Origin of the sequence: Cyclobacterium sp. 1_MG-2023, from assembly GCF_030546805.1 — a bacterium.
Classification (GTDB): domain Bacteria; phylum Bacteroidota; class Bacteroidia; order Cytophagales; family Cyclobacteriaceae; genus Cyclobacterium.
This window is the reverse complement of sequence record NZ_JAUOPC010000009.1, coordinates 1-57,671: the sequence shown is the minus strand read 5'-3', so window position 1 is coordinate 57,671 and position 57,671 is coordinate 1. Positions and strand designations below refer to the sequence as shown.

At 37.9% G+C, this 57,671-nt stretch carries 47 protein-coding genes; 21 read left to right on the top strand and 26 right to left on the bottom strand.

Annotated elements, in window-relative coordinates:
• Positions 1–90: 90 nt before the first annotated feature.
• The 7 genes from Q4534_RS15055 (at position 91) to rffA (ending at position 6,611) form a co-directional block, all read left to right on the top strand.
• On the top strand, positions 91–1,452 hold the full coding sequence (locus Q4534_RS15055) for a Na(+)-translocating NADH-quinone reductase subunit A (protein ID WP_303613973.1): 1,362 nt from the start codon (positions 91–93) through the stop codon (positions 1,450–1,452).
• A 5-nt stretch (positions 1,453–1,457) separates the two neighbouring features.
• Positions 1,458–2,660 (top strand): NADH:ubiquinone reductase (Na(+)-transporting) subunit B, encoded by a 1,203-nt coding sequence (locus tag Q4534_RS15050; protein ID WP_303613972.1) that lies wholly within the window; start codon positions 1,458–1,460, stop codon positions 2,658–2,660.
• On the top strand, positions 2,647–3,414 hold the full coding sequence (gene nqrC / locus Q4534_RS15045) for an NADH:ubiquinone reductase (Na(+)-transporting) subunit C (RefSeq protein WP_303613971.1): 768 nt from the start codon (positions 2,647–2,649) through the stop codon (positions 3,412–3,414). The genes Q4534_RS15050 and nqrC overlap by 14 nt, the downstream gene beginning before the upstream one ends.
• 27 nt (positions 3,415–3,441) lie before the next feature.
• The gene (locus tag Q4534_RS15040; protein WP_303613970.1) at positions 3,442–4,125 is read left to right on the top strand and encodes an NADH:ubiquinone reductase (Na(+)-transporting) subunit D; all 684 of its coding nucleotides are present in this window, start codon (positions 3,442–3,444) and stop codon (positions 4,123–4,125) included.
• 13 nt (positions 4,126–4,138) lie between these two features.
• Positions 4,139–4,750 (top strand): NADH:ubiquinone reductase (Na(+)-transporting) subunit E, encoded by a 612-nt coding sequence (gene nqrE / locus Q4534_RS15035; RefSeq protein ID WP_014020035.1) that lies wholly within the window; start codon positions 4,139–4,141, stop codon positions 4,748–4,750.
• A gap of 108 nt (positions 4,751–4,858) precedes the next feature.
• Entirely contained in the window at positions 4,859–5,479 is a 621-nt protein-coding gene (locus Q4534_RS15030; protein ID WP_303613969.1) for a DUF502 domain-containing protein, read from the top strand.
• 1 nt (position 5,480) lies between these two features.
• Complete coding sequence (gene rffA / locus Q4534_RS15025; RefSeq protein ID WP_303613968.1) at positions 5,481–6,611, top strand: dTDP-4-amino-4,6-dideoxygalactose transaminase; 1,131 nt, start codon at positions 5,481–5,483, stop codon at positions 6,609–6,611.
• 13 nt (positions 6,612–6,624) lie between these two features.
• Here rffA and Q4534_RS15020 read toward each other — a convergent pair whose 3' ends face one another.
• From Q4534_RS15020 to Q4534_RS15010, 3 genes are all read right to left on the bottom strand, one after another.
• Positions 6,625–7,668, bottom strand: coding sequence for a PAS domain S-box protein (locus tag Q4534_RS15020; RefSeq protein WP_303613967.1), 1,044 nt, complete (start codon positions 7,666–7,668; stop codon positions 6,625–6,627).
• Positions 7,669–7,842: 174 nt separating this feature from the next.
• Entirely contained in the window at positions 7,843–10,086 is a 2,244-nt protein-coding gene (locus Q4534_RS15015; protein ID WP_303613966.1) for a PAS domain-containing sensor histidine kinase, read from the bottom strand.
• Between the two features lie 30 nt (positions 10,087–10,116).
• Positions 10,117–11,049, bottom strand: coding sequence for an SMP-30/gluconolactonase/LRE family protein (locus Q4534_RS15010; RefSeq protein WP_303613965.1), 933 nt, complete (start codon positions 11,047–11,049; stop codon positions 10,117–10,119).
• 582 nt (positions 11,050–11,631) lie between these two features.
• Here Q4534_RS15010 and Q4534_RS15005 point away from each other — a divergent pair.
• From Q4534_RS15005 to Q4534_RS14995, 3 genes are read left to right on the top strand one after another with little or no spacing between them, the layout of a single operon-like run.
• Positions 11,632–12,099: a RidA family protein gene (locus Q4534_RS15005; RefSeq protein ID WP_303613964.1), complete on the top strand. Its 468-nt coding sequence runs from the start codon at positions 11,632–11,634 to the stop codon at positions 12,097–12,099.
• Between the two features lie 51 nt (positions 12,100–12,150).
• Positions 12,151–13,221, top strand: coding sequence for a bile acid:sodium symporter family protein (locus Q4534_RS15000; RefSeq protein ID WP_303614155.1), 1,071 nt, complete (start codon positions 12,151–12,153; stop codon positions 13,219–13,221).
• A gap of 6 nt (positions 13,222–13,227) precedes the next feature.
• Positions 13,228–14,307, top strand: a complete 1,080-nt coding sequence (locus Q4534_RS14995; protein ID WP_303613963.1) for a bile acid:sodium symporter family protein — start codon at positions 13,228–13,230, stop codon at positions 14,305–14,307.
• Between the two features lie 116 nt (positions 14,308–14,423).
• Here Q4534_RS14995 and Q4534_RS14990 read toward each other — a convergent pair whose 3' ends face one another.
• From Q4534_RS14990 to Q4534_RS14980, 3 genes are all read right to left on the bottom strand, one after another.
• Positions 14,424–17,726 (bottom strand): VCBS repeat-containing protein, encoded by a 3,303-nt coding sequence (locus Q4534_RS14990; RefSeq protein ID WP_303613962.1) that lies wholly within the window; start codon positions 17,724–17,726, stop codon positions 14,424–14,426.
• A gap of 84 nt (positions 17,727–17,810) precedes the next feature.
• A complete protein-coding gene (locus Q4534_RS14985) occupies positions 17,811–19,433 on the bottom strand; it encodes a SusD/RagB family nutrient-binding outer membrane lipoprotein (RefSeq protein ID WP_303613961.1) in 1,623 nt (540 codons plus the stop codon).
• Between the two features lie 11 nt (positions 19,434–19,444).
• A complete protein-coding gene (locus Q4534_RS14980) occupies positions 19,445–22,513 on the bottom strand; it encodes a SusC/RagA family TonB-linked outer membrane protein (RefSeq protein WP_303613960.1) in 3,069 nt (1,022 codons plus the stop codon).
• A gap of 549 nt (positions 22,514–23,062) precedes the next feature.
• On the opposite strand from Q4534_RS14980, the gene Q4534_RS14975 reads away from it, so the two are divergent.
• Genes Q4534_RS14975 through Q4534_RS14965 form a run of 3 tightly spaced genes read left to right on the top strand, consistent with a single transcriptional unit; the run spans position 23,063 to position 25,278 of the window.
• Positions 23,063–23,833, top strand: a complete 771-nt coding sequence (locus tag Q4534_RS14975; protein ID WP_303613959.1) for a sorbosone dehydrogenase family protein — start codon at positions 23,063–23,065, stop codon at positions 23,831–23,833.
• Positions 23,834–23,839: 6 nt separating this feature from the next.
• Positions 23,840–24,838: a c-type cytochrome gene (locus Q4534_RS14970; protein WP_303613958.1), complete on the top strand. Its 999-nt coding sequence runs from the start codon at positions 23,840–23,842 to the stop codon at positions 24,836–24,838.
• 8 nt (positions 24,839–24,846) lie between these two features.
• On the top strand, positions 24,847–25,278 hold the full coding sequence (locus Q4534_RS14965; RefSeq protein ID WP_303613957.1) for a hypothetical protein: 432 nt from the start codon (positions 24,847–24,849) through the stop codon (positions 25,276–25,278).
• 68 nt (positions 25,279–25,346) lie between these two features.
• Here the strand turns inward: Q4534_RS14965 and Q4534_RS14960 are convergent, their stop codons facing one another.
• Positions 25,347–26,630, bottom strand: a complete 1,284-nt coding sequence (locus Q4534_RS14960) for an Nramp family divalent metal transporter (RefSeq protein WP_303613956.1) — start codon at positions 26,628–26,630, stop codon at positions 25,347–25,349.
• Between the two features lie 201 nt (positions 26,631–26,831).
• Between Q4534_RS14960 and Q4534_RS14955 the strand changes: the two genes are divergently transcribed.
• From Q4534_RS14955 to phnW, 7 genes are all read left to right on the top strand, one after another.
• The gene (locus Q4534_RS14955) at positions 26,832–28,103 is read left to right on the top strand and encodes an amidohydrolase/deacetylase family metallohydrolase (protein WP_303613955.1); all 1,272 of its coding nucleotides are present in this window, start codon (positions 26,832–26,834) and stop codon (positions 28,101–28,103) included.
• A gap of 12 nt (positions 28,104–28,115) precedes the next feature.
• Complete coding sequence (locus tag Q4534_RS14950) at positions 28,116–29,336, top strand: amidohydrolase/deacetylase family metallohydrolase (RefSeq protein WP_303613954.1); 1,221 nt, start codon at positions 28,116–28,118, stop codon at positions 29,334–29,336.
• A gap of 5 nt (positions 29,337–29,341) precedes the next feature.
• On the top strand, positions 29,342–30,961 hold the full coding sequence (locus Q4534_RS14945) for an aminotransferase class V-fold PLP-dependent enzyme (protein ID WP_303613953.1): 1,620 nt from the start codon (positions 29,342–29,344) through the stop codon (positions 30,959–30,961).
• A 46-nt stretch (positions 30,962–31,007) separates the two neighbouring features.
• Entirely contained in the window at positions 31,008–31,589 is a 582-nt protein-coding gene (locus tag Q4534_RS14940) for a RidA family protein (RefSeq protein WP_303613952.1), read from the top strand.
• Between the two features lie 112 nt (positions 31,590–31,701).
• The gene (gene egtB, locus Q4534_RS14935) at positions 31,702–32,892 is read left to right on the top strand and encodes an ergothioneine biosynthesis protein EgtB (RefSeq protein ID WP_303613951.1); all 1,191 of its coding nucleotides are present in this window, start codon (positions 31,702–31,704) and stop codon (positions 32,890–32,892) included.
• Positions 32,889–33,821 carry an L-histidine N(alpha)-methyltransferase gene (gene egtD / locus Q4534_RS14930; protein ID WP_303613950.1) on the top strand — a complete coding sequence of 311 codons (933 nt, stop codon included), beginning with the start codon at positions 32,889–32,891 and terminating at the stop codon, positions 33,819–33,821. Before egtB ends, egtD begins: the two co-directional genes overlap by 4 nt.
• A gap of 359 nt (positions 33,822–34,180) precedes the next feature.
• Positions 34,181–35,278, top strand: a complete 1,098-nt coding sequence (gene phnW, locus Q4534_RS14925) for a 2-aminoethylphosphonate--pyruvate transaminase (protein ID WP_303613949.1) — start codon at positions 34,181–34,183, stop codon at positions 35,276–35,278.
• An 82-nt stretch (positions 35,279–35,360) separates the two neighbouring features.
• Here the strand turns inward: phnW and Q4534_RS14920 are convergent, their stop codons facing one another.
• The gene (locus Q4534_RS14920) at positions 35,361–36,818 is read right to left on the bottom strand and encodes a sialate O-acetylesterase (protein WP_303613948.1); all 1,458 of its coding nucleotides are present in this window, start codon (positions 36,816–36,818) and stop codon (positions 35,361–35,363) included.
• 389 nt (positions 36,819–37,207) lie between these two features.
• On the opposite strand from Q4534_RS14920, the gene Q4534_RS14915 reads away from it, so the two are divergent.
• Positions 37,208–37,837, top strand: coding sequence for a hypothetical protein (locus Q4534_RS14915; protein ID WP_303613947.1), 630 nt, complete (start codon positions 37,208–37,210; stop codon positions 37,835–37,837).
• Positions 37,838–37,931: 94 nt separating this feature from the next.
• Here Q4534_RS14915 and Q4534_RS14910 read toward each other — a convergent pair whose 3' ends face one another.
• The 18 genes from Q4534_RS14910 to Q4534_RS14825 all read right to left on the bottom strand — a co-directional run bounded on the left by Q4534_RS14910 (position 37,932) and on the right by Q4534_RS14825 (position 56,577).
• Positions 37,932–38,330: an OsmC family protein gene (locus Q4534_RS14910; protein ID WP_303613946.1), complete on the bottom strand. Its 399-nt coding sequence runs from the start codon at positions 38,328–38,330 to the stop codon at positions 37,932–37,934.
• A gap of 153 nt (positions 38,331–38,483) precedes the next feature.
• Entirely contained in the window at positions 38,484–40,052 is a 1,569-nt protein-coding gene (locus Q4534_RS14905; RefSeq protein WP_303613945.1) for a hypothetical protein, read from the bottom strand.
• Between the two features lie 116 nt (positions 40,053–40,168).
• Entirely contained in the window at positions 40,169–41,179 is a 1,011-nt protein-coding gene (locus Q4534_RS14900; protein ID WP_303613944.1) for a medium chain dehydrogenase/reductase family protein, read from the bottom strand.
• Positions 41,180–41,580: 401 nt separating this feature from the next.
• On the bottom strand, positions 41,581–42,378 hold the full coding sequence (locus Q4534_RS14895; protein WP_303613943.1) for a type 1 glutamine amidotransferase domain-containing protein: 798 nt from the start codon (positions 42,376–42,378) through the stop codon (positions 41,581–41,583).
• Between the two features lie 6 nt (positions 42,379–42,384).
• On the bottom strand, positions 42,385–42,798 hold the full coding sequence (locus Q4534_RS14890; protein WP_303613942.1) for a RidA family protein: 414 nt from the start codon (positions 42,796–42,798) through the stop codon (positions 42,385–42,387).
• Between the two features lie 146 nt (positions 42,799–42,944).
• Entirely contained in the window at positions 42,945–43,457 is a 513-nt protein-coding gene (locus tag Q4534_RS14885) for a Crp/Fnr family transcriptional regulator (protein WP_303613941.1), read from the bottom strand.
• 474 nt (positions 43,458–43,931) lie between these two features.
• The gene (locus tag Q4534_RS14880; protein ID WP_303613940.1) at positions 43,932–44,933 is read right to left on the bottom strand and encodes a hypothetical protein; all 1,002 of its coding nucleotides are present in this window, start codon (positions 44,931–44,933) and stop codon (positions 43,932–43,934) included.
• A 668-nt stretch (positions 44,934–45,601) separates the two neighbouring features.
• Positions 45,602–48,190 carry a DUF4132 domain-containing protein gene (locus Q4534_RS14875; RefSeq protein WP_303613939.1) on the bottom strand — a complete coding sequence of 863 codons (2,589 nt, stop codon included), beginning with the start codon at positions 48,188–48,190 and terminating at the stop codon, positions 45,602–45,604.
• A 15-nt stretch (positions 48,191–48,205) separates the two neighbouring features.
• Complete coding sequence (locus tag Q4534_RS14870) at positions 48,206–48,589, bottom strand: hypothetical protein (RefSeq protein ID WP_303613938.1); 384 nt, start codon at positions 48,587–48,589, stop codon at positions 48,206–48,208.
• A gap of 430 nt (positions 48,590–49,019) precedes the next feature.
• Positions 49,020–49,553: a hypothetical protein gene (locus Q4534_RS14865; protein WP_303613937.1), complete on the bottom strand. Its 534-nt coding sequence runs from the start codon at positions 49,551–49,553 to the stop codon at positions 49,020–49,022.
• Positions 49,543–50,013 carry an N-acetyltransferase gene (locus Q4534_RS14860; protein ID WP_303613936.1) on the bottom strand — a complete coding sequence of 157 codons (471 nt, stop codon included), beginning with the start codon at positions 50,011–50,013 and terminating at the stop codon, positions 49,543–49,545. Before Q4534_RS14860 ends, Q4534_RS14865 begins: the two co-directional genes overlap by 11 nt.
• A gap of 510 nt (positions 50,014–50,523) precedes the next feature.
• The gene (locus Q4534_RS14855) at positions 50,524–50,850 is read right to left on the bottom strand and encodes a hypothetical protein (protein ID WP_303613935.1); all 327 of its coding nucleotides are present in this window, start codon (positions 50,848–50,850) and stop codon (positions 50,524–50,526) included.
• Positions 50,851–50,968: 118 nt separating this feature from the next.
• The gene (locus Q4534_RS14850; RefSeq protein ID WP_303613934.1) at positions 50,969–52,342 is read right to left on the bottom strand and encodes a sulfatase-like hydrolase/transferase; all 1,374 of its coding nucleotides are present in this window, start codon (positions 52,340–52,342) and stop codon (positions 50,969–50,971) included.
• A gap of 623 nt (positions 52,343–52,965) precedes the next feature.
• Positions 52,966–53,412 (bottom strand): PIN domain-containing protein, encoded by a 447-nt coding sequence (locus tag Q4534_RS14845; protein WP_303613933.1) that lies wholly within the window; start codon positions 53,410–53,412, stop codon positions 52,966–52,968.
• Positions 53,413–53,667 carry a DUF6364 family protein gene (locus tag Q4534_RS14840; RefSeq protein ID WP_303613932.1) on the bottom strand — a complete coding sequence of 85 codons (255 nt, stop codon included), beginning with the start codon at positions 53,665–53,667 and terminating at the stop codon, positions 53,413–53,415.
• 892 nt (positions 53,668–54,559) lie between these two features.
• Positions 54,560–55,243, bottom strand: coding sequence for an FRG domain-containing protein (locus Q4534_RS14835; RefSeq protein ID WP_303613931.1), 684 nt, complete (start codon positions 55,241–55,243; stop codon positions 54,560–54,562).
• 558 nt (positions 55,244–55,801) lie between these two features.
• Positions 55,802–56,293 (bottom strand): GNAT family N-acetyltransferase, encoded by a 492-nt coding sequence (locus tag Q4534_RS14830; protein ID WP_303613930.1) that lies wholly within the window; start codon positions 56,291–56,293, stop codon positions 55,802–55,804.
• Between the two features lie 2 nt (positions 56,294–56,295).
• Entirely contained in the window at positions 56,296–56,577 is a 282-nt protein-coding gene (locus Q4534_RS14825; RefSeq protein WP_303613929.1) for a DUF1778 domain-containing protein, read from the bottom strand.
• Between the last annotated feature and the right edge of the window lie 1,094 nt (positions 56,578–57,671).

Genomic DNA, 57,671 nt, shown 5'->3' with positions numbered 1-57,671 from the left:
AAATAATCGCCGAATTATCTTCTAATAACTAATGTAATTTATTAGATTTGAGGCGTTTTTCATAGGATCAAAAAGTTTCAAAAATTAAATATGTCAAAACAAGTCAAGCTTAAAAGAGGGTTTGATATACGCCTGGTAGGTAAAGCCGAAAAAAAAGTCGGTGATTATCAACCTGTCAAAACCTTTGCCATCAAGCCCACAGATTTCATCGGAATGCAAAGACCTAAGGTCCTTGTGAAAGAAGGTGATACGGTAAAGGCAGGCACTCCTATTTTATTTGATAAAAAACTGGAAAAGGTAAAGTATGTTGCACCTGTATCAGGAGAAATCATCGAAATAAAACGAGGAGAGAAAAGAAAGTTATTGGAAATAAAAATCCTTGCTGACGGCGAAATTAATTTTGAAAACTTTGAGAAATTAACCTCTTCAGGGATAAAGTCGGCGAGCAGAGAGACAATTGTTGATAAACTTACTACTTCTGGTGTTTGGCCTCAAATTATTCAAAGGCCTTACGGAATTGTAGCAAATCCTGATGACAACCCTCGTGCCATATTTATTTCCGGGTTTGATTCTCACCCTTTGGCACCAGATTATGATTATATTCTGAAAGGTCAAAGCAATTATTTTCAGGCAGGAATAGATGCCCTAAAAAAACTTACTGATGGTAAGGTTTATTTAGGATTGTCTGCTGACAATAAATCAACAGAATTGAGCGCTATACAAGGAGTTGAAACTACTACTTTTTCAGGCCCTCATCCTGCTGGAAATGTTGGTGTGCAAATTCACAATACCGCACCAATCAATAAAGGAGAAACTTTATGGACGATCAACCCTTTTGGGGTGGTTCAAATTGGTAAATTATTGATCAACGGAATTTATGATGCTTCCAAATTGGTAGCCATCACAGGTTCTGAAGTAAAAAATCCTTCCTATGCCCAAACCTATATAGGTAGCTGTGTAGATAGTTATGTAGAAGGCAATACCAAATCCAATCATTTCAGGGTCATTTCCGGAAATGTTTTAACTGGAGAAAAAATAAGCCAAGAAGGTTATCTAGGCTTTTACCAGCACCAAGTTACGATCATCCCTGAAGGTGATTATTATGAATTCATGGGCTGGATGAAACCTACCACCGATAAACTAAGCTTTCACAAAGCATTGGGACTATTGTCCTTCCTATTTCCGAAAAAGGAATATGCACTGGATTCCAATGTAAGAGGGGAACCTAGAGCATTTGTACAGACTGGGGTTTTTGAAAAAGTTACACCTATGGATATTTACCCTGTGTATCTACTAAAAGCCATCATGGCAGAAGATTTTGATGAAATGGAGGAGTTGGGAATTTACGAGGTAATAGAAGAAGATCTTGCATTGTGTGAATTTGTAGATGTGTCCAAACACCCGGTTCAGCAATTAATTAGAAAAGGTATAGAACTCATTCAATACAGTTAAGAAATATGAAGTTTTTACGAGATCTGTTGGATAAACAGAAACCCTTATTCCAAAAGGGAGGAAAATTGGAAAATCTTTATTACCTGTATGAGGCAGGAGAAACATTTATGTTTTCACCCAACCATACTGCTGCCACAAAAGGCGCACAGGTAAAAGATGCCATCGACCTGAAAAGGATGATGATTACAGTGGTTATTGCCATGATACCCTGTTTGTTGTTTGGTATATACAATACCGGCCACCTGCACTATTTAGCAGTAGGTGAAGCGGCCACCTTTGGTGACAAGTTTGTACTAGGATTGACTCTAGTTTTGCCAATTGTATTGGTAGCGTACACCGCAGGAGGTATAGTTGAGGCAATTTTTGCCGTGGTCAGAAAGCACCCAATCAATGAAGGTTTCTTGGTAACAGGGATGTTGATTCCATTGGTGGTTCCTGCAACTACCCCATTATGGCAAGTTGCATTGGCAACGGTATTTGCTGTGGTGATCGCCAAGGAGGTTTTTGGTGGAACAGGAATGAATATTCTAAATGTGGCAATGACTGCCAGGGCATTTTTATATTTCGCCTATCCCGCACAAATTTCAGGTGATCAGGTTTGGACCTATTTAGGAGACAAAATGCCTGTTGATGGATTTTCAGGTGCCACTGCTTTAGCTGTAGCTTACCAATCCGGACAAGAGGGAGTGAATGCAGTAGCTAATTTGGCCAGTCATAACTCAGTATTGATGGACAATATGTTTAGCTTCCAAAACTTGTTCATGGGATTTATCCCCGGATCAATTGGAGAAACTTCTACACTGATGGTCCTAATCGGAGCTGCAATTTTAATATTTACAGGTGTAGGTAGCTGGAAGATAATCTTCAGTGGATTTGCTGGTGCTTACCTTATGGCAATCGTTATGCAAGCCCTAGCAGTGAATGAATTTATGGCCATGCCGGCGCATTACCATTTGGTAATGGGAGGTGTAGCTTTTGGTATAGTATTTATGGCTACAGATCCTGTTTCAGCCGCTCAGACGGAATCTGGAAAATGGATTTATGGTTTACTTATAGGTGTCCTCACAATTATTATTCGGGTTACCAACCCTGCCTACCCTGAGGGCATCATGCTAGCGGTATTATTTATGAATGTATTTGCACCGCTTATTGATTATTATGTAGTTAAAGCTAACAAGAAAAGGAGGTTACAACGTGCAACAGTCTAACGCATATATCATTACATTTTCGGTCATTTTGACCGTCGTATTGGGTTTATTATTGTCAGGTACGTCCGAACTCTTAAAGCCAATTCAAAAGAAAGCTGAAGAACTTGATACTAAAAAACAAATTCTAGGTGCAGTATTGCCGGCTGAACAAATAGCCGAAATGAAACCTGAAGAGGTGAATGAGTATTACGCCAGCAGAATTTCTTCAAAAGTAGTCAACATTAACGGAGAGGAAGTTGAGGAACAAGACGGAGTTGCCGTATCTGCAGAAACAGTAGATGTTGGTAAAAATTACAAAAAAGCTCCTGAAGATAGATTGTATCCTGTATTTATTTTCTTAGACGAAGGAAGTGAAGAAACTGCTCTTGCCTATATCTTACCGGTATATGGTAGTGGATTATGGGACAGTATTTGGGGCTATGTGGCCTTAAAAACTGATATGGATACCATTGAAGGTGTTACCCTTTCACATGCGGGTGAAACCCCGGGATTGGGCGCCAGAATCACCACAACTGAAGTGCAACAACGGTACAAAGACAAATCGATCTACAATGAGCAAGGTGAACTTGTTTCCGTAAATATGCAGAAAGGTGAAGGTAAAGATTACTCAGAAGACCCACACAAAATTGATGGCATGTCCGGAGCAACCATTACAGGTGATGGTGTCAACAATATGCTAAAAAACTACCTTCAGCATTACCAGTCCTATATGGAAAAAATAAAAGAAGGTGGTTCTAAAGTGGCTATGAATTAATTGTAAAAATTTCAATAGAAAGAAATTATGAGTACAGAAACCGCTGAAAAAGCAATAAAAGTAAAGGATACAGAAGCTTTTCTTTCTAAAAGGAGAAAAAAGCTAATTACTGACCCCTTGGTGGACGACAACCCTATCACCATTCAGGTTTTGGGAATATGTTCTGCCTTGGCAGTAACCACACAAATGCAGCCTACCTTGGTAATGGCCTTGTCGGTTATTTTTGTGGTAGTAATGTCCAACTTAACCATTTCCTTATTGAGGAATAAGATTCCTGGACGAGTAAGGATCATTGTTCAGTTGGCTGTTGTAGCAACCTTGGTAACTCTGGTTAATGAGGTGTTAAAGGCCTTCGCATACGATATGTACAAAGAATTGTCTGTTTTCGTAGGGCTAATCATTACCAACTGTATCGTTATGGGACGTTTAGAAGCATTTGCTCTTGGTAACAAACCATATGACTCTATATTGGATGGGTTTGGAAGCGCTTTGGGCTATTCTTGGATCATTCTTACAGTCGCATTCTTTAGAGAATTATGGGGATCAGGAGCCGTATTTGGCGTACCTGTTTTCGATTATGTCTCCAGATTGTTTGGCGAAGATTTCCAGCTTGCAACCAACGGTCTTATGGTATCACCTGTAGGTGCATTCATTATATTGGGATTGTTGATTTGGGTCCAAAGATCCAAAACAGGATATGTAGAACATTAATTAATCAGGAACAATGGAATTATTTAGTTTAGCAATTAGGTCAATTTTTATTGACAACATGGTTTTTGCCTACTTCCTGGGTATGTGTTCTTTTTTGGCTGTATCCAAAAAAGTAAGTACAGCCTTAGGTTTGGGTGCTGCCGTTATATTCGTATTGACAATCACTGTCCCACTCAACTGGTTATTGAATGAATTTGTGTTGAAAGAAGGCGCATTGTCTTTTCTTGGTGAATCATTTGCCAATATAGATCTTACTTTCCTTCGATTCATTATGTTTATCGCGATCATCGCTGCCATGGTTCAATTGGTGGAAATGGTTGTGGAGAAATTTGCTCCAGCATTGTACGGTGCATTGGGTATTTTCCTTCCACTAATTGCAGTAAACTGCGCCATTCTGGGTGGATCACTATTCATGGCTCAAAGAGACTATACCCTTGCTGAAGCAACTGTATATGGGTTTGGGTCAGGAACAGGGTTTTTCCTTGCCATAGTAGCTTTGGCTGCTATCCGAGAAAAATTAAAATACTCAAACGTTCCAAATGGTCTTAAAGGGCTAGGCATCACCATGTTGATAACAGGTCTCATGGGAATTGCATTTATGTCATTTATGGGAATTGATTTATAAAATTAGGATTATATTCAATTAGAATATTTCATCAAAAAAACCCTGTTCTCTATTGAGTGAACAGGGTTTTTTGATTTTTAGACAATATTAACATTAAGCCTGCTCGAAATGTCAGATTTTACTTCTAAACGAATTCTAGGATATTTTCTTAGGGGACTTTTATTCGTTGTTCCCTTCTTTCTGACAGGATATATTATCATCCTGACTGTACAGTTTTTAGATAATATTATTCCTGTAAATATTCCTGGCTTGGGGATTTTGGTCATGCTAGTATTTGTTACCCTGGTAGGTTATTTGACAAGTATATTCATTACGAAGTCCATTTTCGAAGAACTTGAAAAACTTGTATTTAAAATACCTTTGGTAAATATTCTTTACACCAGCATCAAGGACCTGATGTCAGCCTTTGTAGGTGATAAAAAGAAATTCAATACCCCTATAATCGTAAAGCTTTCAGACAATATGTCAAGACTGGGTTTTATGACACAGGATGACCTGAAGGTCATAGGACAGGAAGAGTTGGTGGCTGTATACTTTCCTCATTCTTATAATTTCAGTGGTAACCTGTATCTGGTGCCAAGAAAAAATGTAGAACGACTCTATAATGTCAATAGCACAGAGGTTATGAAATTTATCGTTTCAGGTGGTGTTTCTGATTTACATTATTATAAAAACCCGAAACTGAATAAGGCTGAAAGTAAACCAAAACCATCTACAGATAGTATTTAATATGTTTCTTATTCCTTTTAACAAGCCGTTCTCTACAGGAAATGAATGGGCATACATTCAGGATGCGACTAAAGAAGGAAAATTGGCAGCCGATGGGAAATACACCCGGAAATGCCAGTCATTTTTTGAAAAAAAATATGGCTTTAAAAAAACCTTCCTAACACATTCATGTACCCATGCATTAGAAATGGCTGCCCTCCTAATGGACTTGCAACTTGGAGATGAAATTATCCTTCCCAGTTATACCTATGTAAGCACTGCCAATGCTTTTGCTCTCCGGGGTTGTAAGATAGTTTTTGCAGACTGTAGAAGTGATTATCCGGGAATCGATGTAGGAAATTTACCGCAATTAATTACAGCCAAAACCAAGGCCATCGTGGCTGTTCATTATGGGGGAATCTCCTGTGACATGGACGAACTACTGGCTGTTAGCCAAAGACATAATTTATACCTACTGGAAGATGCAGCAGCAGGAATTGAGGGCTATTATACCGGCAAAAATCAAATAAAAAGGCCTTTAGGTTCTTTTGGACATTTCGCCACTTTTTCTTTTCATGAAACCAAAAACATCAGCTGTGGAGAAGGAGGCATGCTGGTGATTAATGATGCCAAATTTATTGACAAAGCCAATTTGGTTTGGAACAGAGGAACAAACAAAAAAGACTTTGCCTTAGGCAAAGCAAATAAATACGAATGGATAAGCCTAGGAAGTGCTTTTGCCCCTTCAGAGATTAACGCAGCATGGCTATGGGCACAATTGGAGCAAATTGAGGCAATTCAGGCGTCACGAGAAAAAGTATGGCACTGGCACCAAGACAATTTACCAAAATTATTGGAAGAATTTGATTTAGAATGGATGACTGTCCCAAAGCATTCAGGGAATAATTTTCATTTGTATTATGCCTTGGCGAAAAACTTGAAACACCGAGAGCAGGTACTCAACTTTTTTAAACATAAAAAAATATTGGCTGTATTCCACTATCAAAGTTTGCATTCCAGCCCCTATTATCTGTCCCAAAATTTCAAAAAAATTAATTTATGCCAAGCCGATAAATTCAGTGAGCGCTTGATTAGGTTTCCTCTATATTCCAACCTTGATACCGACAAGCTCAAACAATTGCTATTAAATTAATTTTTAAACGCTGTTACTTTTCTTCTGTGCTGGGATCAAATTTTTCTTTCATTTTAGCCTCTAAACTAACCTTATCCGTTTTCTTAACAATATCTCTAATAATATCATCCAGCTCAACAGCCGAGTCCATTATCATTTGATGAAAATTTTCTTTACCTACATCTTCTTCCAAGGTGTCAAATGCCATTACTAGGCTCATCAATCTGGCAAGTGGCGCTCTCACCACATGTGATTGCATCCATGCAATCTCCTGTAAGCGTTTGTTTTGGTCTTCAATGGCTTTGATATAGCGCATACGCTCGGTAATGTCATTGGCCAGGACTACTTCCGCTTTGATCCCCTCATGAACGATTAAACTACTTTTAATTTCAACGGTAATGATTTCCCCATTTTTCTTTTGATGGGAAAAAATTCTAGGTCCACCGGTAAATTTACCCTCTCTTATGCTGCCAATCGTTTTTTCCAACTTGGGAACTTCAGACTCGGGCCTAATCTGCTTGAGATTCATTTTCAAAAATTCTTCCTTCGAGTACCCATAATGATCCACAGCAGCTTTATTGACATCAATAAACTCCATAGTCTTCAAGTTGTAAAGGTACATGGGCTGGGGACTAAGGTGAAACAATTCCTTATACCTTAACTCAGAATGCTTGAGTTGTCGTGAAATCCTGTATCTACCTATGCTATAAATTATACTCTTGTAGAGAGAAGTGGGTGTCAACTCATCCTTTAACAAATAATCAGAAACCCCTAGTGAAAGTGATTTCATTCCAAATTCTAAACTGGAATAGCCTGTCAAAACCACAATACTGACATCTTCTGCAAGTTCTTTGATTTTTAAAATCAACTCCTCACCTTGTAAATCCGGGAGCGTCAAATCCAAGATGATTGCATCATAGTGATGATCCTCACCTATTAAATTTTCTTGAGCCTCTTCAAAGGTATTTGCAACAGTAAGTTTTAGGTTAAGGATTTTTTCATGGAGGTATTCTTCTATCAGTAAGATATCTCCCAAATTATCCTCAACTAACAATAAATGATATCCTTCTTGATCCATTTCCAAATTCTCTAAAAATATAATTAAGCTTGAGTTGCCAACTTCTAAAACAAATTAAAATCAATAATGTTATTAATAACGCCAATTCTTGCAATAAATACAATGAATATTCCCCCTATCTACGAATAAATATGTAATGGGATTAACTATTCCCAATTAAATATCTTATCTGGTTTAATAAATTACTTTTGGCACTGAAAAATAAAAAGTAGATCCCTCACCTTCCTTGGATTTAAAATTGATATCTCCTCCTAAGTTTTCGATAATTTTTTTGCACATCGCTAAGCCTATGCCGGTACCCGAATATTGACTTTTGGCATGAAGCCTAGAAAATAAGATAAAGACCTTATCTTGAGATGATGGAGGAATCCCTATTCCATTGTCCTCTACAGAAAATTCCCAAAATTCTTTTCTTTCCTTGGCGTAAATCTTTATCCTTGGAGTGGCTCCTTCGGGTTGATATTTTAATGAATTGTTTATCAGATTAAGGAAAACTTGATTAAGGGGAGACACCGGAACCTTCAATTTGGGCATAGGTCCCACAGTAATCTTAGCTCTTTTTTGGTTTATCAAGGTTTTCTGGAGATTCAATGCATTTGAAATAATTTCTCCAATATCTGTTTCTTTAAGTTTTTCTCCTTCTCTCCCTACCCTAGAATAGGTAAGTAGGTCCATGATAATATTTCTCATACGGGAGGCCCCGTCCACTACAAAGTGCATGTACTGAATCCCCTTTTCATCCAATACAGAGGAATACTTTTTCTCCAATAAACTTACAAACCCGGTGATCATTCGCAAGGGTTCTTGCAAATCATGAGAGGCAATATAAGCAAACTGTTCCAGCTCTTGATTGGACTGTTCAAGCGCCTTTGCCTTTTTGGTAAGTTCTGTGTTCAAGTTCTTTAAAATTGCTTCTTCTTCCTTTCTATCTGTCACGTCTCTCGTCATTCCCACCAAGCCAACAATTTTGTTTGAGGCATTTTTAAGCGCAACTTTGCTGGTCAAAAACCACCTCAATTGGCCGTTAGCATCCGTATAGGATTCCTCAAGGTTTTTAACCGATTGACCTTCCACAATTACGTGACGATCAATTACAGTCATCTTTTTGGCAATCTCATAAGGATAGTAATCAAAAGCTGTCTTCCCTAAGGTTTCTTCTTCCGTTTCTGCACCAAGAAAATCGCGGTATTGGGTTTTATTGTTGATAATATGCCTGCCCATAATGTCTTTGACATATATTTGAATAGGCAAATTGTCGATGATTGATCTCAATAGAAATCGCTCTTTAAATAAGGATTCATCTGCTTTATGTTTTTCCGTGATGTCATACCCTACCCAAATGTATTGGTAGGTTTTGCCAGTATTGTCCTTAAAGGGCGTTATTACTGTATCAATCCAAAAAACTCCGCTTAATTTTTTTATTCCTTTCAGCTCACCTCTCCACATTTGCCCCTTAGAGACTGCTTCCATGCAATCTTTTAAGGCTTGGTTTTCCTCATAAATGACGGTTGGACGTTTTCCCGATAATTCTTGCCCTTCATATCCGGAAATGTCTAATAATTTTCGGTTAAGGTAATCCAACTTCATACTTTCATCAAGAATAAGTACAAGACAGGACTCATCTAGGGCAAACCTGTAATCGGAAAGTTCCTGAACACTGTCCAGTAACTGTTCTTCGGCTTCAAGTTGACTGGTAAAATCAGCTATCAGCTCCATGATGCATTCTTTACCATCAATCACCAATGGCTTACTTTGCATTTTAGCAAAAAAGCTTTCTCCTGATTTTTTGAAATGCTGACATATTCTCTGCTGAACTTCATCACCATTTATCTCTAAACCGGTAAAACAATTGTTTAATGTGATGTCTTCTTTTGGGACAATAACACTTATTGATAAACCTAGAAAAACCGCTTTGGTATAGCCATATTTTTTAACCGCTTCCCTATTGCAATCAATTATTTTTTGAGTATCACAATCCCAAATGACTATAGGCATGGGATTAGACTCAAATAAATCACCATAATAGTTGGTTAATGCAGGTTCAGCTTTCTGCATCTTATCAATTGTTCCAATGTGCTCAACCGTTCCGATGAACCTCAACTTATCACCTTCATTATTTAAGGCCTTCCCTTTAAGCTTTATGCATCTTTGATTGGCAAAACAAAAAATTTCATCAAAAGCAACTTTTTCCCTGAGTAGCCTTTGAAAGGCTCCCTGAATTGAGGCTTTATCAAGTTCACCGATGTATTCTATAAAATGGGAAATGGTCTCAAATTTAGCCAAATCAAGACCGAGGATTTTTTGCCCAGAGGGAGAAAATCTTAAGATTAGACTGGTAGGATCAAGTTCCCAAGCACCGACATCACAGGATACCAATACTTCAGACCATCTTAGATTTTCTTCCTCATAAGCTGACATTTCACATAATTCCTAAATGGGGAAAAAATATTATTTCTTAAATGCTCTTCCGGGCTTTTCTACCAGGAAAGAATCAATATTACCATTGTCCTGCAATGTCACATATGCTGTTTTACCATCCACACCACCAAAAGCGATATTAGAAGGCTTTTCTCCGGACATTTTTATCTCTTTAAGCAATTTTCCTTCTGGGGATAATTTTACCACGGTACCTTTTCCATGTCTGGTTACATAAAGGTCTCCATCTATGTCTACACGCATCCCATCCATCCCAAAATCATCAAAGGTATGGATCAATCTCTTGTTTGATATTTCTCCCGATTCGCTTAAGTCATATGCCCAAACGGTTCGCTGAACTGATTCATTGACATACAAGGTCTTGTTATCGGGGCTAACTTCAATTCCATTGGTTGTACCCATATCCGCTTCTAAACGTACAAATTGACCATCGAGTCCAACTCGCCATATTTGGCCCTTACTTTCTTTCCAATTGGGATCGCTGGCAAACACGATATCATTGTCCATGATGGCAATGTCGTTGGGTTGATTTAAATCATCATGATGCGCATAAACAGAAATTTCTAAGGATTGCATGTCTACTTTTAGCACATTATGACCTGTATAATCAGCAATCAACATTTCACCTTTGCTATTAAACCGAATACCATTCCCCGTACTCCCTTCAGGAAGCGTAACGAACAGAGAAGCTTTGCCATCAGGAGTAACTTTACCTATGGTACCTTCATTTCCAAAATTTACCACATAAAGATTTCCTTCTTTATCTACCGCAGGGCCTTCAATTCCATTGGTAAATTCATTATTGCTTGTAAATGGCTGACTAATGTAAAAGTTTTCTTCTGTTTCCATTTCCTTACTTTCAGTTTTGGATGATTTTGATGAGCAAGCCCCTACTGCTACCAATAATGTCAAAAGGGACATACGATTAATAATACTTTTTATCATTTTTCAATTAAGGTTAATACTAAAATTATGGGTAATTTTTTATGATCACAAGAATATAGACAAATTAGAATGGACCATAAGCGAATCAATTTATTAATTTTTCCTTATTAATTATACAAATTGAACAAATTAAAATACGCAAAAAATCATAGGGAAAACCTAAACTTAAGCCCAAATCAAATGCGGGCAAACATACAGCACACTCTTTTAAACAATTAAAACAATATAAATGTTTAACCCCTTGCAAATAAACCACAAAATGAAAATTAAACAAATACCTTAAAAAAAATGGTTAATAACATGTCCAATTATTCTATTCTAACCAATCTTTCAAAACTTTTAGGGCTCAGTGAATAGCTTGACCTTAGCTTCAAACAGTTAATATCATTAAAATTGGTTTTACAAACTAAACAAACATTCAACAACCTAATCATTAAGTAAATAAGTATGGGCTCTTACTAAAATCAGATATGTCCATTAAAACAGTTATCAGGCTTGTTCATCCAATTAATTTTGGAGAAAAAATATTATTAATTTACCTTCAATGGATAAATTGCGAATTCTAAACCTATATCTACAAAGATGAAAACAATGAAAAGAAGAAATACGATTAAAAAATTATTTGCCTCTCTAGCAGGTGTAGCCGGAATAAGTGCCATAGCTAAAGCAAATACTACTGAATCTACCAGTACAGAAAAAGAAGCTTTCAACGTTGTTGAAGATCAAAATGTGCCCTTATTTTCCGGTTCAACAAAACAAGGAAATACTGTTTATATCGCAGGAAAAGGAGCTCACTTTGATGGAGATATAAAGGCACATACCGATCATGTTTTAAAAGAGCTGGAAAAAGAATTAGTAAAGGCCGGTAGCTCTATGGAAAAGGTACTAAAAGTAAATGTATACCTTCATGATCTTTCCGATTATAAAGGTATGAATGAAGTATTTAGAGGTAGATTTGGAAGTAAACCACCAGTTAGAACGACTGTTGCTACTTATGGTGGAGTACCAGGAGACTCTCTAGTGGAAATGGATTGTATTGCGTACATTTAATGTCGCTAACTCACTGAGAACCTGTTAACCCATGTTACCTTGAAAAAAGAAATGATTTTCAAATACTTTATAGGAGCAGGCCTTTTGTGCCTGCTCTTAGCTTTAATATTTATTATTCCCGGCAATATTGAAAGTGCTGCCATTCCTCTAATATCGTTTTTCGTGCTCTTAGGCATTGGTTTTCGAGGCTTCGAAAAACTAAAAGGCTTCACTTACACTACCATGATATTTGCAGGGGTAACTGCAGCCATGTATTACCCGGAGTATTTTGTAGAATACAACGGCTATGCTTATAGCAACTTGATTACCCCCCTTATCCAAATAATCATGTTTGGTATGGGAACTTCAATGGCTTTTAAGGATTTTGCAGGGGTAATAAAAATGCCTAAAGGCGTATTTATTGGCCTTTTGAGTCAATTTACTATTATGCCTATCACAGGATTTATTTTGGCAAGCCTTAGCAACTTCCCTCCGGAAATTGCAGCCGGACTGATTTTAATTGGTTGTTCTCCAAGTGGTCTTGCTTCCAATGTAATGAGTTATTTGGCCAAAGCCAATCTAGCTTTATCCATTACAATCACTGCTATTTCCACCCTTTTGGCTCCCTTTCTTACGCCTCTATTAATGAAACTTTTGGCCGGACAGTTTGTGGAGATCAATGTTTTGGACATGATGTGGAGTATAATCAAAATGGTCATTATCCCTATTGGTGCTGGCCTTATATTCAATAAGCTATTTTCCGGTAAAGCCAAATGGCTTGATGACGCCATGCCTGTGGTTTCTATGGCAGGCATAGGTATAATCATCGTTGTCATTACTGCGGCAGGAAGAGACAGCTTACTGGATATAGGTGGTTTGCTTATCATTCTTGTATTTGTTCATAATGTCATGGGATATAACCTTGGCTTTTGGATTAGCAAGGGCCTAGGACTTACTGAAAGAGATGCACGAACAGTAGCATTGGAGGTGGGCATGCAGAATGGAGGTTTGGCTTCTGGCTTAGCCAAAGAAATGGGCAAACTTGCCACCATAGGCTTGGCACCTGCAGTATTCGGTCCGCTGATGAACATTACCGGATCTGTACTAGCTTCTTATTGGCATAGAAAACCACCAAAAGAATAGAAGCCTTTGGAAAAGCAAGTCCTTTTTCGATCGATATTGCTATTGGCAATATTGCTTCTATCTATATATTTCTACCTGATCTTTTCAGGAATTCATGAATCCTCAGGACCATTTCTGATCGGATTTATGGCATTATTAGGTATAGCCTTTTCAATCAATAATAAATTGAAAGGCTATACCTATACAATAATGATTTTTTGCTCAGCAACCATTGCCTTGTACTTCCCAAATCCTTTTATCACCTATAAAGGATATGCCTTAAGTCAGCTGATCACCCCACTGATTCAATTCATCATGTTTGGCATGGGTACAGCCATGTCTGTAAAAGATTTCATTCAAATCGGTAAAAATCCAAAAGGAGTATTTATTGGTTTGGCCTGCCAACTCACCTTAATGCCTTTGTCAGGATGGGCCATTGCTAATTTTAGTGGTCTACCTTTGGAAATTGCTGCAGGAATAATCTTGGTAGGCTGCTCTCCCAGTGGAGTAGCATCAAATGTAATCAGCTATTTGGCCAAGGCAAACCTGGCCCTATCCATAACCATTACTGCCCTATCTACTTTATTGGCCCCATTTGCAACCCCATTTTTAATGAAATGGTTGGCGGGCTCCATGATAGAAATAGATGTAGCTGTGATGATGTGGAGCATTGTCAAAATGGTCATTATTCCAATTGGAGCAGGTTTGTTGGTAAACCACCTTTTCAGAAATAAAATCGCCTCTCTGCAGAAAGTTATGCCAACGTTATCTATGGCTGTAGTCGCCATCGTCATCGTCCTTATTACGGCATCCGGTCGTGACAACCTGCTGGACATAGGGTTTATTCTGCTGGGGCTGGTACTCCTCCATAATATCGCAGGCTACCTATTAGGGTATTCAGCAGGTAAGGCTTTGGGACTTAATGAAAGAGATTCCCGCACCATTGCCTTAGAAGTAGGACTTCAAAATGGAGGAATGGCAGGTGCACTTGCCAAAGAAATGGGTAAATTGGCCACCTTGGGTTTGGCGCCGGCAGTCTTTAGCATCATAATGAACATCTCCGGATCAATACTTGCCTCCTATTGGCATAAAAACGAACCGAAATAAAAACAATAGCACCTAATAAATTTCCCTCAGGTTAAAAATTAACCGAGGAAGCATGGCTATCCTATGCCTCCCCGGTCAATCAGCTTATCTAGATCCAAAAGCTGGACCATAAATTATTAGTTAAGTTTAAATAGTCGAAGAGCTGAATCATTAAAAGCGTAAATGATAAAGGTTTCTCCTTTGATTTTTACAGTTTGAATATCTCTCACATCTCCTTGAAAGAATAAGCCTGTTTGTTGCACGGGCATAAGACTTAAGTCCAGGTTTTTCTCATCAATATTAAATACAAATCCCGGATTCCCATCCAGTTTACCGGTACTCACACGGGTTTTGCTAACGTTTCCCCCAGTTAGTAAAACAGGTTGATCAACATTGGAAAAAGAAGTTTTGCTTATTGCAAAAAGTGGAGACAGCTGAAATTCAGCAGGTAATTTTTCAGGAGTGAAATTACCTTTTCCATCATTTAGCAACAGTGTAGATGCTAGCATTTCTGCTTGTAAGGTATCTGAATCACTAAGATCCAAAAGACTAAAAATATCTTCTAGGCTGGCTTGGGCAAATGACTTATAGTCTGTGTATTTCCCTTTCAACTTTGGAAGTTGACCAATTATTTCATCCCTACTGAAAGCAAAAGAACTTGTATCTGACTTATAGTAGCTGAAAATTGGATCTGTTCTTCCATTGTTGTCAAAATCCTTAAATACAACTTGCATCGGCTGGGATTTACTCGCTTGATACACAATGTTTTCCCCATAATTACCCGCCAATAGATCCAAATCTCCATCAGCATCGATATCAGTTGGATACAAACTCAACCACCAACCTTTGGTTGCTGCCGTTAATTCTTGATGTGAAGCTACAAAAGTTTTGCCCTCCAGGGTATAAAATTGAATGCCCATCCATTCTCCTGCAATGACCAATTCCTCTTTACCATCACCGTCTGTATCAATAAAACACGCATCACTCACCATACCTGGTGCCATCAATTCAGCATTAAAATCTACGGTAACATCCGTAAAGTTTCCTTTTCCATCATTGGCCAACAGATAACTTCTAGGTGCCTCAGGGTAGTTACCCGGCAAGTAACGTCCTCCAACAAATAAATCCGGAAAGCCATCACCTGTAAAATCTGTGCTTGCCACTGTGCCTCCACTTATGGGCATTAAAGGAAGTGACTCTTTATTTCTACTAAAGTTTCCTTTCCCATCGTTGATGTACAACCTATCCTGATACATCTCACTATCTTTTGGGTAATCAGTTCCGCCACTGACTACATAAAGGTCAGGTCTTCCATCTCCATTGGCATCCAACCAAATCGCATCCGTGTCTGTAAAGCCTTGATCGGCTTCAAATGCTGCTTGGTTACTTGTAGAAAAAACTCCTTGACGGTTTTGAATATACAGTTTTGCCGCCTGATCCTTTCCTCCTCCAATATAAATATCCTCCAATTGATCGCCATTTACATCCGCAATGGCCAACTTAGGTCCGAGCGCCCCCATTGAGTTGGGCATCAATCTATCTTGGGTAAAATCTAAAAATTTAGTCTCCTTATGCACAAAATCAATCCCCAATGCCCCGGGCACTTCATCAAAGAATTTTACCGGCTTATCAGTAGAAGCCTTTACAAGTTGCCCTTCTACTTGCGCCAATTCAATACTTTGATTGACAGGAATATCGGTAAGCACCTGAACCTCACCTGTAGGCCAGTAAACTAGTAAGCTATCAATCGATTTCTTTTCTCCCAAACCAAATACCAATTCTTGATCAACAGCAGATTGATAACCACGAGTTGGTATCAGTTCTTGGTGAAATTTTTCTCCATTTGAATAAACCAAAACCTTGGCCCCTATTCCTTTTGTATTTAGACCAGCCCCATTAAGTTTAACTTTTAGAAAAGCGTTTTGGGTTAATTTCTCACTGTTGTTTCTGTAGATCGAAACAGGGTCATTGGTATGGCAAACAATAAGGTCAAGGTCTCCATCTCCATCCAAGTCGGCATAGGCTGCTGCATTGGAAACCGTTTCATCTTGTAAGCCCCATTCTCCGGCTTTATTTACAAACCTTGCATCTCCTTGGTTATGGTAAAGGTAGTTTTGTACATAAATAGGTGGCATTTTATCTATAAGTCCCATCAAAGCTTCTTCCTTACCCGTTTGGTTGGCCTTGATGCGTTCACTCACCACATAATTCATGAAATCCATGTCCAAATAATTACGGGCATAACCATTGCTAATAAAAATGTCCTTCCAGCCATCATTATCGAAATCAGCAGCCAGTACAGCCCAACTCCAATCGGTATGGGCTATCCCACTGTATTGCGCCATTTCTATAAAATTACCATTTCCTTGATTTAGGTGAAACATGTTGCGCATGCTTTGGGGATAAAACCCCTTGTCCAATAACTCGCTGTATTTGTTATAATTTTCAGGTCCTAAAATTGCCTTTTGGTTAAAATTAAATTCGGGCATCATGTCCATGGTTAGCAGGTCAGGCAAGAGGTCATTGTTCATGTCTGCCGCATCGGCTCCCATGGAAAACAAAGACACATGCCCCATATGATTTCTAAGATCCTCTTTGAAGGTTCCGTCCTGCTGGTTATAATAAAGGTAATCTTCCTCATTATAATCATTGCTCACATAAATATCCAGCCAACCATCATTGTTGTAATCACTCACTGTAACGGCCAAACCAAAACCCAAAACATTGTCGATGATGCCACTTTCTTGGGTAACGTCCACAAATTGACCATTGTCATTTCTATACAAACGATCACCTAAAAAATCTCCTGTTCTGGTTTTAAAAGACCCGTCTATTCTACTAAATCCTGCATATTCTTGGGTAGAATGGTTCAGCAGAAACATGTCCAGGTCCCCATCATTGTCATAATCGAAAAAAGAGGCCTGCGTTGAATATCCGGGATCATCCAAGCCATATTCGGCTGAAGCTTCCTTGAAAGTGAGATCCCCCTGATTGATGTATAATTGGTTTTTTCTATTGCTAGGATTGTTCGCTGCTGACCTACATACATAAATATCTAAAAGTCCATCCCCATTGACATCAGCCATGGTGGTCCCGGTATTCCATAAGCCTGCAGCTTCTACTCCTGCTTTGCTAGTAATGTCTTCGAACTCAAAATTCCCTTTATTCAAAAAAAGTTTGCTGGCCATCATATTACCTGTAAAGTAAATGTCAGGTAAACCATCATTATTAATATCTCCAACAGCTACACCACCTCCTTGGTAAAAATAACCATAGATAAGTACATTGAAAGCATCCGATTCTTTGACCAAATTATTAAACGAAATCCCTGATGAGGAAGAAGAAACTTTAGTAAACAAAGCGTTGGGGTCTTCCTGTTGGCAAGAAAAGAGGCTTCCCAGCAAAAAAAGATATATCAAAGGTTTAGCATTGATTTTCATGGCATTAGCATTTTGGTATAAAACTAAAAAAAGTGCCGTTAAAAACGGCACTTTTTATATTATCTATATTCAATTTATTTTCAATTAATCTTCTTTTGCATCCCACCAAAGTTTGGTGCTATTCAAGTTACCTCCACGGCTAACTAGTTCAGGGAACTCTTCAGCAGCTTCAACAGCTTCAAGGTTATTTGAATATTCACCTGAAACGAAGATCAACCTTGGCATCACTTCATCTGCAGCAACATCTAAGTTGTCAGAGTTCAAACGAGGGTAAGGAGAAGGGTAATTGGTTCTTCTTAACTCAGCCCAAGCTTCCCAACCATCAGGATAGATAGCGATCCACTTTTGCGTACCAATTTGTTCCAATTGTTCCTCTAAACTACCACCGGTCATAAATTTAACCGGAATAGATGAACTAGGAGCGATATCCCACTCAGGCTTGTAAGAGTAAGTTACAGCACTAGGAGTATTTTCACTATTGATATATGCATCCACAACATCAGCAGTTGCTCCAACTCTTGACTCAGTCAAAGAAAGAGTAATTCCTTTTTCATAGAATTCCTGAGCTGTTCCGCCCATGTTCCAACCAATGGCAGCACCTTCAGCAAGTAAAAACTGCGCTTCAGCAGCACTCAATACTCTCCAAGGTTCACCGGCAGCACTTCCTCCTCTACCTTCATTAAGGAATATAGTTCCCATATCTGAATTTAGATCGTTCAAATTAGGCGTACCCAATTCTTCTCTAGAAAGTCCGTTTCTTAGACCTTGGTAAGGCTCTCCTTCTCCGGTGTTCTGATAATCAACAGTCTCACTGAAGAATACACCAGTACGAGGATCATCATAACCTACCATTACACTTTCCATCAATGCACTCATTCTGTACTCACCCCAGTTGGTAATGATCCAGTATGGGTTTCTTGAGTTGATTGTGGTAAGGATTTCAGCACCATCATCATTGGTTGCCATCACTCCATCAGCTACAGCTTTCTCAGCTTCAGATTGGGCTAGAGCAGGCTCTACAAACCTGATTCTCATGGCTAATCTTAATCTAAGGGTGTTAGCAAATGTTAACCACTTGTCTACAGAACCACCATATATTTGGTCATGACCAACAAATGCAGTACTACCGGTATTTGCCTTCAATACAGTTACTGCTTCATCAAGCGTAGTAAAGAAATCTTTGTAGATATCTTCTTGTGGATCATAAGCTACACTAGTTTCACCATTGCCAAAGTTAGAATAGATAATTGGACCCCAATAATCAGTAATTCTATGGTATCCGGCTACTTTCCATACCTTAATCATGGCATTTTCAATCGGAAGCTCATTTGTTTCAGAGAATTCTTCAACAAATTGGATAACCGGAGCGGCTTGTCCGTAGTAGTAATTCCAAGCACTATTAGACCAAGAACCTACTTGTGTATAACGATCAGAGTCAAAGTTTACTTGAGTGGTGGCAAAGTACTGAGAGTACAAGTCGCCAAATAAACTTTGGGCAATCTGAAAACCTGAAGTACCTCCTCCTGGAGCTAGGTACATGGCACGAGCTTGTGCATTTGCGAATGCATTACCCAATAAGTTTTTGTCCAAATTCTCTGCAACTAGGGCATCTGGTCGGGTATTCAACTCTTCAAAGTTTTCCGTACAAGCACCAAGTGATAGTGCTGCGACGGATAAACCCATTGCTATTTTAGAAATTTTTATCATCTTCAAATTTTTTAAAATCCTAAATTAAGATTAAAACCAAAAGATCTGGCAGTCGGCGGAGCGAAGGAGTCAAATCCTACAGCCGCAGCAGATGTTCCAGTGGTTACATCTGGATCAATATTTCCAGCTTCATTTAAGAAGAAGAATAAGTTTCTAGCTACGAAAGAAATACTTACAGAGCTCAAAGGCAATCCTTCTAGTTTACTAGCAGGAACAGCATAACCGATCACAGCTTCTCTCATTCTGATGTTGGTAGCAGATACAGAGAATACTTCTCCAATAGGTGCATTTCTACCTCCCATATTTACCCAAAACAGCTCAGCAGTTGTTTCGATAGTATTGGGCGCGTAGGTTCCATCTTCAAGTTGCATTACAGCAGTTTCATCTGACATAAAGTTATCACCGAAGATCAAACCACCATCTCTACCTTGAAGCGTTTCTTCAGTTACACCATCAGCATAAGCTACAGCATTGGTGAAAGAAGAAATGCTACCTCCTTGTCTGAAATCAATAGTAAAGTTGGCAGTGAAGTTTTTGTATTTGAATGTGTTTTGGATACCACCAGTCCAAATTGGATTATAATTTCCAACTCTAACAGTTTTACCTGGAGTACTCAATGGAACACCATTCTCTCCAACGATTACAGCTCCATCATCATTTCTCAAATAACCTCTAGAATATACTTCACCAAATGGCAAACCTTCTTCAATTCTAAATTCTCTCAAGAAATCACTTCCGACAACGATACTTGGTCTCTCATCGTTAATTTCGTTAACCATTGAAATATTTCTAGCGAAGTTAGTAGTGATATTCCAATCAAAATCAGCTCTTCTAACAGGAGTGATGTTAAGCACTACTTCAATTCCTTCATTCTGAATATCTCCACCGTTGGTAAAGAAGCTGGAAGCTCCGGAACCTACTGGTAAAGCAACTGTAAATAATTGGTCGAATGAATTGGTTTTGTAGTAAGTGAAATCAAAACCCAATCGGTTATCCAAGAACCTTAAGTCAGTACCTAATTCAATAGATCTTGTGGTTTCTGGAAGTAAATTAGCATTTGGCAATTGTGTACTTAAAGAAACATAACCACCTATACCACCTGCAGCAAAAGCAGCAGTTCTTTGCAATTGATATGGACTGGTATCATTACCCACTTCTGCAAATGAACCTCTTGCTTTAGCAAAAGTAAACCAAGAAGGGAATTCAAATAAATCAGAAATCACCGCATTAAGACCTACAGATGGGTAGAAGAATGACCAGTTTTCTTGTGGCAATGTAGACGACCAGTCATTTCTGGCAGTAATGTCCAAGAAGATGGCATTTTTCCATGACAACTGACCAAAAGCGTAAAGTGAATTTACATCTTTAGGACTACCTACACCATAGGAAGAAACAACTTGAGAAGTGTTACTTAAAGCAAAATAGTTTGGAACGACCATGTTTTGGCCAGTATTAGAGGACAAGCTAGAGTTTCTGTTGATTCTAGAGTTTCCACCTGCATTGATATTGAAATACCAATCATCACTCAATGTTTTCTCATAAGAAATCAAGAAGTCAGTATTGATCTCCATGCTTTCAGCCTGGCTAACAGTATACCTACCATTCTGTGCAATGATATAAGTATCATTGTAATACTTATCTTCTCCAGAACTGAAAGTACGGTCCATAGAAACCCTACCTAATACCGTTAAACCTTCAGTAACTTCGTAGTTCAATGAACTAAAAGCCACAATTCTGTCAAAAGTATCACTCTTAAGGTTTCTGTTTGCTGCCCAATAAGGGTTCGCACCACCATTGGATCCAGGATTGAAATAATTCTGACGCAATAGGCCTGACTCATCAATGTACTCAAAATTAGAAATGTCCGCAGTTGTGATATTTCTAGGCAACCTTACTATATGTCTTGTTGGGTTAGCATAATTCTCACCTGTAGACAGTTGGTTGTCGATATCCTGACGGATATAATTGATTTTAGAATCTAAAGTCAATTTATCAGTCAATTTGTTAGTCAACCTCAAGTTAATACTATGTCTTCCCAACTCATTTCCAGGTACAACACCGGCTGCATCCGTATAAGTATAAGAGAAGTAAGTTTGGTTTCTTTCATTACCACCACTGATAGCCAATGTAGTAGCCAAGTTATGACCGGTTTGATAGAAATCGCTTACATTGTCAGGCTGAGGAGAATAAGAATAAGTATCAGACGCTCTGTTTGGATCCGGAGACCAATGAGCAACAGTAGATCCATCTAAAGCAGGTCCCCAAGAAAATTCAGACGTTGGAGAATAAACACCATTACTTCCTTGACCATATTCATTTTGATAGTTAGTCAAAATCAAAGGCTGATCAAACATATAAGAAGTATTTAAGCTTACTTTGAATCCACCCTCTGATCCTCTTTTAGTAGTTACCACGATGGCACCGTTATTTGCACGGCTACCATAAAGTGCTGCTGCATTTGGACCTTTCAATACGTTGATACTTTCGATATCATCAGGGTTAATGGTTTCAATTCCTTTGGCAGGAACACCATCAACAATATAAAGAGGCTGACTGTCTCCACTAATGGATCTGTTACCCCTTAATACTACCCTCGTAGATCCACCAACACCAGTACCTGACCGATTAATGGAAAGACCTGCTACTTTACCGGAAAGAGAGTTTACAACATTTAGCTCTCTTGCTTGAGTAAGCTCTTCTGTATTAACTTCTTGAGTAGTGTAGGTCAAAGCTTTCTTTTCTCTTTCCAAACCAAAGGCAGTTACTACTACTTCGGAAAGAGCTGATTCTTCAGCTTCAAGAGCTACATTGATTTCACTATTGTTTCCAACAGCCCTTTCAGTTTTTCCATATCCTAGATAGGAAAATACCAAAACAGCAGATGGCCCAGCGACATCAACACTATAATTACCATCAATGTCAGTGATAGTACCTGTATTGGTCCCTTTTACCAATATACTGACTCCCGGTAATGGGGCATCAGCGTCTGCGTCCGTCACAGTTCCTGTGACGGTTCGATTCTGCGCCATTGCTTGTATTGTAAACAAGGCCAGAAAAAACACGAGTAATCTTTTTTTCATAAGTAAATGAACAAATTTAATTTAAATGACTAATGGAATTTTTCCAATAGTTAAATTTTTACTTGAAAATCGCTGGTTCTCAGCAATACCTCTCGAATCATTCCGAGACTAACAAAAAAACCCAATATTAAGTAAAACACATTCAATCAGGAATAATTGGTTAAATTATGGTGCTGTAGACCATAATTTGACCAAAAGATCAAGAAATTCATGAGGTTATTACTAATGTTGGGCGGTTTTGATGCTAATATAAGGAAAAATATATTTCCCTGACAACTCTCTTACCTTTGAAATAATTTAATTTAAAATTAATGCCCCTTAAAAAGTAAAAATTTTAGCTAGGATCTATGATTAAGGTAAAAATTTTAATAATTAAATTAAGTTTTTACCAATATAAAATGCAGATAGTCCTTATTTTTACCTCCTATTATTCTGATTGACCATTTTTCCAAACTGTTTGTATTATTTTATGAAAATTGCAATAATTTCTATCAAGTCATATCCTTCTTGAAATTTTATTGTTTTGTCCTTAGAATTTTATTAATTAACATGAAATTTTCACGCAACACCATGAAATTCTACAATCTACCACTCATAAAATTTTTAATTTTTTTTCCACTTTTTTGTTACATACTTTATTCGTGTAGTCATCCTTCAGATTTTCCTCCTTCAGCACCTAATAATGATGGCCTCACCCTTCCGGAAGGTTTCGGGGCTCTGGTTGTAGCAGATAGCATCGGCAAAGCCCGACACCTCGCAGTAAATGATAATGGAGACATCTATGTTAAATTAAGGTATGCCAAAGGAACTGGATCTAATGTGGCATTGCGAGATACAACCGGAGATGGCAAAGCAGACATCATTACATACTTCGGTGACTATAAAGACGAGGGTAGTCTAGCCAATGGCATGCGCATCCACGATGGTTATTTATATTATAGTGCAGCCAGAGTTGTTTACAGAAACAAACTTGTACCCGGACAACTCGTTCCTGATACGCCAATGGAAGTAGTGCTAACCGATGACCACGAACATGGGATTCACTGGCACATAACCAAACCGGTCGCTTTTGATGAAGAAGGATACATGTATGTACCTTTTGGAAGCCCTTCTAATGCTTGTCAGGACATGGCCAACAAACCGGGAGGTATTCCCGGGTCCACCGGCTTGGACCCCTGTCCAGAATTAATCGAACACGGAGGGGTTTGGCGATTCAAAATGGATCAATTAAATATGACCCAAAAAGATGGGGAGTTGTATGCTACCGGCATTAGAAGCGTAGTGGCAATGGATTATAACCAAGAAGACAACAACCTTTAATTGGTCATGCATGGCCGCGACAACCTCCACCTTCTGTACCCAGAAACTTTTACTCAATGGGAAAGCGCTGTCTTACCTTCTGAGGAATTTATTCGCGTAGAAGAAGGTGGAGATTACGGCTGGCCCTATTGTTACTACGACCAAATCAATGAAAAGAAGGTCTTGGCCCCGGAATATGGTGGAGATGGAGAAATTATTGGTCGCTGTGCTGACATGGACGACCCTGTAATGGGCTTTCCCGGACATTGGGCGCCCAACGACTTGCTATTTTATACCGGAGATCAATTCCCGGATCGCTATAAAAATGGTGCCTTTATCGCTTTCCACGGTTCCACTAATCGATCACCCTACCAACAATCGGGGTATTTTGTGGCTTTTGTTCCTTTTGTAAATGGCCAGGTCAGTGGTGATTGGGAAGTATTTGCCAATGGATTTGCCGGCAAAGAACTTATTATCAATACAAATGATGCGGAATTCAGGCCCATGGGCTTGGCCCAAGGACCGGACGGTTCCTTATATGTGTCAGATTCAAGGGTGGGAAAAATATGGCGGATTCTATATAAAGGTGACAAAGCTACATTTGGAGAAGCTGAATTGGCTAAAATGGAAGCACAAAAACTGGTAGCCAATATTCGCAATCCTCATCCCGTGGAAGACAACCTAGACAAAGGTCAGCTACCCGAAGGAAAAAAGGTATACAATACCTATTGCTCCCCATGCCATCAAAGAGATGGAAAGGGCGCCAAAGGCAGAATTCCGGAACTAAGTAATACTGACTGGGTCACAGGCGACAAATCAAGACTTATTAATATAGTGTTAAATGGGCTCGAAGGAGAAATTGAAGTCAATGGAGAACTTTACGACAATATCATGCCGGCCCACCAGTTTCTCACAGATGAGCAGATATCACAGGTACTAACCTTTATCAGAAAGAACTTTGAAAATAATGCTTCCGCAGTAGCAAAAGAAGATGTGGCAAAGATTAGGGCTAAAATTTTAAATTAATTCCGGTTATGCAATTGGATTTCCTGAGTCTCCTCAGGAAGGTTTTCAAATCGCCAAAAGAAAAAACAGCTCATAGAAACTTTTCCATTACTATTAGAGACTCGATAAATATTGACCATCTAGATCCTTTGCACCTTAAAGGCTATGATCCTAAACCATGCCATTACGCATTGACTAATGCTGGTATAGGAATACGGCAAATTTTAAGGTTAAATGACAAAGGAGCTGAGATTGAAATGGAAAAGAGAGATACCTACTATGCCGTCCTACTAGACAAAGACTACAATGTCCTTGACAGCAATGTAAAATTCCCATTAGGCGTCCATTATCCAAATGTAGTCAACAGAGACAATAAAGTGGTGGCATTGAAAAATCCGGATCTATTTGATGTGGAAGAAAACCATGTAACCTTATATAAAATGGAATTGGGTTTTGAGTAGATTTTTAGCATACCTCTCAAAACCCAATACCAAATGTAAATTTTAAAACAAAATACTTGCCCCCTTGCCTACAACAACTCAATCAAGGCCAGCGCACCGGTATAAGAGATGATACAGGCAAAGACAAAAGCCGCAGTCAGACCTATATTCAATAATAAACCGGCTTTATGCTCCCCCATCATAGCTTTTTGATTGACCAAGTACATGATACAGGCAATCACCAGAGGCAAAACAAAGACAGCCGCCACCTGGGTTAAAATCTGAGCAAAGATTGGGTTGGCCCCTAGAATGGGTACTGTTAGCCCTACAATACAAGCCACACCGGTCAATACTTTAAAGCGAACTGAATTGGTATCCAATTCCCCTTCTTTATAATCTGCGACTAAAAGTGGGGCAACCATAAGTATAGGAAAAACTGAAGATAACCCTGCGCTTAAAGCTCCGGTCATAAATAAAGCTACGGCAAACTTCCCTGCCACAGGCTCCAATAAATAAACCATATCCATCACCTTATCAATGGTCTTCCCTTCTGCATGTAAAGCACCGGTAGCGGCGGCCATAATGGACAAATTAATTATTAACATTAACACTGCTCCTGTTAAGGCATCTTTAGACTGGTCCTTGGTATTGGCCGGGCCCCATCCTTTACCTTTCATCAATAGGGGTCTCACTACGAAAGTAGGTGCTGCCATGGTGGTACCTACAAATGCGGCAACCAGCAATTTGCCGCCGGCTACTTGAGGGACGCTTGGTATCAAACCTTTGGCCATCTCACCCGGATCAGGTAAAACCACAAACATGGAAATAATAAAAGATACGCCCATAATGGTCACGAATACCACCAACACTTTTTCAAAAAACGAATATTGACCTACCCAAAGTAAGGCATACATGATTAGAATCAATGCGATAGCAATCCCCAAAATAATCCAATAACCATTCCCTGCTCCAATTCCCGGAAAAAATAGCGTGACCATTTCATAAATGGCATTGGCACTCAGTCCTAATATACCAGATAAGGAATTCCATTGTGCAAGAATTATTCCTCCTACAACCAAAAAAGAAATTAACTTTCCCCCTTTTAATTTGGTCTTGAAACTGTAAATGGATGTCTGCCCGGTCACTACGGCATACCTTCCATAGGCTTCCATCAGTACCCAAGCAAAAACACAGCTCAACACCAGCACCCATAACAACTGCATACCAAATTCACTTCCGGCCTTGGCCATGGAAGTAACACTTCCGGTGCCTATGGTATATCCTATACAAAAAATACCGGGTCCTATCCCCAGCATCCACAACCAAATCTTCTGAAAAATATTGCTGCCGCTTGTTTTACTTTCTTGTTCCATCCTAACTGCTTTTGGGTAAATTTAAATGACCTGTTAATTTGGATATTTTTATTTTGAATAAAAAGAGATTACATTAGATAGATTAAATTTTAATAAAATATGGCTTTGTTTACACAATTTTTTTTGCAATATTTCCGATCCTCTTTTAAGGATAGACCCATTTTCCTTTGTGCAACAAGTGCTATATTCTCAATCACTCCCATGTCCTTGACAAAAATATTTAATAAAAATTTTACCTTTTTCCTCATTGTAGGCCTGTTTCTGAGTTTCAAGGCACAATCCCAGGAAATCGATTTATTGCTAAAAGGGGGGCATGTCATCGACCCCAAAAATGGAATCAACGAGCCCTACGATATAGGCATCAGTGGAAAGCTAATTGTTAAGGTAGCCAAAAACATCTCAGAAAATACCGCTAAAAAAACCATAGACCTCGAAGGTTATTATGTGACTCCGGGTTTAATCGACATGCATGTTCATGTTTTTAATGGAGCAGATACAGAATCCTATATTGCCAATGCTTTGACCAGTCTACCCCCTGATGGTTTTACTTTCAGGTCCGGGGTGACCACAGTTGTCGATGCCGGTTCTTCAGGCTGGAGAAATTTTCGCCAGTTTAAAAAACAAACCATAGACCAATCCAAAACCAGAGTTTTGGCACTATTAAATATAGTGGGTACAGGCATGTACGGCCGACTTGAAGAACAAGATGTAACAGACATGAACCCCACCATGACAGCCAATATGATCAAAAAGATGTTTCCGGACATCTTGGTTGGGATCAAATCAGCGCATTATTGGGGAGACTTCACACAAGTGGACTTGGCAGTAACTGCCGGAAAATTGGCTGATGTTCCTGTCATGGTAGATTTTGGAGAGCACCAGCCACCAAATTCAATAGAATCACTGTTTATGGAGCATTTAAGGCCCGGTGATATTTTCACCCACACCTTTTCTTATGGCCCTAAAAACAGGGAAACAATTGTGGACGAAGCGCTCAAAGTCAAACCTTTTGTCTTTGAGGCACAAAAAAGAGGAATAAATTTCGACGTAGGACATGGAGGTGGCGCATTTTCCTTTCGCCAAGCCATTCCTGCTATCCAGCAAGGCTTTCTCCCCAATGTGATAAGCTCAGATTTGCACAGCCAAAGCATGAACAGTGGCTTTAAGGACATGGCCAATCTGCTTTCAAAATTTATGAACATGGGATTGACCATGGAAGAAGTTGTGCTTAGGGCCACATGGAACCCTGCACAGGTAATCAACAGAAAAGATCTTGGCCATTTGGACGTGGGAGCTGAAGCTGACATTGCTGTATTTACCCTTAGAAAAGGAGATTTTGGATTTTTGGATATCAGAAGAACCAAAATAGACGGAGACAGGAGACTGGAAACGGAAATGACCATTCGCTCCGGCAAGGTGGTTTGGGACTTGAATGGACTAAGTGTACCCTATTGGGAGTCTGAGTTTAAATAGTATAAAAACAAAATGAGGCTTTTATTTACCATATGCCTTTGTATCGCTTATTGCTTGCAAGGAATCGGACAGGAATACGACTACCTAATAAAAGGTGCCTATCTAATTGACGCAAAGAATGAGATACAAGACACCATGGATATTGCAGTATTGGATGGAAAAATAGCCGTTGTAGCTAGAAACCTTCCCGGTACCAATACCAAAAAAGTAATTGATGCTTCAGGCTTAATCCTTAGCCCCGGCTTAATTGACCCCCATACACATGTATTTGTAGGAAGTAAAAGCCGCACTTTCGCGGATGGGTTCAACAGTGTATCACCTGATGATTTTAGTTTTCGTTCAGGGGTCACTACTGTAGTGGATGCAGGTACTTCAGGTTGGAGAAATTTTGAAACATTCAAAACCAATGTCATTGATGCTTCTAAAACAAGGGTCTTGGCATTTTTGAATATAGTGGGTGTGGGAATGAGTGGAAATGAAAGCCAGGAAAATTTATCTGATATGCAGGTAGCGAAGGCCTATGAAACCCTAAAAAAATATCCTGATATTTTGGTAGGTGTAAAAATTGGCCACTATACGGGCAAAGATTGGCTACCCTTTGAAAATGCCTTGAAGGCCTCAGAAAAAGCAGGCAAACCTTTGCTTGTAGAATGTCACTTACCGGAATACTCTCTGGCAGATCAGCTGAACAAAATGAGACCCGGTGACATTATTACCCATAGTTTTGAAGAAATAGATGAGCGACTGCCAATCATTGATTCAGCAGGTAGCTTACATCCCTTTGTCAAGGCCGCCTATGCAAGTGGGATTAATTTTGATGTTGGCCATGGAGGTGCCGGCTTTTGGTTCAGCCAAGCCATACCTGCCTTTCGCCAGGGTTTGGCACCAACATCTTTTGGAACAGATTTACATCGGTTCAGTATGAACAGTGGCATGAAGAACATGCTTAATATAATGTCAAAATTTATCAATATTGGAATGCCGGTGGAAGATGTCATAGCAACTGCAACTTGGAAAACTGCACAAGCCATTCAAAGAGAAGATCTAGGCCACCTGACGGTAGGAGCTGTTGCGGATCTTACTTTGTCAAGACTTCACAAAGGTGATTTTGGATTTATAGATGCAGGAAAAAATAAAATTGAAGGTAAAATTAAATTAGAAACAGAGTTGACCATGAAGGACGGAAAAATAGTTTACGATCTTAACGGATTGGCAGCAAATCAATACCACTAAAAATTATGGATAGAAGAGAAATGTTAAAAAACCTGGCCATCCTTCCCGTTGGAGGAGGTCTGATGAGTATGTCGCCACTCATGGCTTCACCGGATAAAAATGTTGCCAAGGGGCCGCTTGCCCTTGATAAAGATATTTATAAGTCTATTGGAGTAGTTCCAATTATCAATTGCCGAGGTACTTTCACCATTATTGGTGGATCCATCGAAAGGCCGGAAGTGCATGCTGCCATGGCTGCAGCCTCTAAAAACTTCGTTCAATATGACGAGTTAGCCTTTGCCATCGGTGAAAGACTTTCAGAAATCACCAAAGCGGAATTTGGGATCGTCACGGCTGGTTGTGCGGCTGCGATGAAGCACGGTACTGCTGCTTGTGTTACAGGAGGTAATCCTGAAAAATTACTTAGAATTCCTGACTTATCAGGACTTGACAAAACAGAAGTAATTATCCCTAGGCATTCCAGAAATGTCTATGACCATGCGGTAAGAAATATTGGAATTACTGTAGTAGAAGTGGACAGTATGGAAGCTTTGGAAAAAGCCATTAATCCTAAAACTGCCATGATCTATTTGCTGGCAAATAGAAGTTCTGCTACCGGACAGCCTATGTCAGTGGAAGCCATTGCCGAAGTAGCAAAAAAACAAGACATCCCTATTATGGTGGATGCCGCTGCTGAAAATCTTAGTATACCTGTAGTTCATTTTGAACGTGGAGCAGACATGGTAGCCTATAGTGGTGGAAAAGCCATGTGTGGCCCTCAGTGTGCCGGACTTTTGTTGGGTAGAAAAGACCTTATGCTTTCTGCTTGGCAGGCTAGCTCCCCTCACCATGGACCGGGAAGAGACAATAAAGTAGGTAAAGAGGAAATGCTCGGAATGCTGGCAGCAGTAGAAGCATGGACCACCAGAGACCATGAAGCAGAATGGGATAAATGGATGGAATATTTAAATCTAATTGCGGATAAAGCGACCAAATTAAAAGGTGTAAGCCATAAAATCAACCTTCCCGATGGACTCAACAACAGGGCCCCTAATTTAGTCATTAGCTGGGATCCAAAACAATTCAACATTACAGGTGCAGAAGTTGCTGAACTTTTCGGTAGGTCTGAACCAAGAATTGCTATAGGTAGTGGCGGCAAAGATGGCATGACTTCTATCAATGTTACCCCAAGTCAAATGCAAGAAGGTGAAGCAAAAGTAGTGGCCAAACGACTTCATGCTACACTGGCTGAAAAACGACCTTCGCCTGATACTTCTTTGGCAGCACCAGCCGGAAATATTGCCGGAAGATGGGACATCAACATGTCTTTCTTTAGCAGCGAGAGCACCCACCATATGATATTGGAGCAAGACGGCAACTGGCTGAATGGAACACACAAGAGTGACTTTGCAGAGCAAGATGTATATGGTACCATCGAAGGAGATACCATTAAAATCAGAAGCCATTTCAGAAAACCCGGAGATTCCGTTGTTTATATGTTTACCGGTAAATTAAAAAACGGAGAATGGTCCGGAGAAGTTTTTATGGGCGAATATTTGACGGCAAACTTCACCGCCAAAAAATGGGAATCCAAAAAACGCAAGCAGCAAATTACCGTTCCCGGTGGACCTCCATTGGCAACTTGATTTGTTTTGACTAAAAGGAAAAATCTAACAAAAAATTAATCATACAATGAGAAAATTTGCTCTAATACTGTTGATTCCTTTCTTAAGTCTTGCCGGATGTGGTGGACCACCAGCAAACGATAAGGGAGAGAAAAAAGAGGCCGCAACAGAACAAAAAACGGATGGTGTAGATGCCGAACAAAGGATCAAAGATCTGGGAATTGAATTAATTACACCTAAACCACCTACAGCCAACTACCTCAAAGCTAAAACCATGGGTAATGTGGTTTACTTGGCCGGTACCGGTCCTGACAGACCTGATGGTACACAAGTAATTGGCAAATTAGGGAGTGAAATTAGCTTGGAAGAAGGAATAGAAGCCGCCCGTTTTGCAGGTATTTCCCTACTTTCTTCCTTAAAAGCAGAAATTGGAGACTTAAACAGGGTGAAAAACATTGTTCGAGCCAAAGGCATGGTCAATGCAGACCCATCTTTTACCCAACATTCTCAAGTCATTAATGGCTTTTCGGATTTGATGGTAGAAGTATTTGGCGAAAAAGGGAAGCATGCCAGAGCAGCTATTGGAATGGGCTCCTTGCCTTCCAATATTTCGGTTGAAATAGAAATGATTGTAGAGCTTTACGAATAATAATCAGTCGATTATTTAAAAATTAGCGCGATAATTGCTTAAACTTGGGGATGGTGAAAACCATCCCCATTTTTATTTGTTAAAAACATTAACCCAACTAAAAATAATTTTCATGAAAGGGAATTTAGAGCAAGCAGTATGCAATCCCACCGTACTTTTGGATAGATTTATAGACTGTCGTTTTCAAACAGAGGAGATTTGCGCCCCACTTGAAGTAGAAGATTATGTCCCCCAACCCATAGCGGAAGTTTCTCCTCCGAAGTGGCACCTTGCCCACAGTACTTGGTTTTTTGAACAGTTTTTACTCGTTCCTTTCTGTCCCACTTATAAGATATACGATAAGGATTTCGCCTATCTATTCAATAGCTACTACAACAATGCAGGAGATAGAATATTGCGCCCCAACAGAGGATTGATGAGCCGACCACCCGTAACGGAAGTGATGGCTTATAGAGCATATGTGACCAATGCAGTCAAAGAGCTTATAAATGATGGCAATCCTGACCGTCAAATGTTAGCGATCATCGAACTTGGAATCAACCATGAACAACAACATCAGGAGTTACTGGTCTATGACATCAAATATATCTTGGGCAATCAACCCACCTTTCCGGTGTATGGAGACCGTTTTAAAAATGAACCCGAAAACAAACCCTTAGACTGGATAGAAATTGAGGAAGGCATCAAGTCCATAGGTTTTTCGGGGGATGGGTTTTCTTATGACAATGAATTGGGAAAACATAAAGTTTACCTGGCCCCATATAAGATTTCAAACAAGTTGGTAACCAATGGGGAGTTTATTGAATTTATCGAGTCAGGAGCCTATTCAAACTTTAATCTTTGGCATTCAGATGGTTGGGAGCATATCTGCAATAATGCAATCAAGGCCCCGCTTTATTGGCACAAGGTAAAAGACAAGTGGCAAGTTTATACCTTAGGAGGATTAAAAGAGATCAATCCGGATTTGCCGGTTCAGCATGTAAGTTATTATGAAGCCTTTGCTTTTGCGGAATGGAAAGGCATGAGGTTACCCACAGAGTTTGAATGGGAGGCTGCTGCAGATCAGTTTACCTGGGGGCAACTGTGGGAATGGACTTCGAGCGCCTACTTGCCTTACCCCGGTTTCCAAAAAGCTCCGGGAGCCTTAGGGGAATACAATGGAAAATTTATGGTAAACCAACAAGTACTCAGGGGCGCTTCTGTAGCTACTGCCGAAAACCACAGCAGTAAAACCTACAGAAACTTCTTTGCTCCTCCATCCCAATGGATTTTTTCAGGAATTAGACTTGCACAATCCCTATGATAAACAACAGCTTCGAAAAAGACATCCTCAAAGGTCTGAATTCACAGCCCAAACGACTTTTCTCTAAGTATTTTTATGATGAAAAAGGATCCTCCATATTTCAGGAAATCATGCAGATGGACAGTTACTACCTGCCCAAATGCGAAACGGAAATATTACGTGACAGGAGTCATGAAATCATAGCCCTACTTCCAAATAGCACTTATGATATAGTAGAATTAGGTGCGGGCGATGGGACCAAAACAACCTTATTCCTTGAAGCTCTGCTAAATTCCGGAAAGACGGTTAATTATTTACCTCTTGATATTTCTCCGGATATCCTTGATTACAATAAGAAAGTCATTGGCAGCAAGTTTCCTGAATTGAACATTATACCCATCGCCGGTGATTATTTTGAAACCCTTGAAAAAATTAAACCCCGAAAGAATCCAAAAATTGTACTTTTTATGGGGAGCAATATCGGCAATTTTGAAGGACAAAAAGCTGTAGAATTTTTGAAGTTTGTAAGAAGCTTCCTGACTGATGGTGATTTTTTCTTACTTGGAGCAGATTTAAAAAAGCATCCCCAGACAATCCTAAAAGCTTATGATGACCCTGAGGGAGTGACGAAAAGATTCAACCTTAACCTTTTACACCGAATCAATAAGGAATTGAAGGGAAACTTTATTCCTGAGAACTTTGATCATTATGCCAGTTACGATCCCCAAAGCGGAACCACCAAGAGCTTCTTAATTAGTAAAGCCAATCAAACGATTCAAGTGGCCGGGCAAAGCATAACCTTTGAAAATAACGAACCCATCCATATGGAAATTTCACAAAAATATGGCCTTAGGGATTTAATTGAATTGCGGGAAAAATCAGGTTTCAGTTCTGACTATCATTTCCAGGACAGCAAAAGCTATTTTAGCCTTAGCCTATTTAAGTATTAAAATCGAAGGTAAAGGCACACAAAAGCATGAAAATCTCCGGGTGAATCAAACCTTGCAAAACTTTTGCACGGAGACTGATAGCATGCGCTTATTTAACTTCGATTTAGTAATAGTATACGTATTGTTTGTCCCGATTTTTCTCAGGGAGTGTTATAATCACAAGAAATTCAGGCTGTTTGTAGATTTTAGCATAGGGTTGCCATGTGAAATTGAAAACAGCAACGAAGGGACTGGTTTTGAAATGATTTCAGCAGGTAATAGATTGTCTATTGCATTTTATGGGTTAAAATACTTTGTAATCAAGAATCAAATTCAGAAACAATTATATTTGATTGTATAATCAACCTCAAGAAAATAATATGATTCCAGAAAACCCTTACCTGCTGCTTACACCCGGCCCTTTGAGTACAAGTAAAACAGTTAGGGAAGCCATGAACCGTGACTGGTGCACATGGGATGAAGATTACAAAAGCATTGTACAAGATATTCGCAGTTCCTTACTTGCTTTAAGCAATGGAGGAAATGAATACAGCACGGTTTTGATGCAGGGAAGCGGTACCTTTTCCGTAGAAGCTGTCCTGTGGACTTGTTTGAAACCGGAGGATAAAATTCTGGTGCTTTCCAATGGTGCCTATGGCAAACGAATGGCTAAAATCGTTTCGCTTATGGGAATCAACTTGGAATTACTGGACTTGAAAGAGAATGAGCAGGCAAGCCCGGAAAAAGTTGAGGAGCTGTTGAAGCAAAATCCCGACATTAGTCATATCGGTATGGTCCATAGCGAGACCACTACAGGGATGTTAAACAATTATGCGCCCATTGCTAAGCTCGCAGAAAAATACAATAAATGTTTTATTTTGGATGCCATGAGTAGTTTTGGAGGGGTTCCCCTAGACATACGCTCACCAAAAATTGATTTTCTGATAAGCAGTGCCAATAAATGCATACAAGGGGTGCCCGGCTTTGGTTTTATCATTGCCCGAAAAGAAGTGCTTAAAGCATGCAAAGGCAACTCAAAAAGCCATTCCTTGGATCTCTACGACCAATGGGAAGCCATGGAAAATGACCCAGGAAAATGGCGATTTACTTCTCCCACCCATACGGTCAGGGCATTTTTGCAGGCACTAGAGGAATTAAAACAAGAGGGCAGCATCGCTGCCAGGTATAAAAGGTATGTTAGCAATCACCGCACTTTGGTATCGGGAATGAAAAAACTGGGCATTGAAGCTTTCCTTTCTGAGGAAGACCAGTCGCCTATCATTACAGCTTTTCATGAGCCTTCAAGCCCTGACTTCTCTTTTGACAAACTTTACCATTTGCTCAAGGCTGAGGGTTTTGTGATTTATCCCGGAAAGGTATCCAAAGCAGCAACTTTCAGGATTGGCCATATTGGTCACGTCTTTCCAGAAGACATACAGCGGCTAATCGCTGCCATAGAAAAAATCAAATTTTGGTAATGTTTTATACATAAAAAAACCTCCAGATATATTGGCTAATAATTGCCCAACAATCCGGAGGTTTTTTATTTATTGAGCAAGCTTATCTTTTACCATAAGTGATTCCTTCCCAATCATCCGTTCTGAATGGGTTGGCAGGAAGCCCTTCTTTATTGTATACATTTACGTCATCTGGATTATCAGCCCAGCCATACCTTACAGCTACAGGGTTTTTGATGTCTCCTGTCTCCAAGACAATTTGATCACCATCCTGTTTTCCAGTAACCCAGTGGAATTTCTTGTCTGCACCGGCAACAGCAAAACCTTTCACATAACCGTATTTGTCATTAATCATTAAACCGGATCCTATATGGTCAAAGCTTATACGTATCTGGTTTCCCTGAATTTCCATAGATTTAAACGTAGGCCCACTATAGACCACATCCATACCGTAGGCGATTTTCTTTGCCCCTTTGGCCAAGCGTTCCGCCACTGTCCATTTGTCTCTCGGGTGAATGTCATCAGCTTCTCCTTTGTCTATAATTACTGCCTGAGCTGTATTGGGAAGAGACAAAGTCATGGTCTGTGCTTCCCTTAACTCTGCCCAGTCACTATCCACCGGCTCAGCCTTAGGCTGCCTGAAATTGGCCAATTGCACCCAAAGAAAGGGGAAGTCACCTTGTCCCCATTGCGCTCTCCAGTCTTCAATCATTAAAGGGAAAATCTCCCTGTACTGGTAAGCCCGTGATGCATTGGATTCACCTTGATACCAAAGAGCCCCTTTAATAGCAAAAGGGATAATAGGCTCAAGCATTCCATAAAACAAACTCGTAGGCCAGCTGTTTGGACTTTTTTCCTTTAGATCCGGATCAGAAAAATCCTTAGGTCCTTCCATCTGATTTTTAGTTACTCTTTCTTTGAAATCCGCATGGGTCAATAACGCATCGGCACTGGTCCAAGCTTCAGAAAGTGTTCCTCCCCAGTTGATGTCCAATAGGCCAACGGCCACATCCATGTCTGATTCGATTCTTCTGGCGAAATAATAACCAATGGCTGAAAAATTGGCCACTGACTCTGGAGAACAAATGGACCATTTGGCTTCCGGCACTTCCTCAATTTCTTCCAAACTAAGGTTTCTACCTACTTCGAAAAGACGGATATTGGGGTGGTTGGCAGTTTTGATACTGTCTTCTCCATTATTTGTCCTTTTCAAGGCCCACTCCATATTGGATTGACCACCCAGAAGCCACACATCTCCCATCATTACGTTTTCCAACACCTTGGATTCTTTTTTGGTATTGATGGATAGGATATAAGGGCCACCCTTGGGAAAGGCATCCATCTTCAGCATCCACTTACCTTCCTTGTCAGCTTTTACTCGGTATTTTTTCCCCTGAAAGGTCACATTCACCCATTGTTTGGGATCGGCTTCTCCCCATACAGGTATTTCCTGACCGCGCTGAAGTACCATATGGTCTGCAAAAACCTTAGGCAATTTTAATTCTGCTTTTACCTGAAAAAGAATCAGGAACAATGCAGCAAATAATACAATTCTTCTCATTAGATTTGGATTTGGTTATTTTAAAAAAAGATTTGATAATATACGATTTTTGAGCTAAAAATCATTCATCAAAGCCCATTAGGCAAGCCGGGTTTTTTATTAAAGCACAATTCAAGGTGATAAAAAGGAGCCGATAAAAAAAACATTGCTAATTATCGATGGGTTCTCCTTGCCCCTTTGCTTCATATAAAAAATTGAATGCTGTTTTTTTCTCTACTTTCACCTTATCGAAACTCATTTACTAATGGGCTAAAGCTCAATTTTAAAAGCCTTCACATTATTTTGAACTAAGTTTCTTTTTTAATACTTTTAAAATTAGTTCAGAACAATCATTGCTCTCCTCAATTCAGTTTTCCTTGGTAAAAGAAGCTCAAATTAAACTATTGGTTATGAAAAAAGTAGCATTAGCAGCAGCCATATTTATAGTTACCGGAATAACTGTATTTGCCCAACAGAGTGATAAGCCTTATTCAGTAAAGGGAAGAAAATCAATTGGGTTAGGGACTGCCTTAAATAATACAAAGTATTTACAAGGTAACAATAGCCTCTATAAGGAAATATTTTTTGATTATGGTATTGGTAAATTTATAAGTACCGGGGTATTTGTTGGGTATCAAAAGAGGCAATATTCTTTTTTATCAGTATTTGATTCAAACAGTAAAAGTTTAAACTATGATCAAAATTTTATTCCTCTAGGATTAAGAGCTACGGTACATCTTACCTCATTCTTGAGTGATCAATTACAACTTAATCTTAAGCCGGAGAAATGGGACGTTTATGTGAGGTATTATGCAAGTGTAACATTAAACTCCGTAAAGGATAAGTTTGACAGGTCTAGTGGTCATTTGCCTGAAGATCAAATTAACTACATGTTATATCGAACAGATGAAGACCTTAATTATTCTGCAGGATTATTGAGCGGTGTAGGTTTTTACCCTCTCCCTAATTTAGGCTTCTTTTTTGAAGGAGGTTATGGGCCTATGGGCAATTTTAATATTGGCATTGCTTCCAAATTTTAACAAGCCAAATCAAATTGTTATTTGCTAGCACCTATCCATCAAGAAATCAACTTATAAGAAAAAGGTGCTTAAAATATTGGCTCCAACCGATAAATTAGACCTTGTTAATGGTACCAGAAATGGAACAAGCCATCTTTACTGTGTTGTATATGGTACCGAACTTTTCAATGTTCTTTTTCAGTAAGTCAGGGTTAAGGTTTTGGTCCTCACTGTAGACGGTCAAATGGTAATTTATATTATCCATTCTTGGGGGATTTTCAAGGCGCGTCGCACTGACTTCAATGGTAGCTTTGGTATAGTCAAACTTCAAAATACCAGAAAAGCGCTCTACATTTTTTAAAGCGCAAGAAGCAAAAGAACCCAGGAATAATTCGGCAGGATTAGGTAAGGTTTCAGCGGAATTAGGGGTAGTGCCAAATTCTATATTCGATGTCTTGATGTGAATAATTGCATCTTGTTTTGATTGTGAAGAAGCTTTGATTCGATATTCCATGTTTGCTTTATTTTTTAACCTTAATCCTTATAAAATTAGAAATAATAAGTAAAACTATCAGCACATTTATAGCTCTCAGCCATACCTGAAATAAAAAATTTTATAAGGAATGCGATAGCTACAAATTGTTCAAGTATCATTTTCTTGGTTAAACTAATCACTTATAGGTGGCATATCCTTTTTTAGTTTAAGCAAAATGAAACGTTGATTCTTTACGTTTGAAGGTTTTTGTGAGAACAACAAAACCTCATTTTCATTGAGTTTCGAGCTAAGCTTGGGTCTTATTCTAAAACCTTGGGTTTGCAAAAAATTTGTCACCACCTTTTGACTTACATTACCTTCTTTGCTAATTGTCGCAACAACAACCGATTCATCTTCTTCATTGATAAAGGCATTATTCCTTACTAAATGATCCTTTTGTAGATTTTTTCTATTTCCATTGTATATCAGATGAAAATCTGTTGAATCCTTTAGCACCAAATAACTCGAATAAATCCAGGTGTTATTTTTAGAGTTATCTTTTTTGATCATTCTTGTCCATTTCCGATTTCCTTCTTTGTCAAAATGAATTGCAAGTAGGTTTTGGCTATAATAAGTTGTGATGTATTGAGATAAGTTAAACGTTTCCTCTGCAACCATAAGTATAGCGCCATCATCGTAATTCATAATACTTTTGGGAATGTAATTAGCCAATTCGCTATGCTTCCTAATTCTCTTCTTGGATAAATTTTCAAGGTTAGTAATTTCTGAATGTTGATCCAGAAGTTCTTGATCGAAGGGTTCTAGTTGATGAATGGTTTCCCCTGGATTTGATTGATCAATCTGATGAAAAAATGTTCCATGAGCATCATACCTACCCACATTTGAATATAGACCTACCAGCTTAATTATTGATCCATCAATACGTAGTCCAAGGCTATTTAACCATTTATTATCATTTGGGACTTCCCCAATAGTTTTTGAATTCCCTTGATTCAATTGAACAATTTTATAACCATAGTCAGGTATTTTTTTACTATTGGGGCTTAAAGGTACCTGACTTAAATCAGCGGTCAATAATATCATTTCTTTCTTGTTGAGAAGGGTTCCGCCCATAATTACAAATTCATTTTTGCTAAAAGGGAACTGATAAGTAAACGCATCAATCTTATTAAAGTCATTGTCAAAAACAATTAAGCCATACTTTCTAAATTCTTTCGGCTTAGTGGGAATGGTGTAGAACAGGCCGACAGCGCTGCTATCTGTTGCAAGAACAAATGACACATAGGTTTTTTTCATGTTGACCCCTTCAATCGAAAGGTTTAGAATTTCCTTTTCCGAAGTGATTTGGAAGCCATTAAGATCAATGGTCTTAGCAAAATATTTGCGATAAGTCTTTGTCGATTTAGATGTAATATTCAAAAGCTTGTCACCTCGTTCAATGATTCCTAATGACACTTCACTCACCCCTTCTTTTTCATCAAAATTGGTCAATTGGATAGCTTCTGTTGTTGGTTGAAAATCATTATTGAACTTGACTAATGAAGACAAACCATTTCCAAATTTCCCTTCGGAGTACAAGAAATAATGCCCCTTCTCATTGCTCCCTACATACTGCTCAGGAATTTCTCTTTCTCCTGTTTTAAACGCATCATAAAGACTGATAGAATAGTTATTGCCTTTTTGAGCCATAGAAGGAAAGGCTAATAACAAAAAAATAAAAAGTAGTAAGTTATTTTTCATAAAAGATTATATCATGTAATGTGGCCGCAAATGGCCTACTTAAATAATACCTATAAAGATAATAATAAGAAGTGAATCTTTTGCAATTTTCAGGTAATCGATGATGCCAATAGCTCCTATTTCAAGCTTAGAACAATTTTCCCCTCAATCTTTGCTTCTTCCACCAAACGGTGTGCTTCTGATGCTTCGCTCAAATCCATGATTTTCGCTATTTCAGGCTTAATTTTCCCTTCGGATAGCAACTTAAAAAGCTGACCTAAATCTTCTTTGAACCAATCAATATGTTCTTTGTGCCAAGAACTAATGATGTAGAAATTGGCAGATGGCTTAGTTGGTAATAAATTCCAAAATAGGATTTTAAAGTAATCTAAAACAACATTCCCACCATTTCCACCGGCCGAATTTTGGTAGCCAAAGCCTACAAGGGTTCCGCTTTTTTTTAGGACTTTCAGTGATCTGGGGAAATAGCTTCCGCCTATGGGATCGAATACAGCGTCAATCCCTTCCGGTTCGCTCATTTTTATTCGCTTTACAAAATCTTCATTTTTGTAATCAATGGGTATTGCACCATATTTCTCAATAAAATGGTGTTTTGCTTTAGAAGCAGTTCCATACATTTTAAGGTTCAGTAATTTTCCAAGTTGTAACATGGCAATGCCTACAGCACCGGCACAAGCGTGTATTAAAATGGTTTGCCCGGGTTTAATTTTCGCAGAACGATAAAGCATTTGATAAGCAGTAAGGTAGCTAAGAATTAAACTTACACTTTCACTGTCGTCTAATCCATCAGGTACTGGAACAAGAGCATTTGCATCCAAACAAATGTATTCCGAATAAGCACCAATGACCGTAAGAGCAGCAACTTTTTGTCCTTTTTTTAAGTGAGCAACATCTTCCCCTATTTTATCTATCGTGCCAATGAGATCATATCCCGGTGAAAAAGGAGGCTTGTTTTTAACGCCCAAATAAATCCCCCTTCTAATAAGCGTATCGGTAAATGCAGCACTTGTAAATAAGCCCTTTATTCGCACCTTCCCTTTAGAAGGTTCAGGCAATTCAGCTTCTGAACTTAGTTTGAGAACCTCAGGCCCTCCAAACGCTGTGATTACAACTTTCTTATATCCCATTGACTATCGAATTCAATTTCATTACTTGTAATGTATGGAATTTAATCATTTCTCGAGGGTTTGAAGATTCCGGCCCTTAAGCATTTTGAGCTAACATCATTTGTTAGTGCTTGTGAAAATTACTTTGCATTCCCGTCTAAGATAGTAATTTTTGGGCTCAATTGTTTTAAGTCCACATTGGTAACAAATTAATAAAGTTTCGCTAACCAGGTTGGCAGTCTCCTTTGTAGGATGGTTAGATTTTATAACAGCCTATGCCTCTAAATGTATAAACTATCGACTGGTTATTAAGGTATCCTTTTGCAGGTTTGTAACTTCCATTTAAAATAGCTTATCGAAGGAGGATGCGCTATTTCAAAATAGAAGTATGTTCAGCTATTGTGTAGTGGCTTTTTAGCTGTTTATTTTATCGTTTCTATATATCCTGCTAAAGCCTCTAAATAAAGGGTGTTAAAAGTACTACTTGAAAATGGATTCTGACTTGTAATTAAATTTCGATCCTTGATTGCATAGTTAGCCTTTGGCCAACCACTTTTATAATTAAGTCCTACTCTCTTTAGTTGCTTGGCTATTCTTCTATTTTTAGGTTTCCCTTTCATTATAAATTTTTCAATGACAAATTCTTCAAAAGGTGAAACAGCATTGACTTTAAATCCAATGTATGGGTTTTCTTCAACTGGAATTGTCAAAATAAGGCTTGGGGCATGGCAAATAAGTCCAGTTGGCTTTTTCTCGACAGCAAAGTGCTTTAATAGTATCGGAATATTATTATCTTCCAATAAATCAATCATTAAACCTTGGCCACCCGGAATAATTAAGCCTATATAATTATCTTTATTTTCAAGCGCATTTTCAAGTGTAATCGGGCTGTGGTAGGAATTATCATTTTTAATGAATGCTACTGCTTCATTCCTAATTTCTAATGAATTTTCCCAATATTTATCGTTAATACTTTCTTCATCAATTGTGGCGACAACACCATTTGGTGAAGCAAATTCAACCAAATATCCATTCTCCGTAACAGATTTGTAGGCCAAATAAAATTCATTTAAAAAAACTCCGGTTTGCCGTAGTTTTCGTCCATTATCCAGCGCCAAAGTGTCTGCAGCACTCAAAACAAAAAGAACTTTTTTGTTTTGGGCCGTAAGCGTTAGGTTAGTAATCATTGCAACCATTATTGTTAAAGTTAGATTTTTCATTATAGCCTATTTCGCAGCAATAATTTCTATTTCAATTTGGCAATTTGGAGCCGTTGCCAATAAGGGTAAAGGAACAATTGTACTTGCAGGAAAACTTTTAACTCTCCACTCTTTAGATCCTACATCAATAAGCATTTGCTTTTTCTGAATTGTAAAATCTACAATATAAACAGTCTGTTTAACCACATCATCTATTGACAAGCCTACTGATTCTAGTGCAGTTTTGACATTCAAAACAGTCTGTTTAACCTGGTCTTCAAAATTCTCTGAAAACAATTTACCCTCTAAATTTGAAGCCCATTGACCTGAGAAAAAATACATTTCTTTCCCTTCTGGAACTTTAACAATATGAGAAAAACCGTTGTACTTAGGATTAAATAATTTTTTTGGGTTGATAAACCTGTTATTTTCTTGAGTCATACTATCTTTTTTTTTAGCATTAAGACTTTAAGATTCCGTACACTTAAACTGACATTATTGCAAACGGAATTATTATCCCTGTGCTTATTTTATGACACAAAGGAAATACCCTTAAGGTTAGCATTCATTTACATATGTAAAGAAAACTAGCCCTTGTTTTTTTTTGCTCTAATTCGACTTAATTGTGTAGGTGTAATGCCAAGGTAAGAAGCAATATGGTACTGGGGGATTACTTGTTCTAAGTCGGGGTATTCATTTTGAAAAATAGCATATCGCTTGTTGGCTTCTAATAAAACAATTTCTACTTCCCGCTTTTCTTTATCAACAAAGTAGCGTTCAGCAATTTTCCTCAAAAGTCTTTCTAAGTCTTGATGGTGGTCTAATAAATCAATTAATTTTTTATAGTTCCCTATTAGTATAACACAATCTGTTAGGGCTTGCTGGTTTATGGTATTGGGAAGTTGAGTAACCAGAGAAGAATAGCCACCAATCATATTGTTATCTGTGAAGAAATGTTTGTTATACTCTACCCCATCATCATTACGATAGAAGGCTCTAACAACACCTTGCTTCAAAAAGCCAAAGTTTGTAGCTACTTCACCCTCTTTTAAAAAAAACTCACCTTTTTTTAATGAATATACTGTGAAAAGGTTTTTCACTTCACTCCAAGTGTTTTCTTGAATTGGAGAAATTGTGTTAAGAAAATTTAAGAGCGCTTTCAAATTTAATTGGGTATTTATTACTGACTCAGTAAATAGGCTCCTATAAAGGTAATAAGAATTTGATGGATGCTGTCCTATCCACGATTAGCCACCTGTGCTTTATGGTAATGAAGATCTAAGGCATCTTGAAAAACATCTATGCCCTATTTAAAAAATACCTGCTCAATAGGAATGGGCTTTAGCCTAAATCTAAGAGGCAAAAAGATCAAATTTACCATAGGAAAGGGTGCAAAATACCCTTCTATTTTTAGGATTCCATATGCTCCAAAAAAAAGAAGGACATTTAAAAATGTCCTTCTTTTCCTTAAAGTCCTCACAAGCCCTACTTAGGACAAAGCATAATTTTCATCGCTACTAATGCCTGAATGGCCTGCTTAGAACAACCCATAAACATTCGCATTTATCGCCAAATTAATCAGTAGCCAAATACAAAGAGCTGGCTCCACTAAGGGCTACATTCCATGAAGGAGATACATTTCCTCCGTTTCCATAATCAGAAAAAGCAAGCACACGACCTCCACCATTTCCAATCTCTGCAATATAAACCGTGCCGGAATTGGTATCATAAGCCACATCAATGGGGTTACCCATCATGGTGGCAGCACCTGCCACTCTGGTCTGTGCAGACATCCCGATAGTTCCTCCATCCGAGGTATTGTTGAAGGTGTTGCTGAAATCTTCAATTAGATGAAATCCTCCATCATCTTCTGTATTTGCAGCATCACCGATATCCGTCATCACCATCATGTCCTTCATCGCATCATAGGCCAGCCCATGCGTACGAACAATTCCTTCAATAGTAACTCTTTTTGAGGCTTGAAGCATGCCATCGGTAGTGTTTGAGGAAAAATTAGTAAATACTGCCAGGTCAGCAGTTTTATCTACTACTGCAAATAGGTCGTCACCAATAAATTCAATTCCCCAGACAGCAAAATCAATATCAAAAGTATTCTTTAACATCAAGTTGCTGCCGGATTTTGTATAGACGAAAAACTGATTTTGCTGATTGTCAGCAATTACCACAGTATTTCCGTTTACCGCCATGGCCCTTGGATTCATTAGATCTGCAGCACTGGAACCTCCCAAGTTTAAAGCTAGTGAGGGATTCATCAAAACACTGGAAACATCAGCATATACATTTACTTGAAGTGCACTCCTAGAAGCCACAATAAGGTCATCATTACCCTCATCGTAATGAATGCCCTCATTTCCTGCAGAAAGCGTAGTAAGCATATTCATTTCCACCCTTCCATCTTCTTCAAACTCATAGGTATTGATATCGCCACTGGAATTGCTGGTTACAAACAAGGTAGCCCCCTGCTTATCAATATCCATCATTTCATCATCTTCACATGAAACAAAAGCGAGCAAAGAAAAGCTAAGTAAAGCTTTAAATAGGTTAGAATTTTTCATCTTATTTTTTTTTAGTTAAAGAATAGTGCGTATTTATCACCTTTGAAAACCTACCTACGTAAAAAAGAAGACGATTGGATTCAACTGATTTTATTTTTTATGGATCCAAGATTAAAATCCAAAATCAAGCGAACAAAAAAATTGATTTGGGTTATACCAAAGAGAAACGAGCAATAAACCTTTTTTTTAGGGGGTCAATATGCTCCGTTGCTTAAGATAAAACCCATACGCAAGGCCTATAACCTGATGCTTAAACTCAAATCTTTGCCTGTCAAAAGGTTGCCACCCGTGGCTATTATCATTGAAGCCTCTCAGGCTTCAAGACTTAAAACTAAGCCAGATTCCAAAAAATAGCTACTCAATAGGAATGGGCTTTAGCTCATTATTATAGCAGGTAATACAGCATCCGGCTTTAGCCAAAATTTAGCTAACAAAAGTATTAATAGGAAATTGAACTATACCAAAGGGAAGATGGCTGCAAATTATTTTATTTTAGGGGGGCAATATGCTCCGATTTACTGAAAAAGAAAACCATTCCCCATTCTAACCCTAAACCCCAAGGCAACGATCTGGCCCCTGAGCCTGTGGTCCCTGAGCGGAGTCGAAGGGTGCCGAAGGATTCCAGCCGTCAGAATTCTTGGTAATTTCAATATTCGTGTAATTTGATCCTATGATCGATTTATCTGGCTCATTATTGTAGAATCCGTTATTTTATTATCCTCTGCTAATAAAAGCGCCTTACTTAATACAATAGATAAGCCTCTATCACCTTCAAATGGAATAAAAACTTTATCAGTAGAATTTTCTGCAGATCGTGATGGGACAATACATAAATATTGATCATTTGGCTCCATTAAAATATTACCACTACCAATATGGATTTTATAAGTTCTAAGTTGACCTTTAATCATCAAGAATTTGCCATCAATTTCCGCTTTATCCCTTATTTTTTTTAGGCCAGGAAGCAATCTTTCCAAAATAGCTTTTCTAGTTTTTGCAATTTCCGTTAAGTCTCCGAAAGAGTATGATGTCCAGTAGTCCCGGTTTGTTTGTCTTTCTCCGTTATTATCCATCCATTGTGGATCATTCCCTACACTACCTACTCCTACAAACATATCTACATCACGCATTATTTCCGTGAAAATGATTTTTGGGACATCAACCAACTCCATTACCTCACCGTTTTCTTTAGTAAATTTTATTTGGTCAGATGATATATAGAGCCAAATACCCGTATCATTCCAACTCTCGTCTTGACTTAATTCATCAATCCAAAACTGGGCTTTTATCTTAAATTCTGGTAAATACTTTTCGCATATTTCATTATCTCTGCCATCATCAAAAGCACCTAATAGTGAATATTTCCACCCTCTCAGATTAGCCAAGGAACTAAATTGATGTTGCTTTAAAATATGAGCTGCCATTCTATTGGAATAGGTACGTGTATTCACTTCTGCATCTGTAAGTATATAAATTTCTCTGAATGCTTGTTTTATTGGCTGTTTCCATTCCAGTTCCATCATTTTTTCCCGCCAGGCAATAATGGTTTCTTCATCAGAATATACCGGATGCCAGAGTTTTACAGTTGTTTCTTCATCAATCCAATTTATTGATTTATGCTCTTTAGAATACCATTTACCATTAAGGGTTATGGCATCGGCAACCATATTTCCTTTTGTAAAAATCCATATTAACTTTTCGGCTATTGGAGCAACTAAGCCATGCTCTAAATAATACTTCTCAAATGATACAAAATCCCAGGTCCTATCTAAAATAAATTGATTGTCTATTCTTTGTTTCTGTGCACTGTATACCTTCTGAATTTCTTTAATTTCCTTTCGGATATCACTAAGTTTTTTAGATAAAGCAGTACTCTTTTTAACTAAACTGGGCACACTTTTAATTGGTAGACCATCCGGCTTGAGCCACTGTTGGCTTACTTTCCTTCCTTCAATAAATATCTTTAGTGAATAGCCATCAAACTGAATTATTTTTTCCCCTTTTACAAGATTAAAATCGGGCACAGCCATCTCCTTTAATTCCTCAACCGAAACATTATATTTCTTGGCCCCTTCTGTTAAATGATTGTCAATCGTCTTTTTTACATTGTTTTGTCGAATTTTAAGTTTAAGCCGAGACAAAGCTCCTAATCCATCTTTACCTCTCATATTTCCTAAAACGTAAACACATGCATTTCCAATGGATGCCGCGGCTGGCCCTTTTCCTGGGATTTTTAAGTACGTCTTTTCACATAGTTTACTGAGTATTCGTATGGTTTCCTTATCAGAGAACCGTTCTACTGTCCAAACCATCCCCTTAATAAATTGTTGGCTGGGATTACACAAGAAAACGGTCTCAACATAATTATAAACCTGACCATTGTATTCATGTGTGGTACTTTCGTTAAAGGGATTATGATTTAATGGAGTTTCTAGCACTCTGTGTGCTATTTTTTTGAATGACTCTAGGCCTATTTTGTCTTGAAGTTTGGCTACTTCTTGACTAAATTTCTTTGAGGGTTTAGAACTGGTAACATTCGAGGCTAAATAGAAGATTTGATCAATTGCATCTCTATTTTCTTTGACAGAATTAATAATTTCATTTACTTCATTTCCGATATCATTGGTTTTTAAACTAAATACTGGAATATTTCCTTCCTTTACCAACAAGGCTCTTAATTTTTTAGTGGCCTTTCCCATATCACTACCAAAATATTGTTTATTTGAGGTATTTTTAAACTCTTCCCATTCCAATGCTTCATTTATAAACGAAGTAAGGGTCTTGGATCGCTCATTATTCTTTAAATAATATTCAATTTGTTTTATCGCATGATTAATGGGAAAATCATGAAAATAGCCATTATTATTCCTTGATATTTTATCTGAACTTTCTTTAAAGCTTCTCAATAGTTCAATCCACTCATGTTCATTATAATTTAATTTTCTACGCAGTAAGCCGCTTTGTATAGCAAATGCAATAGGCCTGCCAAAATAGTTTATATCATCACTGTTAAATGAATTCCTACCCTTAGATTCAGTAAATTTTATAGAAAAACAACAGATGATATCTGTGAGTTTATTAATAAGAACTTTTTGTTCCTCTTCTGATAATTTTTTTAAATTTTCATATTCTTCAATTCTTGATAAATCATTGGCACTATAAACATAATTAACTTTATTATGAATAGCGGAAATGAGCTTTTTAAGCTCATTATCATCATTTTGTGATTTTATAATTCTTTTAAAAAAATTGAACATCTAATTCTATTTTTATTACCCTCCAACCATAGGAGTTAATTTAATAAATGAAACATGAGTTGACTCGTCAACTAGAAATCTCTGTTCCAGACTATCTACTTGTTCGTCATCTACCAATATGAAAAACCCATTATTTCTAAAAGCTTCGAGTGCAACATATAGCTGTTTTTCCCGATCCAATTTAATGACTTTTTTCCTGTTTAAACGTTTTTCCATGTCATGTGGCAAAACAAGGCCTTTCTGATAATTATTTACATCTTGCTCATATCGCTGTATCTCCGAATTTATTCGGGCTTCTATAAGCTCTAACACAGTTATATATTCCGATTCAAATTGAAAGGATATTTCATGCAAAATATGACCAGCCGCACTTTCATCTGTGACTTTTAAAGTATTCATTTTATTTATTTAAAATTTTAAACTAATCTAACCGATTTTAGGATAGCACACTACTTTCATTAAACTGTCCCGATCCCCTACTTTGTTAATACCTATAAAGATAATAATAAGATGCAAACTATCATCCACTGACAGATACGGAATATTATTCTTGTAATAAATCAGGACAGAACCTTAGTTCCTTAAATTACCCTCTCAATAGGAATGGGCTTTAGCCCATTTTTAAAGACGGTTATACGGCATCCGGCTTTAGCCAAAATCTAGCTAACAAAAGGTTTAATATTGAATAGAACTTTGCCAAAGGGCAGATGGCTGCAAACTATTTTATTGTAGGGGGTCAATATGCTCCGTTTTTATTCATTACTCCTCTCCCAACAAAAAAATTCTCAATCTTCACTTCATATGCCGGTTCATATTCATGAATAATTTTCTAATCTATGACTGTACTAAGCTTAACATCCTTTTCAAGCTTTGGTCTCCATTCTTCTTGTCTTGACATGGTGTCACATAATTTCTCATGAAAATATACTTCGTACCAAATTTCCTTATGAAAACTACAAATATTTTCAAATACCTTCTCAGAATGAATCATCAGCTTCATTATAAATTCATCTTTAGGATCTCTGTGGTTGTTAATTACTTGACTAAGTCTTATTGGTGTAATATTAATATCCTGAGCAAAGTGATTTCTTGTTGAATAAATGGTATCTACATATACTTTTAGGAAATCAGCAAAGTGATTTTGATCATCATACATTGGTTGCTCAATATATGCCTCCATTTTTAATTTCAGCTGCATGAGTTTTGCTCGAATAATATGCTCTTTAGACAAATTCTTCATTCTCATTAATCGTGCTTCCATTAATGATGCAGCTTCTGATGCTCGCTCTTTCTTTGAATTGTACCTTGAATCTAATCCATATTCAGCATCTGCAATATGATCCTTATTAGTTTTACTTTTCATGGTCATAATGATTAATTAAATCCAAAATTTCAGGCACTTCTATACTCAAAGTCATACCCGTTAATTTCATATTGTATTTGTCAATATAATGTTGGGCAATATGACTTTTTGGCCTTAAAGATACGCAGGCATATTCAGCATATTCCTTAATTGCGATTTTAGCTGCGTACGCGATTAAGTTTCCAGCTATTCTGTCAAACTGTTTTTCTTTTCCTCTATTACCTTTTGAAACTGTTAAAAGTCTAATGTGCACTCGCCACTCTTCTGGGATATTTTCTAAGGATATTAACCCTAAAATTTCACTTGTTCCTGATAGCTGTAACTTATATACTTCATGGGCTTTTTCTTGTTTCCAGTCAAAGAAAAATCGACTCTTCCTAAGCGTTTTATAGTCACCATCTTCTACGGGATCTATCTCAACTGTATGACTTTTCCCTGAAGAGGTTTCTATTACATTCATACGATCAATATACGAATTTATTAACCAAAAATGGAAACAATATGGAGTAAGTATCCATTTTTCGGAAATATAAATGGGCCGTCAAAATGTAGTTACGGAATTGTCGAATTGCGAATGCATTCTTGTTTGGAAATAAAATAGTAGTCCAGCCCCTGACACATAATGAATAATACCCTTAGGTCCTTATTCAAGACATTAAGTAGCTTTCCACCTTATAAAAGCGCTTGTTAAACCCACTTTGGGGTTGAAGAATTCTGGGGTTCTTACCTGTCCACGGATGCCACCCGTGGTTATTGTTATTGAAGCCCCTCAGGCTTCTCGGCTTGAAATCAAGCACCCTTTATAAAAATACCCACTCAATAGGAATGGGCTTTAGCCCATTTTTAAAGACGGTTATACGGCATCCGGCTTTGCCAAAAGAAAAGCAGGTATAGCGAGGGATTTAATAGGTTTCGTTTTAATAAACCGAAATAGGCTGAAATAGCTAAAAAATCAATCTTAAGTAATAACCTACTCAATTTCTATTCTTTCTTTCGAAAACAACTCACGGTACCATTTATCCAACTTATTATTTTTAAAAACAAACAGATAAAATTCGTCATTTTCAAAATGGTCCCTATAAGATAAAACCTCAATTTCAATGGGGCCTTCCAATCGCTTTTCAGCAATCTTATAGTCGCTTCCTAATATCTGGGTAACTTCCTCCTTCGACATACCCAGTTCAAGCGCATTCATTTTTGCACTTGTCATATTTGCCATCTGTAAAGAAGCACAGGAATGAAGCAATACTATTAGAAAACCTGAAAGAATAGTATTTTTAAAAATTCTTAGGTACATAATTATTGTAGGGTCTTGGTTTGCAATTATACCACTATTATTATAGGTTAATACAAATAATTTTTCATCCGAATAATTCATTAACGCTAAGTCCTTATAGACTTTATTTTACGAAATGCTAATCGAATTCTGACGGCAGAAAATCATTCTTCTCCTTTTGCCAATTCGCTAAAATTATTTTTAACTTGGATATTTCTTCCGAAAATTTTACATTTTCCACTTGATTGACAATTTCTAAAGGATCGTTTTTAATGTCATAGAAAAGATACTCATCTGTTCCTTCTGGTCTTTCTTCAGAACGGTAGTGTCGTATCAATTTATATTTTTTTGATGTTACAGATCGTTTTAAATCGGACAATGCCCCAAACATAAATTCATTAATAATGGTAGAATCTCCCTTCAAAATTGGTAAAAAGCTTTTAGTCTCAACTGTTTTAGGTATTTCTATCCCTACAATATCACATATTGTAGGGTACAAGTCAGAAAGATAAACATAGGCATCTGTTTTTACATTTTCAGATATTCCTTCTCCTCTAATAATTAAAGGCACGTTTAAACTGTGTCGGTAGAAACTCATCTTACCTAGCAGTCCATGATGTCCAATTGCCAATCCATTATCGGAAGCGTAAATAACAATTGTGTTTTTTTCTAAACCATTATCATCAAGTGTTTTTAAAATGCGTCCTATTTGAGTATCCATGTGAGAAATCATTCCATAGTAAAGCGCGATTTCATTTCTAACAGAATCTACGTTTCTAGGAAAAGGCAATAATTTTTCGTCTCGTATAGTTTTGTACCCATCCTCATAAGGATATTCTGAATAAAAATTAGCAGGCAAGGGCACTTCCATAGGGCTATACATCTCTTTATATTCCTGAGGAGGAGTTCTAGGGTCATGTGGAGCAGTAAAGGCCACCGTCAAAAAGAAAGGACTTGATTGTTTTTCATTTAAAAATCGGATAGCAGCATCTGCATACAGCTCAGAACTAAAGCCCGTTATTGTTGAATCATTTTCTTCAAAGGTCTTAGTGTGAGACCCCATACCACCATAAGAAATTCTTGATAAAATATCTATTCCCCATTTTTCAGGTTTACCATAAGCATTCCATTTACCAGTCCAAAAGGTTGTATAGCCATTGTCTTTCATTGTTTGTGGCCACTTTTGCAAACTTTCATTTCCAGAACCCGAATATCTTGGAAAAAAGCTATTATGAGTGAGTGAACTCGAACCAGTCAATAAAGAGGCCCGGCTTGGCACACAGGTTGGGGTTTCTGTAAAAGCTTGAGTAAATGTTGTTCCCTCCTGTACCAATTTGTCTAAACTAGGTGTTTTGATATATGGGTTTCCCAATGCATTTATCAGATCCGCTTGATGATCATCCGAGAGGAGCAACAGTATATTAGGTTTTGATTCGTTTTTTTCTTTTGTATTACAGCTAGTCGCAATAATTGTTAAAAAAATAATTACCAACCTATAATCACTAACTTTCATTTTTCTTGATTAAAATATTTGCTAAGGTGATTTGATTTCTGCACCTAAAAATCGTTCGTTGAATGTATGTCGTTTATACTTCAAATCTAAGCATAAATTATATGAGGTGTTGAACGAATCCTGCTAAGGCATGAAACGGGAAGTTTTACCTGCACTAATTACATAATACATTCAACCTATAACCAGCGCCTTAATCTTTGAATAAAATACAAACAATCATTGAAAAAAGTTGTGAAATATTCCCTATTTTATTTACTGCTTATAAGGTGTTTAAGATAGAAAACCCTTACGAGTAAAAAGCCCCAGTTTCTTTTTGTCCGCTAGGCTTTAGTAGTTGAAGCCCCTCAGGCTTCTTCGGTTTGAAAATAGCCCATATTTCTAAAATTACCTACTCAATAGCAATGGGCTTTAGCCCATTTTTAAAGATGCAATACAGCGTCCGGCTTTAGCCAAAATCTAGCTAACAAAAGGTTTAATATTGAATAGAACTTTGCCAAAGGGAAGATGGCTGCAATTATTGTATTTTAGGGGGTCAATATGCTCCGTTTTATGGAAAAAGAAAACCACTACTTAGGAAGCTTTAATCTCAATGCTATAAACTGGCCCCTGAGCCTGTCGAAGGGTCAGCTGTCAGAATGCTTAGTTATTGGTCCACTTGCTCTTCCCTTTAGGTATGTTTCAGGCGTAAAAATAGCTAACTTACTTTTCTTATAATCTTTTACGTTTCTTGTAAGTATGATTTTTATTTCCCCATTTTCTATGGCTGAAAAGTTTTGTAGTGCGTCTTCAAAATCTCTGAATTTAGAGTTTAACGCGCCTAAAACAACTTCTTTATCCATTAAGGTTATATCAATAATATTCAAAAGTTGCTTAATTTTTTCAATTATGATTTCGTGTTTTGCCGTTTTTCTAAGTAAATAATAAACGTTACATATAATTACTGGCGTGGTATATCCTTTAATTTGATCAGATTCGCAAAGGTTAAGAATTTCTGTGGCAAACCCAGCAAATGGCTCACGATCAAAAAAGAAATCTAAAATCACGTCAGTATCTATTAGAATTTTGTCCATTTATGAATACTTCTTCTCTAATCTGTCTCTAAGTTCCTTTTTGTAATCCATATCAGCTTTTGGCATTTTAAAAGATCCTTTTAATGACTTAACAATTGGATTAAGCTTCTTATCTTTTTCCTTTTGTTCTTCTTTAGTAAGGATTTTCAAGTAGTTTTCAATTATATCTGATAAACTACGATTCTGATTTTTTGCATATTCCTTAGCCCTTTTGATAACCTCTTGCTCAATGGTCAGTGTCAATTTAGTATTCATATCAGAATAGTTTTTGTTTACTCAAACACAAATATAAAAAGAATTCAGTTGCACGTGTTTATTTTTTATTAAAAACACTACTGACATTCTTTACTTGTGCTGTAGAGTACCCCCAGATCCCCTACTTTATTAATACCCATAAAGAAAAGAAGAAGCAATCTATCATCTACTAAAATATTGTATTTGTTCAACCCTTCTCAGGGTTGCAAATTTGATGGATGCCTTCCTATCCACGGGTTGCCCACCCGTGGTTATTGTTATTGAAGCCCCTCAGGCTTCTTCGGTTTGAAACCAAGCCCTATCTATAAAAATACCCCGGCTGGGTGTAGAATCCTCTACACCCTTTTATTCCTAACTTACTTTGAAGTCGAAATCTTTTATATGCCATTTGCAATGGCTTCTGAAGCCCCCCTTTATGTAAACAAATGGACAAAATGTTGAATACTGTACTGAAATTTGAGACCCCATCCTAATCAACAATACACTCGGGCAGCATTCATTCAAGGATAGACTATTTTTAGTTATGGGAGAGGCTTATCAAATAAGAGATCAGGAAATCGAGCCTGCCTGAGGCAGACAGGCATGACAAAATCTTCAGGCAAAAAAATGATTATTGTAGCGAGATTCCACCCCGATAAACCGGGGCAAGTTCTGACCATTAAAAAACAATTATAAACAGATGAAATTATGCTGGATTAGAAGGTTTGATAACCGTGGATCATTGGTAATTCCGTCCATTTCCAATTGCAAATTGGAAAGGATAGAAGGGTGTTTTGCAAACCTACACCCAGCTCACGAAGACATAAACTACACCTAGGGGGGGACTTTCGCAAGTAGGCGAGAAGCCAGCAATAAATTATATACGGTGTTGTAAATAGTACTTTGTCTTTATTTAGTGATTGTCAGAGCGTAACCATTTCATATGTTGACAAATTCCCTCTAAATCAGGATATATGGTTCCAGCATTAATTCCTAACCTGTTTAAATTCGTTTTTATTTGTTTTCGTATTGAGTAATGAATTTTAACTATTTCTAAATTTTCAGGATTCCAAGGCTCATAAGGATTAGGATGCACAGTAAATAAACCTCCTTGTGATATTATACGAGCATCCCAATGTTTCGGAATAAATCTTTTTACTTCTTCTATTTCAAAAGGGTCAAAAGTTGAATCCAAATTAGCAAGTCCTTTAGGTTTGTGAATATAAATAGCAGAGAATTCAGAAGATTTTATATCAAAATCAGAAAAAGGATGCTCTACCGCAAAATATACACTTGCTAAAAGGTTTTTAGTCCAATCTAATAGTCTAGTTGGTAATCCGTGATGTTGCCCAATAGATAATAATTCGATATTGTCGTCTTGATAATCTTTAGTGAATGGATAGGAGCGATGTTTGAAAATCTTTAAAGCTTTTTTTTCTTCTCTGATGGTTATATTTTCTCCTTTACGTTTAAGTCTACCAATAGAAGGAGTTAGTTTATATTCAGAACTTTTTACACCTCTAAAAATTAAATTATTAGATGATTCTGAATACTTTTCTAAAAAGAAATAAAAATCTTTAATTGAATGTATTTCCATTTTTTTTGTATTATTTAGTAGAGTATAGCCTGATAGCCTAACCTATTTAATTACCTATAAAGATAATAATAAGCAGTAAAGAATCAGCAATCTAACGTGTAAGGAATAATATCCTAATTCTATTCAAGACAAAAAAGAGCTTTCTATCTTAAAGGCTATTCCAGCTCTAAGGCTCCTGTTCAACCCTTCTCAGGGTTGCAAATTTAATGGTTCCTTCTTTATCCACGGGTTGTCCACCCGTGGTTATTGTTATTGAAGCCCTTCAGGCTTCTAAGGTTTGAAAATAGTCCCTATTCCTAAAAATACCTACTCAATAGGAATGGCATTAGCCCATTTTTAAAAGCGGCACTACCGCTTCCGGCTTTAGCCAAAATCTAGGTAACAAAAGGGTTAATATGGAATTGAACTTTGACAATAGGAAGCATTCTTACGCTTAAGGGACCTTCACCCATAGTACCGGATAACCTTTTGGCCTATATTAACCATTAAAGGCGCACACACTACATACAGACTAGAATGTTCCAATCGTCAGAATGCTTAGTTATTGGCGGCAGTATTTTATATTATTTGTTTTATGGTGCTCATTGGAAGGAACATTTTCTCACTATCTGGCAGTTGTTCAAAACCATATTTTTTATAAAACTTGACCGCAAATTTATTAATTGGGTCTACGACAACAGCCATAGCCCCGATGCTTTCTTCGGATAATGTAAATGCCCTAAATAATGCATCTAAAAGTAAATGCTCTCCTAATCCTGTTCCTTTTGCAGTTATGTCTCTTGCTAGTCTTCCGAGTAAAATGACTGGAGCATTGTAATTTTGAGGAACTTTTTTTATATACTTATCAGGAATCTGCTCTCTCCCAAGACTTTCGCTCGATAAGGTGTAATAGCCAATTACATTATTATCATTGGCTATTGCAACAAAGCAAATTGCAAGCTTTTTCTTTACATCCTGACTAACTTGTTTTTGGATATAATTGGTTAGTTGTTGCTCTTCACATTCAAATGCCTTTCGGTTATGGGTCTTATCTAATATAGATATGTCCAACTTCAGCCTTTTTGTGATTTGTATCTTTTCGCGGCCATAACCAAGTTTTGATTAGGTTTTGAATTTCCGAATACGGCATCAAAGAATACTTTACGGTCTTTTTCTGTAGCAATAATTCTGTCATTTTTTGCCACGATTTCTTCAGCTTTTTGCTTAACTACTCTTACAATAAAGCTGCTGAATGATTTGTCTCCGCTTAGTTTTTGTGCTCTTTTGAATATTCTTTTGTCCGTAGAGGTCACTCTTAACTCAATCCGTTCGTCTTTACTTATCTCTGCTTCCATGACGTATTATATTTTTTCAAATGTACGGCAAATCCCCGTACAAAACAAGTTTTTTCAATACCCAAGTAGAGTATCCCCTGATAGGCTACTTTATTAATACCTATAAAGATAATAATAAGAAGCAGAGAATCAACAAACTAACAGGTAAGGAATAATACCCGTATTCAAAATCAGGACAAAAAGCAGCTTTCTATCTTAAAGGCTATTCCAGCTCTAAGGCTCCTGTTCAACCCTTCTCAGGCTTGCATATTAATGGATCCTTCTTTATCCACGGGTTATCCACCCGTGGTTATTGTTATTGAAGCCCTTCAGGCTTCTTCGGTTTGAAAATAGTCCCTATTCCTAAAAATAGCTACTCAATAGGAATGGGCTTTAGCCCATTTTTAAAGATGCAATACTACATCCGGCTTTAGCCCCGGCTGGGTGTAGAATCCTCTACACCCTTTTATTCCTTACTTACTTTGAAGTCGAAATCTTTTATATGCCATTTGCAATGGCTTCTGAAGCCTCCCTTGATGTAAACAAATGGACAAAATTTTGAATACTGTACTGAAATTTGAGACCCCATCCAAATCAACAATACACTCGGGCAGCATTCATTGGCAATTCATTCAAGGATAGACTATTTTAAGTTATGGGAGAGGCTTATCAAATAAGAGATCAGGAAATCGAGCCTGCCCGAGGCAGACAGGCATGACAAAATCATCAGGCCAAAAGATTTTTGTAGCAAGAGTCCACCCCGATAAACCAGGGCAAGTTTTGACCATTAAAAAACAATTATAAACAGAAGAAACTATGCTGGATTAGAAGGTTTGATAACCGCGGATCATTGGTAATTCCGTCCAATTCCATTTGCAAATTGGAAAGGATAGAAGGGTGTTTTGCAAACCTACACCCAGCTCACGAAGGCATTAACTACACCTAGTGGGGGGGAACTCATACTTTTCGGACTAAATTAATGTTTAAAAAGTGTAATAAGATTAATTTTGGCAAGGATATAGCTATTTTTTATATACATGTTGAACTCAACCTCCGGTAGCTAAAGGTTTACCATTGGTATATTGCTCATCAACAAACTCTTATAATGATGAGCA

Coding starts and splice junctions, on each gene's coding strand:
- Q4534_RS14875 (WP_303613939.1), bottom strand. CDS start 48,190: ATGTTCAATTTTTTTAAAAGAATTATAAAATCACAAAATGATGATAAT.
- Q4534_RS15020 (WP_303613967.1), bottom strand. CDS start 7,668: ATGGATCAAGAAGGATATCATTTATTGTTAGTTGAGGATAATTTGGGA.
- Q4534_RS14940 (WP_303613952.1), top strand. CDS start 31,008: ATGAGAAAATTTGCTCTAATACTGTTGATTCCTTTCTTAAGTCTTGCC.
- Q4534_RS14955 (WP_303613955.1), top strand. CDS start 26,832: ATGTCCTTGACAAAAATATTTAATAAAAATTTTACCTTTTTCCTCATT.
- Q4534_RS15040 (WP_303613970.1), top strand. CDS start 3,442: ATGAGTACAGAAACCGCTGAAAAAGCAATAAAAGTAAAGGATACAGAA.
- Q4534_RS14900 (WP_303613944.1), bottom strand. CDS start 41,179: ATGGGATATAAGAAAGTTGTAATCACAGCGTTTGGAGGGCCTGAGGTT.
- egtD (WP_303613950.1), top strand. CDS start 32,889: ATGATAAACAACAGCTTCGAAAAAGACATCCTCAAAGGTCTGAATTCA.
- Q4534_RS14945 (WP_303613953.1), top strand. CDS start 29,342: ATGGATAGAAGAGAAATGTTAAAAAACCTGGCCATCCTTCCCGTTGGA.
- Q4534_RS14985 (WP_303613961.1), bottom strand. CDS start 19,433: ATGATAAAAATTTCTAAAATAGCAATGGGTTTATCCGTCGCAGCACTA.
- Q4534_RS14880 (WP_303613940.1), bottom strand. CDS start 44,933: ATGAAAAATTCTAACCTATTTAAAGCTTTACTTAGCTTTTCTTTGCTC.
- Q4534_RS15010 (WP_303613965.1), bottom strand. CDS start 11,049: ATGATAAAAAGTATTATTAATCGTATGTCCCTTTTGACATTATTGGTA.
- Q4534_RS14970 (WP_303613958.1), top strand. CDS start 23,840: ATGCATGGCCGCGACAACCTCCACCTTCTGTACCCAGAAACTTTTACT.
- Q4534_RS14850 (WP_303613934.1), bottom strand. CDS start 52,342: ATGAAAGTTAGTGATTATAGGTTGGTAATTATTTTTTTAACAATTATT.
- Q4534_RS14915 (WP_303613947.1), top strand. CDS start 37,208: ATGAAAAAAGTAGCATTAGCAGCAGCCATATTTATAGTTACCGGAATA.
- Q4534_RS14840 (WP_303613932.1), bottom strand. CDS start 53,667: ATGAATACTAAATTGACACTGACCATTGAGCAAGAGGTTATCAAAAGG.
- Q4534_RS14895 (WP_303613943.1), bottom strand. CDS start 42,378: ATGAAAAATCTAACTTTAACAATAATGGTTGCAATGATTACTAACCTA.
- Q4534_RS15030 (WP_303613969.1), top strand. CDS start 4,859: ATGTCAGATTTTACTTCTAAACGAATTCTAGGATATTTTCTTAGGGGA.
- rffA (WP_303613968.1), top strand. CDS start 5,481: ATGTTTCTTATTCCTTTTAACAAGCCGTTCTCTACAGGAAATGAATGG.
- Q4534_RS14865 (WP_303613937.1), bottom strand. CDS start 49,553: ATGAAAAGTAAAACTAATAAGGATCATATTGCAGATGCTGAATATGGA.
- Q4534_RS15005 (WP_303613964.1), top strand. CDS start 11,632: ATGAAAACAATGAAAAGAAGAAATACGATTAAAAAATTATTTGCCTCT.
- Q4534_RS14980 (WP_303613960.1), bottom strand. CDS start 22,513: ATGAAAAAAAGATTACTCGTGTTTTTTCTGGCCTTGTTTACAATACAA.
- Q4534_RS14920 (WP_303613948.1), bottom strand. CDS start 36,818: ATGAGAAGAATTGTATTATTTGCTGCATTGTTCCTGATTCTTTTTCAG.
- Q4534_RS14825 (WP_303613929.1), bottom strand. CDS start 56,577: ATGGAAGCAGAGATAAGTAAAGACGAACGGATTGAGTTAAGAGTGACC.
- Q4534_RS14910 (WP_303613946.1), bottom strand. CDS start 38,330: ATGGAATATCGAATCAAAGCTTCTTCACAATCAAAACAAGATGCAATT.
- Q4534_RS14860 (WP_303613936.1), bottom strand. CDS start 50,013: ATGAATGTAATAGAAACCTCTTCAGGGAAAAGTCATACAGTTGAGATA.
- Q4534_RS14905 (WP_303613945.1), bottom strand. CDS start 40,052: ATGAAAAATAACTTACTACTTTTTATTTTTTTGTTATTAGCCTTTCCT.
- Q4534_RS14890 (WP_303613942.1), bottom strand. CDS start 42,798: ATGACTCAAGAAAATAACAGGTTTATCAACCCAAAAAAATTATTTAAT.
- Q4534_RS15015 (WP_303613966.1), bottom strand. CDS start 10,086: ATGTCAGCTTATGAGGAAGAAAATCTAAGATGGTCTGAAGTATTGGTA.
- Q4534_RS14845 (WP_303613933.1), bottom strand. CDS start 53,412: ATGGACAAAATTCTAATAGATACTGACGTGATTTTAGATTTCTTTTTT.
- egtB (WP_303613951.1), top strand. CDS start 31,702: ATGAAAGGGAATTTAGAGCAAGCAGTATGCAATCCCACCGTACTTTTG.
- phnW (WP_303613949.1), top strand. CDS start 34,181: ATGATTCCAGAAAACCCTTACCTGCTGCTTACACCCGGCCCTTTGAGT.
- Q4534_RS14960 (WP_303613956.1), bottom strand. CDS start 26,630: ATGGAACAAGAAAGTAAAACAAGCGGCAGCAATATTTTTCAGAAGATT.
- Q4534_RS14965 (WP_303613957.1), top strand. CDS start 24,847: ATGCAATTGGATTTCCTGAGTCTCCTCAGGAAGGTTTTCAAATCGCCA.
- Q4534_RS14990 (WP_303613962.1), bottom strand. CDS start 17,726: ATGAAAATCAATGCTAAACCTTTGATATATCTTTTTTTGCTGGGAAGC.
- Q4534_RS15050 (WP_303613972.1), top strand. CDS start 1,458: ATGAAGTTTTTACGAGATCTGTTGGATAAACAGAAACCCTTATTCCAA.
- Q4534_RS14870 (WP_303613938.1), bottom strand. CDS start 48,589: ATGAATACTTTAAAAGTCACAGATGAAAGTGCGGCTGGTCATATTTTG.
- Q4534_RS15055 (WP_303613973.1), top strand. CDS start 91: ATGTCAAAACAAGTCAAGCTTAAAAGAGGGTTTGATATACGCCTGGTA.
- Q4534_RS14835 (WP_303613931.1), bottom strand. CDS start 55,243: ATGGAAATACATTCAATTAAAGATTTTTATTTCTTTTTAGAAAAGTAT.
- Q4534_RS14975 (WP_303613959.1), top strand. CDS start 23,063: ATGAAATTTTCACGCAACACCATGAAATTCTACAATCTACCACTCATA.
- nqrE (WP_014020035.1), top strand. CDS start 4,139: ATGGAATTATTTAGTTTAGCAATTAGGTCAATTTTTATTGACAACATG.
- Q4534_RS14950 (WP_303613954.1), top strand. CDS start 28,116: ATGAGGCTTTTATTTACCATATGCCTTTGTATCGCTTATTGCTTGCAA.
- Q4534_RS15000 (WP_303614155.1), top strand. CDS start 12,151: ATGATTTTCAAATACTTTATAGGAGCAGGCCTTTTGTGCCTGCTCTTA.
- Q4534_RS14855 (WP_303613935.1), bottom strand. CDS start 50,850: ATGTACCTAAGAATTTTTAAAAATACTATTCTTTCAGGTTTTCTAATA.